Below are 56,704 nucleotides of genomic sequence, written 5' to 3'. Positions count from 1 at the left end.
GGAGTGCTCCCAGCTCTTGTCACGCCTTGAGTTCGTAGACGCGGCAGGAGACCTCGAGACCCGGGACGATGGTCTCGCGTTCGAGGGTCATGCCGAGTTTCTCCGCGACGCGGATCGAGGCGGTGTTGTCCACATGGATGCACGAGACCACGCGGTCGAGTCCGAGTTCGTCGAACGCGAACCCCACCACGGCCCGCGCCGCCTCAGGCGCGTAGCCGCGACCCCACCGGTCGCGCTTGATACGCCAGCCGACCTCGGTGGCCGGCAGGATCTCGGGCAGGAACGACGGGGTCGCCATGACACCGATGCCCACGAGCGTCCCGCTCTCGTTCTCGACGACGGCGAAGGTGCCCCAGCCGCGCTCGGCCCAGACCGCCTCCACCTTCTCCGCGATGGCCCTGGTCGCTTCCGTCGTCTTCGGCCGACCGTCTCCGATGTACCGCATGATCTCGGGATCGGCATTGATCGCGTCGAGCGTTTCGGCGTCTGCGGCGACGAGGGGGCGCAGCGTCAACCGCTCAGTGGTGAGTCTGACGCTCATCCTTTCAGAGCCTTCCTTGTTCGCGTTGTCACGCGCCAACGGTAAGCCCTTTCACTTCCGGCCGTCCGCGAACGGCAGTCGGTCGAGACGTCGCTCATGAACCGACCGGACCGTCTTCGCCGCCCGCGTTCGAGGAGTTCGAAGAAGGGAGGTCGATGACCGCTTTGCCCGCGACGCGGCGGTTCAGGAGCGCACGCGCGGCCTCCGTCGCCCGGTCCCACGGGCCGCGCCAGCCGATCTGCGGGTCGAGCTTCCCCGCTGCCAGCAGCGACACGAGGTGGTCGAGGTCGTCGCCGAGCGGGACGCTGATGTTGAAGTTCTCGATGCGTCCGCGTGCCGACCGCACCCGGGCGAGCTCGAAGTCGATCACCGTGGGTTCACGGGAGGCCTTTCCGATCGCCTGGACCACGCCGTCGTCCTCGAGCCTCAGGAACGCCTCGGCCAGTTGCGATCCTCCGACGTTGTCGAGAACGCCGTAGACCCTGTCGCGCAGCCGTTCGGGGCCGAGGACGATCTCGGCCGCGCCCGCTGCCGCCAGCCCCGCACCGCGTTCAGGACTGCCGACGGAAGCGATGACGTGCGCGCCTGCTCGGGCGGCCAGCTGCACGGCGAAGCGGCCGACGCCGCCGGACGCGCCGGTCACCAGGACCCGGCGGCCCCTGATGGGGCCGAGGCGGCGCACCGCCTGGAGGGCGGTGGTCCCGGCGACCGGTAGGGCGGCGGCCGCGCCGAGGTCGACGTGGTCGGGCACGACCGCGAGGTCGCCGACGTCGACGACGCGGCGCTCGGCCCATGCGCCGCTCCAGCCGAAGGTGGCGACCCGGGTGCCTTCGAGGGGGCCGGTGCCGTCCGCTGCGGCCCGGACCACGATGCCGGCGGCGTCCCATCCGCTCACGTGGTCGGGGCCGAGCCCCTCGGGGCGGTAGGCGAGTTCACCGAAGTTGAGGGCGACCGCCTGCACCTGCACCAGCGCTTGCGAGGGGCCGGGCTCGGGCTCGGGGACGTCGCCGATGGTCAGCTCGGGGTTGAAGATCAGTGCTTTCACGTCGGCAACTGTCGCCGCCCGCGCGCATGATTCGCCGACGGTCAGCGCACGGCCGCGCGCAGGCGCGCCTCGATCCGGTCGACGTCGCCGCGCTCCGCGGGCGGCAGAGGCGCGCCGAGCGACGCGCGCAACGCGGCGGCCTCGGACAGCAGCCGCTCGGCTTCGGCACCGTTCCCGTCGAGTGCGGCGGCACCGGCCAGCCCTTCCTCGGCCAGTGCGATCGCGCGCGGGTCGCCTAGCGCTTCAGCGGCGTCCAGCGCCTCACCGTGCCGGAGCCGGGCCTGACGGGCGTCGCCGCGCAGTTCGGCGACGAAGCCGAGTTCGCTGAGCGTCAAGGCGACTCCGTAGAAGGGCTTCCCGGACGCGGACCGCAGGCGCCGCCCCCAATCCAGTGATGCCTCCAGGAGCGACTCGGCGGTGTCGAGGGCGCCGCGGCGTCGAGCCGCGAGCGCGAGACCCATGCGGGCGAAGTCCTCTGCGAACGCGGCCCCGTGCTCAGCGGCCATCGCGCGTCCGCGTTCGTGGAGTCGTTCGGACTCCGCGAGGTCGCCGGTCAGCAGCGCGATCCGGCCGAGACCGGAGAGCCGGTACGAGGCTTCGATCCACATGCCGAGCGCTTCACATGAACGGAGTCCGTCGCGGTGCAACCGGGCGGCGTGCTCGTAGTCCCCGGTGATCTCGGCGTGGTAGGCGAGCATGTCGCCGGCTTGGAGCCGTCCCCACCGGTCGCCGAGGGCGGTGAAGCGGTGGAGGCTGCCGGTCGCGGCCCGTTCGGCCGTGGAGAGGTCCCCCTGGAAGATCGCCCGCTTGGCGCCGGAGGCCAGCACGGCCGCCTCGCCCCATGCGTCGTCGGTGGCGCGGCATTCGTCGAGGGCGCGGCCGAGCAGGGGCCCGGCGGCGTCGGGGTCGCCCAAATGCAGGTGGGCGGAGGCGAGGAACCAGTCGGCGCGCGGGCCGACCTGCGGGTCCGGCTTCGCGTCGCCGACGGGCGGCCGCGTGCCGGTCAGGAGGGCGAAAGCGTGCTCCCACGCGGCGGCCTCAGGGTCATGGCGGACGGCGGCGAGGTGCCGCAGCGCTTCGCCGTGCCTGCCCCGCAGGTACCAGTACCACGAGAGGCGCACGGTCAGGCCCGGGTCGGCGCGGTGTTCGGCGGCGGCGAGCAGGTTGCGCTCCTCCTGGTCGAGCCGGCGCAGCCAGTGCTCCTGCGCGGGGCCGCGGAGGTCGGCCTGCTCGACCAGGCGGGCGTAGTGGTCGTCGCGCCGGTCGAGTACCGCTGCGGCGTCGCCGGTTTCGGCGAGTCGTTCGCGACCGTAGGCGGCGATGGACTCGAGGAGGCGGTAGCGCATGGTCCCGTCCGGTCCGGGTTCGGCGACGGCCATGGAACGGGCCACGAGCTGCTCGACGAGGTCGGGGTCCGCGTCGGGGACGCCGGGCGCGGCGCCGCCGGGGTGGACGGCGAGGACGCTGAGGGTCCGGCGCTGGTCGTCGTCGAGCTGCTCCCAGCTCCAGTCGATGACGGCCCGGAGGGTCCGCTGCCGGTCGGGACGGCCGCGCGAGGCATTGGAGAGCAGGGAGAACCGGTCGTCGAGCCGTTCGGCGACGCCGCGGTACCCGAGGGCGCGGACGCGGGCGGCGGCCAGTTCGAGCGCGAGCGGCAGCCCGTCGAGGCGTTCGCAGGCGGCGCGTATCCACGGCGCGTCGGCGGGGCCCGGGGCGGTCTGCGCGCGCGACTCGTACAGCTCGGCTGCGGCGTCCGGCGAGAGCGGGCCGAGCGGCAGCAGCGTCTCACCCGGAACGGCGAGCGACTCTCGGCTGGTGACGATGACGCGGAGGTCCGGAACAGCGGTCAGCAGCCGATGCGTCAGCTCCGCGGCGGGCTCGACCAGGTGCTCGCAGTTGTCGAGGACCAGGAGCGCGTCCCGCCCGCGCAGGACTTCGGCGAGCCGTTCGGCCGGGTCGCGTCGCGGCATTGCCGCGGGCCGGTCGGCGGCGTCGTCGCGCAGGCCGAGTGCCGCAGCCACATGCTCGGCCACGCGGTCGGGGTCCGCGGTCCGCAGGTCGGCCAGTTCGACGAACCGCGCCCGGTCACCGGCGGCCGCCGCGGCGACGGCGACGGCGAGCCGGGTCTTGCCGGCCCCGCCGGGACCGGTGACCGTGAGCAGGCGGCCGGAGGCGAGCATCCTGCGGGCACGGTCCGTCTCGGCTTCGCGCCCGATGATTCCCGACAGCGGTGCGGGCAGGCTCGCGCCGAGCGCCGCGGGAGGCGAAGCGGCGCCCAGCGCAGGGTCCTGGTTGAGCATTGCCAGATGCAACGTGGTCAGGGCGGGGCTCGGGTCGACGCCGAGTTCGTCGGCGAGGGTGTTTCGCAACTGGTCGTACAGGGCCAAGGCTTCGCCTTGGCGGCCCGAGAGGTAGAGGGCCTTGAGATGGGCGGCGCGCAGCCGTTCGCGCATCGGATGGTCGGCGACGGCGGGGGCGAGCCCGTCTGCGAGCAGGGCGTGGTCACCGGTCGCCAGACGGGCCTCCGCCTGTTCTTCCAAGGCGGTCAGGCGCAGCTCTTCGAGGGCCGCGGCTTCGTGGCGGGCGAAGGGCTCGTCGCGGAACTCACCGTAGGCCGGGCCCCGCCACAGCGCCAGGGCGTCGGCCAGCAGCGAGGTCTTCGCGTACGGGTCCCCTGCGGCACGGGCTCGGGCGACCAGGGCGGTGAACCTGGCGGCATCGAGGTCCTCGGCCTTGAGCAGATACCCCGGCGCCCGGTAGACCACCAGGCCTCGTCCGCCCGCCTCGGCGCCGCCGAGCACGCGGCGCAGCTGCGAGACCTTGGTCTGCAGCGTGTTCGACGGATCGCCGGGGAGGGCGTCGCCCCACAGGTCGTCGATGAGGCGGTCCACCGAAACAACTCGGCCACTATGGATGATCAGGTCGGCGAGCAGCGCACGGACCTTGACCTCGGGGACGCGGACCTCACGCCCCTCGTCGGTCCAGGCCGCCAGGGGACCGAGCACTCCGAAACGCACGCGCCAACGGTACCGACAGCGAACCGTCAGCGGACCGTGCGCGCTCCCGGCCAGTGTCGGAACCGACAGCGAAACCGGGCCCGCACAGCCCGCGACCGAGAGGAATCCGATGACCGCCAACCGTGAGATCCACCTGGCCTCCCGCCCCGACGGCACACCCGTCCCCACCGACTTCGCGCTCGTCGAGCGCGAACTGCCGGAACCGGCCGAGGGCCAGATCCTGGTCCGCAACACCTGGATGTCGGTCGACCCGTACATGCGCGAACGCATGGACGAGGGCGACTCCTACCTGCCCGCCTTCGCGCTCGGCGCGGCCTTGGACGGCGCCGCCGTCGGCGAGGTGATCGCCTCCCGGGCCGAGACCGTGCCGGTCGGGACCTCCGTCGCGCACGTCTTGGGGTGGCGCGAGCACGCGGTGCTCGACGCGTCCGCGGCGACCGTGATCGATACCGAGCTGGCCCCGCCGGAGTACTACCTCGGAGCGCTCGGGACGACCGGGCTCACCGCCTACGCCGCGCTCACCGAGGTCGCTCCCGTCGAAGCGGGCGACGTCGTGTTCATCTCGGCCGCTGCGGGAGCGGTCGGCTCCGTAGCCGGACAGCTCGCCCGTCGACTGGGCGCCTCCAAGGTGATCGGCTCGGCCGGAGGGCCGGTCAAAACCGCCAAGCTGACCGACGACTTCGGCTTCGACGCGGCGATCGACTACCGCGCCGGCTCGCTCGCCCAGCAACTGGCGGCGGCCGCTCCCGACGGCGTGGACGTCTACGTGGACAACGTCGGCGGCGACCACCTGACCGCGGCGATCGACGCACTGCGCCCCGGCGGGCGGATCGCGATGGTGGGCGCGATCAGCGGCTACAACGCCACGGCGCCCGTGCCGGGGCCGGCCAACCTCTTCGCGCTCGCCGCGAAGGACGCCACCTTGCGGGGCATGCTGGTGTCCTCGTACTTCCACCTGTTCGGCGAATGGATCGGCAAGGCCGCGGCCATGCTCCATGAGGGCTCGCTGCACACCGAGCACACCGTGGCCGAGGGCCTGGAGCGCGCACCGGAGGCGTTCATCGGCATGATGCGGGGCACGAACATCGGCAAGATGCTGGTACGGCTCTGAGGCCTTCCGAACGGGGGAGTCGACGGTCGCACGGTAGGGGCGCCCCTAGCGGGCATGGACGCGCTCGCAGGAGGGTTTTCGCTGCGCCGCATCACCGAGGCCGACCGCCTCACGCCGGACGACCCGACCGAGGTCCGCTCCGTCTCCGCGCCCCCGCAGGCCTCTGCTACAGGTCCGAGATCCTCAGTGGCCTCGCACGACGCGGGGGCTGTCTGACCGGAGGCGACCCGCAACTCACCGCCCGCCCATCTGAGCGGATATCGGGATCTCCCAGTGCCTTCCACTGATCCAGAACTGAACGGTTCTGGCGGCGGACATGCCGGATGCGGCCGTCGCTCGCCGACGGCCGCACGGCGGGGGTGCGGCGGACGCAGACCGGTTCAGGTGAGAGCAGTGCGCTTGGGCCTGGGCATGAACGCGAGCGCGATGGCGAGTGCCGTGAGGCAGAAGCCGGCTGCCGCGAGGAAGGCGTCATGGCCGGCCTGCGCCTGGACGGCCAGAACGGCGGCGGCTCAGGACTCCTGCGTTTCGAGATCGGCGGCGGCGCGGACGACGGCGGCGGCGAAGCGGCCGCGTTCAGGGGCGTCGAAGGCGAACGCGGCGCGGCGGCGGGTGTAGCCGATCGCGATGCCGTGCAGCGGGTCGGCGATGCCGTCGGCGCCGGCCGATCCGGTGTGGCCGAATGAGCGGGCGCTGAGGAACGGATGGATCAGGCCTTTGGCCTCGAAGCCGAGGGCGAACGGAGCGCCGTCGCCGGTGACCAGGTTGGGACCGGTGGAGTGGACGGTGGCGAACTCGGCGAGCGTCCCGCTCTTCAGCAGCGGGCCGCGGTCGTCGACCTCCCCGATGGCGGCGGCGTAGAGCTTCGCGATGCCGCGGGCCGAGCCGACGGCCCCGGCTGAGGCCGGCCCCCTCTCGCGGACGATCCGGGCGTTCGGGAAGGTCATCACGGTCTGCGGGGTGAAGCCTCGTGCGCCGAGGTTGTAGCCGATGCCGGAAATGCCGTCGGCGTTCGGGGCGTAGGCGGCGAAGGCCGCCTCCTGTTCCGGTGCGGCGATCCACGGCAGGATCTCGCGGTAGCGATGGTCGAGCGGCTCGGGGAGCCCGAGGAACAGGTCGAGCCCGTACGGCTCGCGGATGCGCTCGGCGTAGAGCTCCTGGACGGTCTGGCCGGTGATCCGGCGGACCACTTCGTTCAGGAGCGCGCCGACCGTGAAGCCGGCGTAGCCGTGGGCGGCGCCCGGCCGCCACAGTGGAGCCTCGGCCGCGAGGCGGTCCGCGACGAGGCGCTCGTCGACCAGCTCTTCGACGGTGAAGCCGCCGGGGATGCCGATCACGCCGCTGCGGTGGGTCATGACGTCGCGGATGGTGATGCCGGCCTTGCGGGCCCGGCCGAATTCGGGCCAGATCTCGGCGACGGGTCGGTCGAGCTCGATCGCGTCGTCCTGGTGCAGCAGGGCCATGACCAGGCTGGTGGCGCCCTTGGTGACCGAATGGAGACCGGTCAGGGTGTCGGGGCCGATCTCCTCCCCGGCCCACAGGTCGACGACCAGGTGGCCGCGGTGGTAGACGGCGAGTTGCGAGCCGGTCTGGCCGCCGGTCTCTTCGACGAAGGCGGTGAACTCGTCGCGCACGGTCTCGAAGCCGGTCGCGACGGTTCCTTCGATGCGGGTGGTGTTCATGGGTTTCCTTTCAGGGTGCTTGCGGTGTGGCCGGGGGAGGGGCCCGCCGGGAGGGCGGGCCCCTGGGTGTCACCGGTCTAGGCGCGCCACTGCTGTTCCGGGGGCAGGCCCGGGGTCGGGAGGCCGATCAGGGCCAGGGGAACGAAGAAGCCGACTTGGCCGATGACGCCGGCGAGGGTCATCAGGGCCGCCTCGTCGTAATGCTTCGCGGCGTCGGCATACAGGGCGTCGGAGACGCGCCGGTCGGAGACGTCCGGCGCGTGGATGGCGTCGACGAGCGCGAGCGCCGCCTGCTCGGCCTCGGTGAGCTGCGGTGCGTTCTTCCAGTCCGCGACTGCGGCGATCCGCTCGTCGGTCTCCCCGGCGGCGCGAAGGAGGCCGGTGTGGAGCGTGATCAGGTAGTCGCTTTCGAAGAGCTGCCCGACGCGCAACTGCACCATCGAGACCGTCGGGCGCGGCAGCGATCCGTTCGCGGCGATCCCGCGCATCACCGCACCGGATTCGACGATCGCGGGGTTGAGGACTGCCGGGTTCGGAAAACGGGGAGTGGTGCTCATGGTGGTCCCTCTCTGAGCGGTTGTCGTCGTGATTCACCCGCATGACGGATCCGAAGGCGCGGACGTGACCGCCGAGATCGAAAGGTCGACGTGAGCCGCGCCATTCAGGAGGCGGACGGGGCTCCGTTCGCCGGGACCGGTCCCGACCCGTTCGTGGTGTGCTGGGCGCAGCCGCCGACCGAGGAGTGAGCCCCGTGCACCCCGAGATGGAGCCCCCGCCCTTCCCGTCACCGCATCTGCGGCGGCCCGTCTTCGGGAGGCCGGTCGACCCGGTCGCCGCCGTCGTCGGGAACGCCACCGCGTTCGGGCTCGGCTACGCGCTCATGCGCCGCCCGGGGCCGGCCGCCGCGGCGATCGCAGGAACGGTGTTCCTCCTGTTCCTGCTCGCCGGGGATCCGGGCGACATGGCGTTGCAGCTGCTGTTCGGGTCCTGGTGGCTCGCGATGTGCCTCCACGCCTGGCATCTCACGCGCGACACCGAGCCGGCACCGCTCCACGACGGCCGCGGGCGCGAGCGGGTACTCGCGATCGGCGCCGCCGGACTCATCGTGCTCGTCGTGGCGGGGCTGCGCTTCGACGCCCGGCACATGGTGGGCGACGCCGAGGCCGCCCATGCCGCAGGCGAGTGCGAGAGGGCCGTCGACACGCTGGACCAGCTCCACGCCGGCCACCGCGTCGCCCACGGCGACATGGTCCTCCGAGGGCAGGACCAGCTCAGGGCGTGCCGCCTCCTCAATGAGGCGCGAGCCGCGGGCGCGAGCGAGGGCGCCGCGCTCATGGCGACCTATATGGACGACCCGGCCGCGCGGTGGGACGGCGCCGGGCCCGAGCGCGCCGCGATGCTCTTCGACGCGGCCCTGGACGGCCGCGACCTGGATGCCACCCTGAAGCCGGGTTTCGAGCAGCTCATCGCCACCCTGGAGGCCGGCACCGGCAGCGAGTACGTCCGCGAAACGGTCGAGCGGCTCATGGCCGGACTCGCCGAGGACGCCTCGTGCGACGCCGTCGCCGTCGACGACTGGATCCGGGCCCAGTCGTGGGAGGCGCCCGCCCTCGCCGAGCCGATAGCGGCGGCCGCCGAAGCGGCGCCCCTGCGCCTCCTCGACTGCGCTCGCGACCGTGCCGCCGCAAGTGATCTCTCGGGAGCACAGGAGGCGTATCAGCGCTTCGTCGCCGAGTACCCCGACCACGCCGATGCCCAGGCGGCCGTCGACGAGCTCGACGCGGTCGACTCCCGAATCGAGTTCGAGCACGTCCAGCGGCTCCTCACCGCCGACGAGTACTGCCAGGACCCCGCGCCCTGGCGCGACGCCCCGGCGTACGAGGGCCCCAGCCCTCATCCGATGTGGATGATCGGCCTCAATCCCTCGGAATACGGATTCTCGGAGGACTGGATCGCCCAGACCGTCGAGGCGACCGAGATCGTGGTCTGCGTCGACGGCCCCAAGCAGGGCCGCTTCCTCGAATCCTGCTACTACGAGGGCAGTTTCAGCCCGTACATCAACGACGAGGTCAGCTTCTACGCGGCGCGCTTCGACGTCAAGGTCTTCGCGTTGCGGACCGGTGAGCAGGTCGACTCCTACACCGTGCAGTTCGACGGGAACCCCTGCCCCGAGGTCCTCGAGTACAGCTACTACTACACCGACCTGGGCCCGCCCAGCGAAGTCGAGGCCGAGGTCGGCGACGCGGACGTCCGCAGCGTCTTCGAACGCCTCCAGGACTGAGCCCGGGCAGGCGGCGACACCGGCGGCCGACCGTCGCAACTCGGGGCGAACTGCACCGCACCGTCTTTCACGAGCCGTTCAACGTCGGTGGGGGAGACGCGGTCGATCTGCCCGTACGGACCCGCGGCCGGGGCCGGGCCGACGACGTTGCCCGGCCGACCCCACGGCCCTTCAAGGCCTCGAGCTCGTCGGTCGCCTGACAGCCGGGGTTCCGCCGACTAGCGGTCGCCGACGCGGATCAGCCCGTCCAGACGTCGGACTGAACGCGGTCTCGTCGCGCGGACACTTCGGCGGCGGTGTCGACGAAGGCGCGCACCAGCGCATTGGACCTGTCGCGGTGCCACACCAGCGAGTAGCGCGAATCGGGCAGGCCCTTGATCGGCACGAAGGCGAGGTCGTCGCGTCGGTTCTGCTGGGCGAAGTTGCGGCAGAACACCATCACCCCGCGGTTCGTCGCGATCTGCGAGAGCGCCTCGTGCTGGGTGCGCGCCACCGGTCCGCGCGGGATGGGCCGGCCGCCCGGCGTCGCCACCGGCGACGAGCGCTCCCGCCACTCGCGCGGGGCCGGGTCGCCGATGTCGATCATGCGGCACTCCGCCAGCTCCTCGGCCGACACCTCGGAACGGGACGCGAAGGGGTGGGCCGAGGAGACGCCCAGCACCACCGGTACCGAGGCCAGCACCGGTCCGGTGGCCAGCTCCGGGTCGTTGAGGGGCAGGCAGGCGAAGGCCAGGTCGACCTCGCCGCGATGCAGCGGCCCGAACGGGTCGGAGAGCCGCAGCTCGTGCATCTCCAGCTCGCAGCCGGGATGGCGTCGCCCGAACAGGGGCACCGTCTCCAGCAGTCCGGCGTCGGCCGCGCCGACGAAACCGAGACGAAGCCGACCGTCCAGCCCCCGCGCTTTGGCGCGAGCGGACTCGAACGCGGCGGTCAGCTGCTCGTAGGCCGGACGTGACGCTGCCAGGAAGTACTCGCCCAGCTCGGTGAGGGCGACGCGGCGGCTGCTCCGTTCGAACAGCCGGCCGCCGATCCGGTCCTCCAACGTCCGCAGCAACTGGCTGACCCGGCCCTGCGAGAGGTACAGCCGCTCCGCCGTCCGCCCGAAATGGAGTTCCCGGCTGAGGGTGAGGAAGACCTCCATCTCATCGCGCTCGACCCCGCCCATCCCACCTCCAACGATTAGCCTCACTGATCCAACCATTGGCACTTCGCCGTTGTTCCCCGTCGCCGCAGCCGCGAGGCTTGCGCCATGACGACCGTTTCCCCGACCGCACCGCCCGAAACCCGCCGGCATCCCGTCCTAGGTTGGATCGCCGTGACCGCCGTGGCCTGCGGCACCTTCACCATCGTCACCACCGAGATGCTCCCGGTCGGGCTGCTGACGCTCATCGGGCCCGACATCGGCGTCTCGACCGGTGCCAGCGGACAGCTCATGACGACCGCATCGGCCGCCGCCGTGGTCTCGGCGCTGGCGATCATGATCGTGGCCGGGCGGTTGGACCGACGGCTGCTGCTGGTCGGCATGATGACGGTCCTGTTGGCCGCCAACGTAATGACGGCCCTGGTGGACTCCTACGCGCTGCTGCTGGCCGCCCGCGTCCTGGTCGGCCTGGCCATCGGCGGCTTCTGGGCCATCGGCGCCGGCCTGGCGGTCCGGCTGGTGCCCGAGCGGTCGGTGGCCCGCGCCAGCTCGGTCATCCTCAGCGGCATCTCGATCGCCTCGGTCGTGGGCGTGCCGGCCGGTACGCTCATCGGCGACCGAGCGGGATGGCGGTCCGCCTTCGGGGTCATGGCGGCGCTGTCGCTGCTCGTCCTCATCGCCCTGGCGGTCCTGCTGCCGAAGTTGCCTTCGTCATCGAGCCTGCGGCCCTCGGACCTGACCGGGCTGCTGCGGCGCGGGCCGGTACGGGCGGGTCTGCTCGGCCTGCTGCTCATCGTGATCGGGCACTTCGCCGCCTACACCTACGTCACGCCGGTGCTGCGCGAGTCCGCCGGCCTCGGCGGCGCGACCATCGCGGTGCTGCTCCTGGTCTACGGAGTGGCCGGCATCGCGGGCACCTTCATCGCCGGTGCGCTGGCGGGCGGGCGCCTGCGGGAGGTGGTGGTGGGAAGCGCCGTGCTCATCGCCGCAGCGACGGCCGCGGTACCGCTGGCGGCCCACGGGACCGCCGCGGCCGCACTGGTGCTGGTGGTCTGGGGCCTGGGCTACGGTGCCGTCCCTGTCGGCTTGCAGGTGTGGAACCTGCGTTCGGACCCCGAAGCGCCCGAGGGGATCTCGGCGCTGTTCGTGGCGTGCTTCCAGGTGGCGATCGGGACCGGCGCCGTCGTCGGCGGCCTTGCCGTGGACGGCATCGACATCACCGCTCCCATGTGGCTCGGGACGCTCGCAGCGGCGGCCACGGTGGCCCTGCTGCTGGCCACGGCCCGTCAGGTGACGGGACCCAAGTGAACCCAGCGTGGCGGTGCCGAACGTACGGACGCCGCCTCCCTTGACGCGTTTCGCCGCCGTGCCCGGAAGAATCCTTTCAAGATCTTCCGGGCACGGCGGCGAAACGCGGCTTCGCATCGAGCGCCGATCCGAACGCCCGCTCGCGGTCACGGTGACCGGCAGGCGCCGTGGTGGGCGGACCGCGTGGTATCCCGCGGCGGCCGGGCTCGTCGGTCGCCTGTCGCCGCCGGGCATGGATCGCGGCCCGCATTCCGCCTCTGGGGAATCGAGAAGGCGGGCCCGGACCGGCTACCGCGTCGAGGTGCGGCGGAGGGCCACGGTCGAGGCGACTGCCGCGACGGCCCAGACCAGCGGACCGGACCAGCCCCCGACAGGGTCGACGTGTCCGGGCAGCACCATCACGGCCACGAAGGCGGCGTCGATGAGGCCGAGAACGAGGAGGTTGAGCCAGTAGCCGAAGCGGTCGCCGACACGGTTGAGGCACCAGCCGACGGTGATGGCCTGCGCCCCGAACACGATGGCGCAGACGAAGAACATCAAGCTCTCGGCCTCCAGCTCACCGGCCGCGCCCTCGGCGATCTCGGGGACCGCCATGGCGACGCCCAGCCCGAGGTGCAGGAGCCCCCAGAGGATGTAGGCGGCGGCGCCGACGGCGGCCCAGCGGGAGCCTCGCCGGAGCGGGGCGACTTGCACAGTATGATTCACGATGTGAAAGATACACATCGTGTAGTACCGGCGGAGCCGACGCCCCCCGAGCCCTCGATCGACACCGCGCTCTCGGCCGTCCGCCTGCTCCATGCGGCGACGGAGGAGCTCTTCGACGCTGCGGCCGAGCGCTACGGCATCAACCGCAACGACCTGCGCTGCCTGGAGATCCTCGAGCGCGAAGGGCCGCTGCGGCCCGGTCGGCTCGCCCAGGCCAGCGGCCTGAGCCCGGCCGCCATCACCAAGGTGCTCGACCGGCTCGAACAGGCCGGCTACGTCACGCGCTCGGGGGAAGGAGGGGATCGAAGGACCCTGCAGGTGCGCACCTCCGACCGCCACGCCCGCATGCGCCGCGACACTTGGCGGCCGGTGGCCGATTTGGCCGCCGCAGCCTTGGCCGAACTGAGCGACCGGCAACTCGAGGACCTCATCGCCGTCCTCACCGACCTCGCCGAGGCCAATCGGCAGAGCGCCCGGCGGCTGAGGAGGCCGTGAGCGGACCTGTCGACGCGGGAGGCCGTTGCGGACATCATCGTTCCCCCGCACGGCTCCGGAACCGTCCCCGTGAGGAGGCCGTTTCCCTCCCCGTCTTCGCGACGGCGTCGCCGCCCGATGTCGGTTATCCGCTCCCCGAGACCCCGATGGGAAGTACTCGATGGGCCTCCGCCTTCGGTCCGACCGCCCCGCCATCGTCGCCGCCACCGACCCCCGGGTGACGGACCGGCCAGGTCGGCTTGGTTCCAGTAGTCGGGGCGGCGACCGCGGCCCGTCGAGCAGGATCGTCGCCGGCGCCCCGTCTCGACGGGGCCGCAGGAAGGCCCGGCCGGCGGTGGGTCGGTCGAGACATAGCAGATGCCGAAGGGCGCGACGCCGGGCCGATACACGACGATCCCGTCGTTGCGGGCAAGCGATGGTGGGGATCGGCCCCCGGTTCCGCTCCGTTCGGCGATCGGGTCACGCCGGCCGATCGGCGTAGACGAGGTCGACGAGTTGGTCTGCGGCCGCGGCGGTGTCGTAGTCGGGGTCGGCGAGCTGTTCGGAGACGATGGCGTCGATGGCTCCGCCGATGATGATCGCGAGCGTGCGTCGCTCCAGGTCGGTCTTCGTTTCGACGGCACGCGTCGCCGCGCCGAGGAGGTCGGCCAGGGGCCGCCACCGCTCGGCGGGGTCGTAGACGCCTTCGCCGTTGGTCATCGCCTCGGTGATCATGCGGGTGTGCCGGGGGTGCTCGCGGAGGTGGCCGATCATCGCCCGGATGTAGGCCGCCGGGGCCTGATCCGCATCGGCGGCCTCGATCGCGGCGACCACGTGCGCCACCAGCTGCGCGAGCACGTGTTCGTGCGCCGCGCGTACCAGGGCCGCTTTTGATTCGAAGTGGTAGAGGACCGCGGCCTTGGTGATGCCCGCGCGTTCGGCGATGCCCGCCAGCGAGGCGTCGGCGTATCCCCGGTCGGCGACCAGCTCGACGGTCACCTCGATGAGCTGGCTGCGGCGGGCGCGTTCGGTCAGGGTCAGCTCTCGGGCTTCCGAGGATTTCGAGGATTTCGAGGGTCGCGTTGCCATGACTCCGATTCTACCGTATGGTCGAATTACTTACCGATCGGTTAGGAGCCTCATGATGGAACACCATCGCCGCCTGAACCGCCGGCAGCGCTGGCTCGTCGTCCTCGCGGTGGTCGTGCTCGCCGCCGGGGCCGTGGCCTTCGCCATGCGAACGCCCTCTCCCGTAGGACATTGGACCAGCGCGGAGGGGCACGACGAGTTCCTCGACGCGTACACCGAGGCGTTCGGCGATCTTCCCCAGCCGGAGGAGACGCTCGACGTCCGCACCGACTTCGGCATCGTCCGCCTCTACCGGTTCGCCGGATCGGGGGACGCCGCGATACCGCTGGTACTGCTGCCGGGAAGGGCTTCGGCTTCACCGGTGTGGGCCGACAACCTGCCCTCTCTCCTCGAAGTGGGCGACGTCTACACCCTCGACCTGCTCGGCGAGCCGGGCATGAGCGTGCAGGAGCACCCGATCGAGGACGACGAGGACCAGGCGCTCTGGCTGCACCAGGCGCTCCAGGCCCTGCCCGAGGAACGCTTCCACCTCGTCGGCCTGTCCATCGGCGGGTGGACGGCCGCCAACCTGGCGGTCCGGCAGCCGGACCTCGTCGCGACCGTCACGCTCATCGACCCGGTCTTCGTCTTCGCGGACATGCCCTTGTGGACGATCATCCGCTCGATCCCCGCTTCGCTGCCGTGGCTGCCGAAGTCCTGGCGCGACGGCTTCAACTCCTGGACGGCCGGGGGCGCGCCGGTGGAGGACGTCCCGGTCGCTGACATGATCGAGGCCGGCATGCAGCACTACCAGCTTCGCCTGCCCCAACCCACCAGGATCGACGAGGAGCAGCTGGAAGCACTCGACATGCCCGTACTGGCGGTCATCGCCGGAGCGTCGGTCATGCACGACGCGGACGCCGCGGTCGCCACCGCCGAGCGCACGCTGCGGGAGGGCACGGTGCTGCTGTACGAGGGCGCGTCGCACGCGGTCAACGGCGAGCGCCCAGACGAGATCGCCGCCGACCTGGCGGCCTTCCTCGCCGAGCACCCTCAGTGACCTGCAAGGCCGTGTGACCGTACGGTCGTCCCCAAGACCCGGTCCACTCAGGGAAGCCATGAACGCCGGCGCCGCAGCACGCTCGGGCCGGGCGAACCGGGCGTGATCGACGCCGACCGGTTGGAAGGACTGCCAGGAGCCCCAGCGGATCGAGCAGGGCCGCAAGCGCGCGGATTCGCGCCGCTTGCGGCCCTGCTCGATCCGCTCCACTGCGGTCTCGCCGGGCCGCCGCCGATGCTCATCCAAGGGCCCGTCGGCGCCGAGGGACTCCCGGACGCGGAACGACTGACCCGGCCCCGCCCGACACCCTCACTGCGGTGCGCGGCCGGCCTATCAGGATCGGACACCGGTTGAATGGTCGGAGGCGATCGAGGTCACCGCCGGCCCCAGAGTGCGACCCGATTCGAGGAGGTCTGCCGACACCGGGCGTAGCAGCCGAGTCCCCGGCGCCTCCCAGCGTGGTCGTCGCAGTACTCGCAGGCGAAGGATCCCCACCGTCCTTCATTTGTGGGTATAAGGGCGGCTCGGCCTCATAACACCACGGAGCGGCGGCTTAGGGAGTGTCTGCGATCGAGTCCGGCGTCGTCGGCATTGGTGAGATCTCACCGGTTCGAGCATTGACCTGGACGAGCCGGGTCCCGGATGCGGTCGATGACGAGGTCGCCTCGGACAGCCCCGTGTAGGCCGATGATGCGGTGGGCGCGAGGGTGCTGGGCTCGGTCGGCGCGGGCTGTGCGCTTGCAGGGGAGGCGGTCATGACCAGCGCCCCCACTGCAAGGGCGGTGCCCGCGATGCGAAGAACGCTCAAGGAGGTGGGCCGAAGCGGCGATGTGGTGACTTTTGCCGGCATGTCTTGAGGTTAGTGACGTGTGCTCACAATGCGCTCTCTTCTGTCTCTCGCGCCCGGTGCGGCCGTGTACGTCGCGATGAAGCGGGTAGAGGGATCAACCTGAAGCGAGTTCCTCGGGGCTGATCGGCTCCACGGCCGGCACAGGCACGCCGCCCGGACGATGATCCAGAGTGCCAAGGTGCCGGCCAGCCGCCATAGGCCGGTCAGCGACACCGCTGCGACTCGGCTGAGGGACTCGGGCAGGGCGATGGGCCGCGGACGCTTCAGCGTCTTCGTGTCGCCGGACCGACCGCCTCGTGCGGTGGCATGCCCTCGGCGTGCCTGCACCCGCACGTGCAGGTCTGGTCTTCGACCGGCCCAGAAGAGTCGGGAACGCTCAGCGGCGGCGTGCATGCGGGCCGCTTGTCGTTCGCCTGCCATAGAATCCTCGTGACCGCCCGCCCCCTTCCGGAAGAACCAGAGACGCATCTCCATGGTTGACAAGATCGACTTCAAAGTGCTGGGGCCCTTGGAAGTCCATATCGGCGGCGAGCCCGGCCCACGGCTGTCGCCGATCCGTCGCCGACTGCTCGCGCTCCTCTTGGCCCGGGCGGGAACACCGGTCGGGGTCGACGCGTTGACCGCCTCGCTCTGGCCCGAAGCGCCGCCGCCCAGCGCGAACGCCACCCTCCAGGTCCACATTCACCGGATCCGGCGGGCGCTGGGCGACGCGGAGCGCATCGAGCGCGGGCCGGGCGGCTACAAGATCGCCGTCACCGCCGAGGAGCTCGACGTCCTGCGCTTCACCGAACTGTTCGAACGCTCCCGCGGAGAGCGGTCGAGGGGCGAACTGGAAGCGGCGATCGGTTCGCTGGAGCAGGGCCTGGAACTGTGGCGCGGCGAGCCGTACGCCGACATCGAACCGATGGGCCTGATCGCCGCCGAGGTGAACCGGTTGACCGAGCAGCGGCTGGTCGCCTGGCAGGCGCTCCACGAGATCGGCCTCGACCTCGGTCTGCACCACGGGTCCATCGCGCCGTTGCGCGAGCTGGCCCGCGCGCATCCCTACACCGAGCGGTTCAACGTCCTGCTCATGCTCGCGCTGTACCGGTCGGGCCGCCACGCCGAGGCGCTCGAGGTGTTCCGCGCCCACCGCGACCGGCTCGTTTCCGAGCTCGGCATAGAACCCGGCGAGCTGATGCAGCGCGTGCACCGAGCGGTGCTGCGCGCCGACGACCGACTCGCGGACGTCGCGACCTCCAGTCTGGAGGGCTCCTGGAGGCCGGTGCGGCGGAAGGCGGTCGGAGCGGCGCAGGCTCCGGTGCCGAGGGAGCTGCCCATCCCGCCCCACCGCTTCACCGGGAGGGACGACGAACTGCGATTCCTCCACGGGCTCGCCGGCTCGGACGACGTGGCCGAACCGGTGCCCATAGCGGTGGTCACCGGCATGGGAGGCATCGGGAAGACCGCTCTGGCCGTCCACTGGGCGCACCGCGTCACCGAGCGGTTCCCCGACGGCCAGCTGTTCATCGACCTTCGCGGGCACGGCGAGGGACCGGCACTGCGGCCGATCGAGGCGCTGACGGCACTGCTCGGCTCACTGGGCGTCCCGCCGGCGCACGTACCGCTCGACGCCGACCAGGCCGCGGCTCGGTTCCGCACCCAGATCGGCACCCGCCGCATGCTGATCGTGCTCGACAACGCCGCCTCCGCCGAGCAGGTGCGGCCGCTGCTGCCGGGCAGCGCGGGGTGCATGGTGCTGGTCACCAGCCGCCATCGCCTCGCCGACCTGATCGCCTGGCACGGCGGATCGCGGCTCACGCTCGATCCACTGTCCTCTGAGGATGCTCAGACACTGGTCACCGGGCTGCTCCGGCGGGGGTCCACCGACGCCGCCGAGGTCGCGAAGCTCGCCGAGCTTTGCGGGCGCCTGCCGCTGGCGCTGCGCATCGCGGCGGCCAACCTGGCGGAAGGGGCCCGGCCCGACGTCGCGGGTTACATCGCGAAGCTGTCCGAGGACGGCCTCCTGGCCTCGCTGCGCGTCGACGGCAGCCAGGACACGGCCATTCGGGCGGTGTTCGAGTCCTCCTACCGCGTCATGCCCGATGCGGCGCGTCGTCTCTTCCGCCTGCTCGGCCTGGCGCCGGGGCCCGACCTCTCGCTCGAAGCCGCCGCGAGCCTGGCGGCGACCTCCACTGAGGAGGTCAAGCCCCTCCTGGACCAGTTGGCCGCAGCGCACCTGCTCGACCACCACCGCCCGGGCCGGTACCGGCTGCACGACCTGCTGCGCCTCTACGCCCGCGAACGCGCCGAAGCCGAGGACGCCCCGCGGCTTCGCGCCGACGCCGTCGAGCGGCTGCTCGGCTGGTATGTCCGCGGAGCCGACGCCTGCCGGCAGCGGCTCTACCCGATACTGGTCGGCCTGCCCGCGCAAGCCGCGGAGGGCGAACGGTGGGAGCCGACCGCGGACGAGGCCGCTGCATGGCTGAACATCGAACTCGGCAACCTCTCCGCCGCCGTCCAGCATGCAGCCGAGCACGGTCCGCATCACGTTGCCTGGCGGCTCGCCGACGCGCTCCGGGGCTACATGTGGCTGTCCATGCACGGCGGCGAAAGCGTGCGCATCGGTCGGGCCGCGCTGGAGGCGGCGAAACGCGCGGACCACGCGCTCGGCCAGGCCGCCGCCGAGCTGGGCCTCGCCACCGCACTGACCCGAAGTAGCATGACGGCCGAAGCGATGGCGCACAGCGAACGGGCGTCGCGACTGGCCGCGGAGGCGGGTTGGACGACCGGCCAGGCCGCGGCCGAACACATTCTGGCGGTTGGGTGCTACCAGACTGGTCGACTCCGTGAAGGACTCGTCCACGGCACCGCGGCGTGGCGCAGCAACCGCAAGTCCCGCCAGGCCCGCAGCCAATCCGCGAATCTGATCACGCTCGGCAACCTCCACTGCTGCCTGGGCCGGCTCGACACCGCCGTCGAGCTCTGCCGGGAGCAGCTTCGGACTGCCGCCGAAGCCGAAGACGACACCTGCAAAGCAAGCGCGCTCATCGACCTCGCCGATGTCAACCACCTGCGGGGGCGACTCGACCTCGCCGACGAATACATGAAAGCGGCCTTCGAACTCGAAGCCAGCCGCGCCAACGTGGTCCAGTACTGCGATCTATTTCGTATAGCGGCAGGGATTCACCTTGCCGCGGGACGGCCCGATGAAGCGTTGGCGAACGCGCGGAAGGCCCTGGCCGATCTGCCGGAGTTCCCTTCCCCGCGGCTTGAGGCCAGCGTCGTCTGCACACTGGGCACGGTCCTCGACGCGCTCGGCGAGCACCGAGAGGCGATCGCGCGTTATGACCGCGCGCTCGAACTGACCGCCCAGGACTCCATGGATCACCGGCTCAAAGCCCAACTAGGGCATGCGAAGGCAATGTACCGCCTCGGGGAGGCCGATCAGGCCCGGAACGGCGCGGCGCGCACGCTCGTCGAGGCCCGCGCCTCGGAATTCCGGATCGTCGAGGGGCAGACGCGCAACCTGCTCGCCAAGATCGAACTCGGCGAGGGCCGGCCCGCCGCAGCGGCGGAGCACGCCGAGGAGGCGCTGCGAGTGAACCGGGAGACGGGGCACCGGCTCGGCGAGGCCGAGGCGCACCGCGTCACCGCCGAGATTCGCCGCGTGGAAGGCCGGCCGGAGGCCGCAGGCCGCCACCGGATGCGAGCGCGCGAGATCTACCGCGACACGGGCGCCGCGATCCCGGCCGACCTGTCCGACTGACGGCCTCGTGGCGAGCGCCTCGGCGAGGAGCCGCGGTGGCCGCTTCGAACTCCGGCCTCCGGTGGTCGGCGCGGTCGCTCCAGTGGCGGATCAGAGGAGGGCGACGGCCGCCGCCGACGTTCCGAGCGCGAGACACAGCGGCGAATAGCACCGCAAGTCGAGCCGGCGATAGGCCTCCGGGGCGTCGCCGCGTCGGAGGCCCGATTCGACCAGTCCCCAGGCGCCCCGGCCGAGGAGGACGGCGGCGACGCCCCATACTCCTGCGGTGACCAGGACCTCGGGCAGTGCTCCGCGAAGTACGCCGCCTTCGGCCGCCACCAGGTACGCGGCCGCGGCCAGCGCGACGGCCACCGCCAATGACGCGGGGACGAAGAACCCGAGCGGCAGTGAGCCGTCCGATCGGCCGACCACGTTGCGGGCCAGTGCTTCCCGAGTGGCGAGCGGCCAGGGGCTGAAGGCCCAGACCACGTGGAGCGCCCCGATGAGGGCGAGTGCGGCTCCGGTGACCGCGGCGATGATCTCCATGAGGAGCTCCCTTCTCCATACAGGGGTGTATGGATATCCATACGATACTGTATGGAAATGCCGCACGTGAAGGTCACCCGTGAGGACTGGCTCCGGGCCGCTCTGGACGCGCTCGCCGCCGACGGCGTCCGCGGTGTCGCCGTCGAGCCGATCGCCAAGCGGCTCGGTGTATCGCGCGGGAGCTTCTACTGGTACTTCAAGGACCGCGCAGCGCTCCTCTCGGGAGCCCTCGAGTTGTGGGAGCGGCAATTGACCGACCAGTTCATCGCCGACGTCGCCCCCATCGCCGACCCGCGCGAACGGCTGGAAGCGCTCGTCCGCAACGCCCTGACCCGGGAGCCGTTCGCCGGGCTGGAGCCGGCGATCGTCGCCCATGCCGACGACCCGATCGTCAAAGACGTCCTCGAGCGCGTCACCGAGCGGCGCATGGACTACCTGACCGACCTCTACACCGAGTGCGGCCTCCGGGAAGCGGACGCCCGCCGCCAGGCGGTGGTCGCTTACGCGGTCTACCTGGGCTGGAAAGAGCTGCGCCGCGCCGCGCCCGCCATCGCCCCCGAGACCGCGCCGAGCAGTGAAGGGGTCTCAGGCGCCGCCATCGGCCACCTCCTCGCCGTCCTGGCTCCGGCTCACGTCGACAACGGGAACACCGATCTCGCTCCTTAGCGCTGCGGCACGTGACGCACTCCGGGATCGGAACCGCTCACTTCGCCGCCGTCCCTCTACGATCCGGCCCGTGGCTCAGTCGGCCTTGGTGTAGTAGTCGCTGCTGTGGGTGGCGTCTTCGAGCGCGTAGGGGTAGAGCTCGATCTGCTCGTCCTCGGTGAAGAGCAGGCTGCCTCCCACGCCATTGCGGTCGGCGTCGATCTCGATGTATTCGCCCTCATCGGATTCCACGCAGTCAGGGCTGCGTCGCTCGTCTCCGTTCTCCAGCGTGATGTAGATGCTCTCGCAGAGCCGCCAGTGCCCGTCGAATTCGCCTTCCGGCACCTCCCATCCCAGGCGTGCGCTGAAGCTCGAGGGGACGGCCGTGAAGGTGCCGTCCTCGCGGAACTCGATCGTTTCTCCGTGTCCGTTCTCCCAGAGCCCGACCACCTCGTCATAGGGGACCGGGTCTGCGGGAGGGTCCTGGACGGGAGCGGCGAATCCGCAAGCGGCCGCAGCGAGGACGACGCCTGCGGTGAATGCGATCCGGGTCCGGGCCATTGGCCGAGAAGCGGAGCCCCGTGTACGGCGGAGGACGTTCCCGACCGTTTCAGGGCGGTGGGAGAGGGTTTCCATCGTGGCTCCATCCGAGCGGTCCTGCCGAACAGGTCGACCTTGGCGCACCTGCGCTTTCCGTGTGCAGCATACACCCATAGTTGAACCTGTTCAAAAATGTTTCCGGCCACATGTGATCCCTGACGATGCGGAAAGGTCCGCACTCGATCGCCGTAGACGCCGCCTCCGGTACACCGCCGGCAGCGGGACCCGGACAGCCGGATCATCGACCTCGGGTGCGACCTGCCGACCGAGCGGAAATCGTCGCCGGGACGGCGGTCGGGCTCAAACGCCGGCCTCGTCGACCGCTCGGGCCACCGTGCCCGCACCGTCCTCTTGGGCCAGGCGTCGGGCCAGCGCCGCCGACCGGCGGGCGAAGGCCGAGTCCCCGGTGGCGCGCCGCAGCGCGACCGCCAAACGCTCGGCGGTCAGATCGCGGTACGGCAGCGCCGCGGGGGCCGCGCCCATCCGGACCAGGTGGGCGGCCCACCACGGCTGGTCGGTGAAGACCGGCACCGGAACCGCCGGCACCCCGGCCCGCAGGCCCGCCGCCGTCGTTCCCGCGCCGGCATGATGCACCACTGCGGCCGTCTGCGGCATCAACCAGTGATGGGGAACCGACCCGACCGTGATGACGTCATCGCCGTCCGCGGTGAGGCCGGCCCAGCCGGACTGGACCACGCCGCGCAGGCCCGCCATGCGCAGCGCACGCTCGGTGAGACCCGCCAGCCGCTCCGGATCACCGGGCATCATGCTCCCGAACCCCACGAACACCGGCGGCGGACCGGACGAGAGGAAGTCGCGCAGGCGAGCAGGCGGCTCCCAGGCCGGGCACTCGTGCGGCCACCAGTAGCCGGCCACCTCGAGACCGGGACGCCAGTCCTTCGGCCGGGCCACCACCGAGGGACTGAAGCCGTGCCAGATCGGCCACTGCTCGCGTTCGCGCTCCAGGCGCATGCGCCTTCCGCCGAGTCCTGAGAGCCCCAGCTTTCGCCCGAGGTGCCGGTACACGCCAGCGGACAACACGTCGAGGCCGGCGTTGACGGCCATGCCGCGCCGGCGGTTGAAGCGGCTCGGCGCTCGCAACGCCATGAGACAGGGGGAGAACGCGGCTGTAGGCGCATCCGGCTGCAGGAACACTCCCATGCTCGCGACCCCGTGGTACCGGGCCACCACTCTGCCGACCGGCGCCGCGATCGAGGACAGCAGGATCAAGTCGGCCTTCGGGTCCGCCGCCGAAAGAATCTCGTCGGCCAGGGACACCGCCGCCTCCCGCATGGCACGGGCGAACCTGAGCAGCGCGCCGGGGGACCGGCCCTCGTCGCGGAGACGATTGTGGACGTCCATGAGCGCCTCGAACGGGTCCGCCGCCATCGAGCGCGTCCGGAGGCCGCAGCAGCCGGCCGATGCCGCGAACTTGGCGTGCACCACGAGCTCCACCTCGTGCCCCTCCGCCAGCAGCCGGTGGCCCAGACCGGTGTAGGGCGCCACGGACCCCGTCGTGCCCGCAGTGATGATCTGGATGCGCATGCTCCCCGTTCCTTTCCGCCGTCCCCTGTGAACAACGAGCGCGCCCGCGCCTCGATACGGCGCACTTCGCATGCGAACGCCCCACCGCCGCTCCAGCGGCGCAGGCGTCGCCGCCGTGACGACGTAGGACCCCGCGAACTCGACGACTCCCGCTTACGAGTCGACGGGGGAGCTCGACGGTTCCTCAGCGCCGCCGCTCCAGCGGTGCGCGTTCAGAGCCAGTCCTTGGCCTTGAACACGAAATAGAGGGTCACCGACACCATGCCCATCAGGACCAGCGCGAAGGGGTAGCCGAAGAGCCAGTGGAGTTCGGGCATGTGGTCGAAGTTCATGCCGTAGACGGTGCCGACGAGCGTGGGGGCGAAGAGGATCGCGGCCCAGGACGAGATCTTCTTGATCTCCTCGTTCTGCGCCAGGCTCGTCTCGGTCATGCGGCGCATCTCCTCGTTCTGCCGCTGCGCGACGACCGTGGCGTTGGCGCTGAACATGTTGTCGAGCAGTTCGCGGAAGGAGTCGATCCGCTCAGTCACCCGGACCGTGTGGTCCTCGACGTCACGGAGCAGGCGCTGCAACTCGATGTCCACTTGGTACTTGGTGAAGCCCGAGCGGAGCAGGTCGAAGACGTCGCCGAGCGGTTCGACCGCATGGCGGAACTCGATCACCTCGCGGCTGAGCTGGAAGATCCGGCGCGAGACCTCGGCGTCGCCGCTGAAGACCTGCGTCTCGATCTGGTCGATGTCGACCGCGACGCCGCGCAGGACCGGGGCGTAGCCGTCGACGATCTGGTCGAGGATCGCGTACAGGACCGCCTCCGGGCCGAGCCGCAGCAGCTCAGGGTGCTCTTCCATGCGGCTGCGCACCGCCCGCAGGTCGGGAGTCTCCGAATGACGGATGGAGACGACGAAGTCGGGGCCGATGAACAGGTGGAGCTCGCCGACCTCGACGACCTCCTCGGAGTCGACGTAGCGGGCCGGGTGGAGCACCACGAAGAGGGTGTCGCCGTAGCGTTCGAGCTTGGGGCGCTGGTGGGCGTGGAGGGCGTCCTCGACCGCCAGCGGGTGCAGCCCGAACGCCTCGGCGATCGCCTCGACGTCCTCGGGCTCGGGCCGGTAGAGCCCGATCCAGCCCAGTCCCTTGCGCTCGCGGATCAGCGCATAGGTCTGCTGCAGCGACTCGGGTTCGAGGCGCTCGCCGTCGCAGTACACGGCGTTGTCCACCACCGCGCGGCGCGGTTCGGAGCCGCGGATCGCGGCCTCCGGGCCGGGCTCGGGCTCTGCAGGCCGCGGTTCGCTCTGGTCGGTCCTGCCCCGGTGGCGGCTCCATGACGCGATACGGTCCTGCCAGCTCATGAATCGGTCCTTTCACTGCTCCAGAGAAGTGCCCTGCGATCACGCCCCACGCTAACCCAATCCGCGGACCGCCATCCCCGCCCGAGCATGTGACGCCCGACGGCGAAGGCGATCGGAACGAATCCGGGCGGGAGGCGCGAAGGCCGAGCGGAGGTCGATCCGTGAAGGCCCGTCCGTCGTGCGCCGCAAGCGGACCGCCTGCTCACCTGGCCGGCGCATCGGCGACGGGATCAGTGCATGCCGGTCTGTGTCAGGTGCATCTGGGCGTACCGGCCCGAGGCCGCCAGCAGCTCGTCGTGGCTGCCCTGTTCGAGGATCCGTCCCTTGTCGAGCACGACGATGCGGTCGGCCTGGCGGATGGTGGACAGCCGATGGGCGACCACCAGGGAGGTGCGGTCTCGCATGAGTCGGTTGAGCGCCTCTTTGACCAGCTCCTCGGCCGCCGGGTCGAGCGCTGAGGTCGCCTCGTCGAGCAGGAGGATGCGCGGGTCGCGGACGAGCGCCCGCGCGATCGCGAGCCGTTGGCGCTGCCCGCCCGACAAGCGCGCCCCGCGCTCGCCGACCACCGTGTCGAGGCCCTCGGGGAGCTCCTGCACGAACTGCCAGGCGTTGGCGTCGCGCAGTGCGAGGACGATCCGCTCCTCCTCGGCGTCCCGCATGCCGTAGGCCACGTTCTCCCGGACGGTGCCCTCGAACAGGACCGATTCCTGCGGCACCACGGAGATGAACCGGCGCGCCGTGCGCAGGTCGAGCCGCTGCATGTCGACGCCGTCGAGCAGGATGCGGCCCGAGGTGGGACGCACGAACCCCAGCACGAGGTTGAGCAGCGTCGATTTCCCCGACCCCGAGGGCCCGACGAACGCCACGGTCGTTCCCGGCTCGATCTCCAGCGACACCTCCCGCACCGCCTCGGTCTCGGTTTCCGGGTAGCGGTGCGAGACGTGCTCGAGGACGAGGCGGCCCGCCACCGCGTCCACCTGCTGCTTGCCCGCGTTCTGCTCGACGTCCGGCTCTTCCAGGACCTCCGCGATCGAGCGGACCGACTCCAGCCCGCGCGCCCCGACCGGGATCAGCATCATCAGCTGGGTGAGTCCTTGGGTCAGCAGCGCGAAGTAGGTCGACAGCAGCACCACTTCGCCGGCCGTGATCGGCAGCGTCCCGGTGAGCGCGAACGTCGCCGCGAGCACCAGGCAGCCCGCGCCGAGCAGCTGCATCGTGACCCACGAGATCGAGGCCACGTGGCCGTTGAGCATGTCCAGGTGCAGGCCCGCGTGCCGCACGTTCGCCGCGCTGCTGGCCACCCGCGACACCGCCGTCTGCTCCAGGCCGTGCGCCCGCGTGACCGGCATGAGCGAGGCCATTTCGCCGACCCTCGCCGCCAGCGCCTCCATCTCCCGCCGGAACTGCTCGTTGCGGGCGCGGGAGCGGCGGCGCAGGCCGGCGCGCAGCCCGATCGCGATCGGGACGGCGAGGGCGTACACGGGCAGGAACTGCGGCACGGTCATGGCGGTCATGGTGAGGGCGCCGATCAGCACCATGGTCGCCGACAGCAGCGGATGCGTGACCTGCTGGAGCATGAGCTCGACGTTCTCGACGTCCCGCACGAGCTTCGTCTGCACGATCGAGGCGCTCATCCGGGTGTGGTAGCCGATCGACAGGCTCTGCAGGCGGGCGGCGAGAGCGTTGCGGAGGTCGGCGCCGGTGTCGCGCACCACGGTCATGAAGTTGCGCGTGTAGACGATGTGGTTGGGATAGTTCTGCACCAGCAGCACCACCGCGACGGCGAACCACCCCAGGACCGCCGTCACCGAGCCGTCGGCGACGACCAGGTCGATGATCGCGGCGGTCACCACCGGCAGGAACCACAGGGGAACCTCTTTGAAGGTGAACGCGGTCACCGCCAGCAGCATGCGCCACGGCCGGCGCATGAGCAGACGGAACACCGAACGCGCCGCACGGGAACCGTCCAGCAGCGCCGACGGATCGGCAAGCGCTCTCATAGGCATTCGCCGATACTACGCCGCTACGGTGCGTCCAAGCCAGCGCCGAGGACCGTCGAGCGAACGCCGCAGTGTCCGCGCCGCCACCGCGGTGCGTCCGATCTCGGTTCGCGGACGGGCGAAGGCCCTCGGAGCGGTCGGGCCGCTGCCGATCACTCGCGATCGGCCGCAGAGCGGTCGCCTTGCGAGCGGACCGCAGGCCGCTGGAGACGCGCACTCACGCCCGGAGGGCGCGGCAACCGACCGAGCGGCCGCTTTCACCGCCGCCGTTCAGGAGACGCCTGCGGAAGCAGCGCTCTCGAGCAGCTTCCGGAGTTCGCTCGCCAGCGGCGACCCGCTGCGGTCGGCCAGGATCAGCGCCTCCTGCCAGTAGCGGCGGGCGCGGGCTCGGCGCTGCGAGGACCAGGCGGCCCGGCCCAACCCCGTGAGGGTGTGCGCCTCGCCGACGCGGTCACCGGTCTCTCGGTAGATCGGCAGGGCACGGGCGAACCCGTCCGCAGCGGACGCGAACGCGCCCCGGGCCAGGGCGGTCTCGGCGAGGCCGCGCAGGGCGTCGGCCTCCCCGGCGATGTCGCCGATGCGGCGGCAGCCGTCGAGCACGCGCCGGTAGCGCCGTTCGGAGCGGTCGAGGTCGCCGGCGCGCAGTGCCGCGCCGGCCAGGCCGCTCAGGGCATAAGCGGCGCCGCGGCGGTTGCCGATGCGCTCGCAGATGGCCATCGACCGGCGGTACCGCCGCTCCGCGGTGCCGAGATCGCCTTGCTCGGCGGCGACGTCGGCCAAGGCCCGAAGGCCGTACGCCTCGCCGATGTGGTTGCCGATCCGGTTGCATATCGAGGTGACCTCGGTGGCGTGGGCGGCGGCGGTGGCGTGATCGCCGACCGACAGCGCGATCTCCGCCAGGCCCCAGAGCACTTCCGCTTCGCCGACGGCGTTGCCGAGCCGGCGGTGGATCTCCAGCGCGGACCGATACCGCTCCAGTGCGAGCGGGTAGTCGTCGTTGGACGCGGTCTGGGCGAGGCCGCGCAGCGCGTCGGCCTCGCCGGCGGGGTCCCCGAGTCGTCGGCGCAGGTGCAGCACTTGGCCGAATCCCTCGGCGGCGGCTTGGAATTTGCCGGTCAATCGGTCGATCTCCGCGAGCCCTGCGCGCGCGTCCGCCTCCCAATCGAGTCGACCTGCACGGCGGGCGATTCGCAGCAGCTGCCGGTTGCAGATCCTGGCCTCGTCGTAGTGGCCCAGCAGTCGCAGTCCGCGGTTCAGCGGTGCCGCCAGGGCGGCGACGGCTTCGTCGTGGTCGGCGACGTGCAGGCAGGCGAGGAGCGTCGCGCGGTCGGCGCTCAGCCAGGCGGCGTCCGCGTCGCTGGAGGACTCCAGCCGACGCCGGTAATGCCGCAGCAGGTTCCCGACGGCGGCGTGCTGTCGACTGGCGGGGTCCTCGCGGTGCGCGAGTTCCGTGGCGAGGGCCCGCACGGAATCGTGGAACTCGTAGTGGCCCTCCCCGCGCCGCAGCAGCAGGTTCTCGTCGTAGAGCCGGGTCAGCTCCGCCTGCACGTCGGTCACCGGATCGGCGGCGAGCGCGGCCGCGTCGTCCGCGGCGAACCGGCGTCCCGGGTGGATCGCCAGGAGTCGGAAGAGGCGCTTCGCGGAGTCGGGAAGGCCGTCGTACGACAACGCGAGGACGGGCCCGCTGTGCTCATGCGGCGGAATCCGGCGGAGGCGTTCGACGTGGTCCCCGATGCTCCAGTCGGGCTTGCTCTCCAGTTGCCGCCCGACCGCCGTCAGCTCCAACGGCAGTCGTCGGCACAGTTCGACCAGGGCCATGGCGCCTTCCGACGCCGCGTCGAGGCGGCCCGTCGGATCTCGGCGCCGCAGGATTTCCAGGGCTTCGCGGGCGGAGAGGACATCGAGCGGCACGCGCGCGACCGCTTGCAGGCCGGTGAGCCTGCGGCGGCTCGTCACGAGCGCCACGCAGCCGGCCGCCCGCGGCAGCAGGGGCTCCAGTTGCGCCTCGTCGGCGGCGTTGTCCAGCACGATGAGCGCTCGGCGCGGCGCCAGTTCCCGGTGCAGGAGCGCCACTCGAGCCGCCGGACTCAAGGTGTCGATCCGACGGCCGGGGACGCCGAGGTGGCCGAGGAAGCCCCGGATCACGGCCTCGGCGGCGGCCGGCGGCTCCAGCGGGTCGTAGCCGCGCAGATCGGCGAAGAGGCGCGTGTCACCGACGAGCCCGGCGTCGATGAGATCGAGGGCGGCCCGATGGGCGAGTTCGGTCTTGCCGATCCCGGCCATGCCCTCGATGACGACCACGACCGCTCCGCCGTCGGGTCCGGCCGCCTCCGCGAGTGCGGCGATCCGGTCGCGTTCGATGCGGCGCCCGGTGAAGGCCGCGGTGGGAGCCGGAACCGCGGCGCGAGTGGCCACGATGAGCGAGCGGTTGGCGCGGTCGAGCACGCGATGGCAGGCCTGTTCGAGCGATCGGAGGCCCGCGGCGTCGAGGCCCAGGGCGCGGGCGATGTCGAGCACGGTGTCGGGGTTCATGCGGGCGCGGCCGTTCTGGAAGTGGCCGTGGACGGTCGCGAGTGACGGAGGCCCATCGGGAATGGACTGTGCTCGATGGAACTCGCGGATCTCCGCCTGGATGCGGCGGAACGGCATGTTCCCGGACGCCGACCGCAGGTGGCGCAGGAACGCGGCCAGTTCGTCGAGCGTCTGGACCGCTCGCGCATCCGTGTTCCGCTGTCCCACAGCGCCTCCCAGATACTTCGGCCGTTCGGCCGACGCACGGGTGGATGATAGCTCGCGACGCCGACACCGTCCGCTCTCCTCGCCGCCCCGGACGGTCGCCGGGCGCGCCGTTCGGTTTCGTTCGGGAACCACTTCGGACGTCCTCGTCTCAGCAGACTGAGATGACCAGGCGCGCGCAGGAACCCATGACGCCCCTGGGGAAAGGAAGTCAGATGAACAATCGCCTTCGAACCTCGCTTCTGCGGGCGCTCGTCGTGGCGGCCGCGGGCGCGATGACCTTCGTCCTGCTCGGCGCGTCCCCGGCGGCCGCGCACTACGTGTACGAAGAGGGACACGTCCACCGCACCGTCGAGCTCTGCGTCCATGAACGCTCCGAGATCTCGCACGGCGACGGCGGCGGGTACTCGCGTGTCGACGTCAGCTCGACGACCGTGCTGGCGCCCGGCGGCACCTTCCCGTGCGCCTACGCGTACGAACGACCCGTCAACTACATCGCCTCCCGGATCGAGGTGATGGCATGGAACGGCAGCGCCTGGTACCTGTGCGCCGAGACCTCCTGGGTCTACAACAGCCAATCGACGTGGCAGCTCATCATCGAGGCCAGGATGGCCGGACTGCCGTACTGCGGCACCGGCTGGTACGGCACGATGGGCCACGGCTACGTGTTGAGCAACAACACCTGGTACGGCGGTGCGCTGTGGTCGGGCTCGCACTGGCTGCCGGACTACTCCCTCAGCGCGATGGAGGCTCCCACCGAGGCCCCGGAGCCCGGTGACACGGTCGGCGTCCTCGACGCGTCCGGCGCCGAGGTGCTCGACGCCGACGGGAAGCCGGTGACCGTGGTCATCGGCGACCAGCCGAGTGCCGGCCCGGACGCCGGCGGCGATGCGGGAACGTCCGTGGTCGCCGAGGACGGCTCCGTGGTCACCGAAGTCCCGCTGCACCAGACCGCAGAGCTGGTGGGCAAGTAACACCTGGCAGTGCGGGGCCCGCCCGACGGCGGGCCCCGCACGCTCGCTTGCGCCGCCGATCCCTCATGTCGCAGGGGCGGTTACGGTCGTCGACATGACGACAGGGGAATCGCCCGTTTCCGTTGAAGACGAGGTCTGCTCCTTTGCGGCGGAACGCGACGCGGCATTGATCGCCAACGACGCCTCGCTGATCGCGAGCCACATGACCGACGACTGGGTCTATGTGGACGCGAACGGCTTCTCGTCGAAGGCCGACGTCATCGGCTGGATCGCCTCGGGCCGGCTGGCGCACCGCAGCATGAGGACCGTCGAGCGCGAGCGCGTGGCGCGCATCGGTGACACGGTCGTGATCACGGCCCGCATGGCGAGCTCGGGGGAGTGGGACGGCGTGCCGTACACGACCGACGAGTGGATCAGCGACGTCTACGTCCGCGTGGACGGGCGGTGGCGCGCGGCCTTCACCCAGAAGACCGACGTCGCTGCGAACCGGACCGATCCGGCCGACGCACAAAGCTCGTTGTAGGCGGGATCCGCGGAACGCCGGCGCGGCGAGCCGCCGCCGGGCACGGGTCGAGCTGCGAACAGCGTTATCGGTGCGTTCCCGGTCCTGTCCGCCGTTCCCTGCGTGGGCGTGGCGTTCGGAGCGCGCTTCCATCGACGTTGCACGGTTCCCGGTCGCGTCGTCGAGGTTCCAGCGGGGCCCGGGCGCCCGCTTCAGGCATGGCGTGCGACGAAGTCCTCGGTGAGCCGGATGAGACGCTCGCGCGCGGGCACGGTCTCGAAGCCGTGGCCGACGCCTTCGAAGACGTGGAGGTCGAGCCGTTCCCCATAGGCGCCCCGGTATCGGTCGAGGAGGTCGGGTCCGAGCACGAAGTCGTCGGAGCCGACGGCCAGGAGGACCGGTCCGGCGTATGCGGCGGCGTCGGCGAACGGGTCGATGTGCTCGGCGTCGTCGGTGAATCTCCGGTGGACGGGCAGGCCGCCGAAGTCGTCGTAGCCGTGCTCGGCGATCGCGTCCGCGCGTCGTCTCGCGGCCGCCTCGTCCATGGCGACGGCCGCCGCGGCCGGGGCCCACAGGGCGAGCGACCGGACCGGGCGTTCGGCGGCGGCCAGCGAGGCGGTCAGCCCGCCGAGGCTCATCCCGAGCAGCGAGATCCGCTCGCCGTCGACGGCGGGGTGGCCCCCGACGGCGTCGAGGATCGCCACGGCCTGCGACACCTGGTCGGAGACGGTGAGGTCGGCGAAGTCGCCGTCGGAGTCGCCGCAACCGGCGAAGTCGAAGCGGTAGGCGGCGACGCCGCGCTCGGCCAGGCGATCCGCCAGCCGGACGAACGTGTAGCCGAATTCGGCGCGGTTGCCGCCGAACCCGTGGCAGAGCACGAGCGCCGGCGCCGGCGATCCGGCCGGGGGAGGGAGGTGCAGCGCGCCGCGGATCGTGCGACCGCCGTGTCGGATGTCGAGGAGTTCCACAGCGCATGAACCTAACAGGGTCGGCGGCGTCGGATGACGGCAGTGGGCAGGCGTCTCGAGCGGATCCGCAGGGGGATTCGACATGGCCGCCCGCCCTCGGCCGGGAGAGCGCCTCCGCGAATCCGGGATGGGCGGCGTTGACCGTCCCGGGGCCTTGTTCGGCGTCGATCGTCGCCCACCGCCCGTGCTCGAACCTGAAGTGGTACTGGCCGAACGGTTCGGCGTCGACTTCGATGAGCGCGCCGAACTCGCTCGACTCCCCTGTGGCCCAGCGGTAGCCGCAGTCACGCCGGAGGGCGTTGCGGAATCCGAAGCCGTGTCGACGAGGCCGGTTCGGCCGCTGCTTCCACGCCGGACGCTTCGGGGGCTCGCATGAGCGCCGTCCGCTTCGAGAAGCCGGGTGTCGCCGCCGAGGAGGCGGGGAAGAGCGCGAAACCGGTGATCGCGAGAACCCGGGCCGGTACGGTTTGGTTTGCGGGGGCAGTCGGATTCGAGCTGAGGAGGGCGAACGATGATCATCAACGTGGACCGTTCGAGCGTCGCCATGGGCGACGACGTCTACCCGCACGCCAAGACGATCGACCTGCCGGAGTCCAGCACCATCGCCGAGGCCGTCGCCTCGCTGCGGCAGCGCCGATTCCTCCCGCACATCGCGGGCGGGCGCGCGACATGGGTCCTCGAAGTGAACGGCGCACCCGCGGCCGTGATCGCTCAGCAGTGGGCCGAGCCGAAGTTCGCGGTCGACCCGTTCGCTTCGCTCCGCTCGTTCGGGAACGAGGTCTCGCTCATGTTCCGGTACCGGGCGCAGATCGACCCCGACGACCTCTACGACACCCTCGCCGCTGAGTGAGGCCGGTCCTGCCGGCATACGGCGGCGCGGCTTCGTCCGAATCCGCTCGGTCGGCGGCCCGGCGCGCGAGTCATGTCCAGGCCGCGAAGCAGCCGTAGATCCGGCTTCGCCGTGCGCCCGGTCCGGGCGAGGTCGGCGGTCACCGCTCCGTCCGCCGTCGGGAACGGTTTCCGGCAGGCCGCCTAGAATCGGCGAATGATGACTTCGCGGGCGTTCCTCAAACGCCACATGGTGATCGGTGCGATGCTCGCGGTCGTGGCGGCGGCCGGCTGCGGCACGGCGGCGGAACCGAACGCCGACGCTTCGGCTTCGAACGCCGAGGATGCCGCTTCCCCCTCACCGACCTCCGACGCCGCTTCCACCGCGCTTCCCTCTCCCGCCTCCGGAACGTCGGAGGCATCGGACGCGGACGACGCCGACTACGAGTCCTGCGGCGACGGCGAATGCGAGGTGTCCTTCTCGGATTCGGTCGAGTTCCCCGTCGGCGGCCCCGATGGCGAGTGGACGGTGGAGGCCGTCGTCGAAGACGACGGTGTCAAGGTGAGCCTGACCGACCCGAACGGCATGGGAGGCGGCGGCGGTCTGCTGTACCAACCCGTCTGCACCTTGGAGATCCGCGCCGACGGCGGCGGGGGCCTCTCATGCGTCGACGCGGGGCAGGAGCCGCCGGAACCGGAGGCCGGGGGATTCGTGGTGCACCTGCTGGAACTGAGCGGGAACACGGCGCTCATCCAGGTGCACTTCGGCTGATTCCCTGAAGGCGGAAGGAGCCTCGTCCCAGGGACGCCGCAGTCACGGCGGGCGTCGGCCGCCGAGGCGCGCTTGCCCGGGATCGATTCGCAGTTCTCAGATGGCACGCAGAAAGGCCCCGCACCGCCGGTGCGGGGCCGCTCTGCTGTTGCGTCAGGCTGCGGTGCAGGTGATCTTCGGCGCGGCCGCCGGGCCGGAGGCCACGAAACCCCAGGCTTCGCGGGACTGGCCCGCGGCGATGGCGCCGTTCCAGCCCATGTCGGTGGCGGTGACGGCGGTGCCCGAGGCCGTGACTCGGGCGTTCCAGTGGCTCGTGAGGCTCTGGCCGCTCGGCCACGTCCATTGCACCGTCCAGCCGTTCACGGCGCCGCTGCCGGCGGTGATGCGGACGCTGCCCTGCCAACCGCTTCCCCATTCGCCGACCACGTCGACCTCGGCGGCGCACCCTTCACCGACCGGCGGATCGCCGGGGCCTCCCGAGCCGCCCGGTGTGGGGCGGGGGTTGATGGTCTGGGCGAACACCCGCTGGATCTGGGCGCGGTCGCGGTCGACGCTGGCGTCGTCGATCAGGTTCGAGGCGTACAGCGGCGCGGAGAGCTCGTCGAGCGCGGTCTGGGCGAATCCCGACCCGTACAGCTGGGCCTTGATCTGCGTGAAGGTCTGCTCGTAGAGGGCGCGGAACGCCGGTACGGCGAGGGCGCGTTCGACGCACGGGCAGCCCCAGGTGGTGCGCTGTGCGGCTTCGATGCCGTCCTGCACGGGGGTCGGCAGCGCTTCGGCGGCCGTGTCGAATCCCGCGACGGTGGGACGCGGCGGCGCCGGGAAGATGCCGTAGGAGAGGTTGTGGTCCCAGGCCACGATGGTCATCCGGCCGGTGCCGGGGGTGTAGCGGAAGTAGCCGTTCTGGCCGGGGCCGTCGATGTCGTCCCAGTTGAGGATGAGGTCCTGCACGGCGAGGTAGCGGGCGAATGCGGCGGTGTCGATGCGGTCGTCCAGCTGGGCGGCGAATTCGGCGTCGGTGGCGTTGTTCATCCAGTCGAGGAACTCGAACAGCGGCTGCCAGTTGTCCTCGTCGCCGCCGGCCGGCTCGAAGGCGCCGTCGTAGGCGTCGGGATCGTCGCCGCGGTAGGAGAAGTCCTCGTCCCATTGCTTCTTGTAGAGGGTGCCACCGTCTTTGGAGCCGTCGGCGGCCGGGAAGTTCTCGCGGTCGAAGGTCTTGTCGGGTTCCTGGACGACCAGGCGCAGGACCGGCGGTTCGCCGTTGACGCTGAAACCGGCCGGGGCGCTCTTGGAGGCGACGAGGCCGGCGGCCTCGAGCAGCCGCAGGGACAGCGCCTCGTTGAGGGAGGAGGCGGTCATGTTGGAGCGGATCGCGAAGCGCTTATAGCCGTCGAAGTCCTGCTCGACGTATTTGTCGAGCCGGATGAGCCAGGGCAGGGACGAGGGGGAGGAGTCGACGCCGATCCCCCACAGGCTCGACTTGCCCTTGAGCTTGATGCCCGAGTCGGGGAAGGTGCGGCCGTCGATGGTGACGTCGGCGCTGATCCACTGCTTCTCGCCGCTGTCGAGGAATTCCCGGACCATGGCGACGAATTCGCCCCGGTCGAGGGAGACCTCGATGTCGTGGACGGCGCCGGAGTCCCAGACCGGGCTGGTCTGGGCGGGTTGCGCTGCAGCGGGGTTTCCCGCGAGGCCGATCGCGAGCGTGAGGGTCGCTGCGATGACCGCGAGGGTCCGCGTGATTGGTCTCATGTGATGCCACCTCCATGGCCACGGAAGCGGGTTCCGTTCTGTTTGGATGCCGGGAACCGTAACAGCGTCGCCTATGGACAGTCTGTGAAAGCGTTCGCCGATTCATAGGCCGCTCATGGGAGATTCATAGGTTCGGGCTCTATAAAACGGTGTATGGATGCTTTCCGATGGACTGGACTGGTCGCGGACCTGGTGCTCGTGTGCGTGCTGGTGTTCGGGGTCTATTACCGCCGACACCGCAGGCGGCACATGGTGGTGCCCTACATGGGGCTCAACGTGGGCGTGTACGCGGTGGTGTCGGCGCTGCTGGGCACGGAGATCGGGATCGGGGTGGGGATCGGCCTGTTCGGGGTTCTGTCGATCATCCGGCTGCGCTCGGACGAGATCAGCCACGGCGACGTGTGCTACTACTTCTCGTCGCTGGCCATCGGTCTGGTGTGCGGGATCCCGCTCGATCCGGTGTGGACGGGGCCGGTGCTGGCGGCGCTGGTGGTGGTGGTGATGGCGGTGATCGATCAGCCGGTGTGGCATCAGCGGTACCGCCAGGAGCTGGTGGTGCTCGACCGGATCTACGATTCGCGCTCAGCGCTCGAGGCGCGTCTGGCCGAGTTGCTCGGGGCCGAGGAGGTGACGCGAGTGGAGACGACGGTGACGGACCTGGTGCGGGATTCGCAGACCGTGGAGGTGACGTATCGGGTCGCGGGGACGCGGGTCAAGTCCGAACGGCGTAGGCCGGTGTTGGCACGATGAGTCTGGGAGCGCTCCAAGTTTTCGGCGGCCTCACCCCCGTGGGCCTCGGCGAGCTGCTGGCGGTCGCCGAGCTCCAGACGCGCGTCGACCGCAAGTACCTGGTCTCCCAGGAGGAGCTGGCGGCGTTGGCGAAGGACATGGGCGGCGAGTTGGCGGTGCTCGAGATCCAAGGGGTGCGCCGCTTCGCCTACGAGTCGGTCTATTTCGACACTCCGGCCCTGTCCAGCTATCTCGGCACGGCGCGGTCGCGGCGCCGCCGGTTCAAGGTCCGCACCCGCACCTATCTGGATTCGGGCCAGTGCATGCTCGAGATCAAGACCCGTGCGGGCGTCGCCACGGTCAAGCAGCGGTTCGACTACGCCGCGGTCGACCGGCACCGGCTGACCGACGAGGGCCGCTGGCGGATCGAGGGCACGGTGCAGGTGCCGGAGGGCGCCGCCGCGCTCGAACCGGTGCTGGTGACGCGGTATCGGCGCGTGACGGCGCTGCACGTGCCCTCGGGCGCGCGGCTGACGTGCGACACCGAGCTGCGCTTCGAGGACTTCACCGGACGCGAGGGCGCGATCAGTCCGGAGCTGGCCGTGGTCGAGGTCAAGAGCGCGGGCCGGTCGGGGCCGGTGGACCGGCGGCTGTGGCGGGCGGGGTACCGGCCGTGCCCGATCAGCAAGTACGGCACCGGTATGGCGTTCCTGCGCCCCGAGCTGCCGGCGAACAAGTGGAACCGGACGCTGCGGCGCCACTTCGGGTGGCGCCCGGCCTCGCCGCCGGCCGCGGCTCAGCCCGGTCTGAGCATGTAGCCGACGCCGCGGACGGTGTGGATGATCGGGGCCGAGCGGTGGTCGAGCTTGCGGCGCAGGTAGGAGATGTACAGCTCGACGACGCTGTCGCGGCCGCGGTAGCCGTGGTCCCACACGTGGCGCAGGATCTGGGTCTTGCTCAGCACGCGACGCGGGTTGCACATGAGGTAGCGCAGGAGCCGGAACTCGGTGTCGGTCAGGTATACGGGCGTTCCGCCGCGGGTGACGTGGCGCGAGCCCTCGTCGAGTTCGAGGTCGCCGACCACCAGGGTCGGCGGCGGGGCCTCGGCGGCGGGGCTGCTGCGCCGCAGCATGCCTTTGAGGCGCAGCATCACTTCTTCGAGGTCGAAGGGCTTGGCGAGGTAGTCGTCGGCGCCGGCGGCGAGGCAGCCGATGCGGTACCGGGTGCCGCCCGCGCCGGCCAGGGCCATGACGGGCACGTCGGCGAACTCCGAGCGGATGCGTCCGAGCAGGGCCAGGCCGTCGACGTCGGGCATGGCCAGCTCGGTGACGACCACATGGGGTCGGAAGAGGCGGATGCGTTTGAGCGCGGTCTCGCCGTCGGTCGCGGGTATGGCCTCCCAGCCTTCGAGGCGGCAGGCGGTGTCGAGGATGCCCCGGACGCCGGGGTCCGGGTCGGCCGTGAGGATCCTAGTGAGGGTGGAGTCAGATCCGTCCAGCCTTGGTGTCTTAAGGGTGAACTCCACGTGAATATTCTAAACCCGGCATACAGGGTATATCTATATGCGTCGATGTTTTTCCGCTCGGCGCGATCCGCTGCGGACCGCCGTGGTCCATCCTTTGTCGCCGGTCCTCCGAATCCGCGAAACCCCGGCTCGGCGTGGCTTCCGGTCGAAGCGGATCGCGCGCCGATCGGCACGAGCGCCTGACCCCGGTCGGCGGCGTCGATTTCGCGAATCCCCTCCCGAATCGACCCGCCCGGGGCTACACAGAAGGCAGCGGACGGCGACCGCCGCCCGCGTCCGGTCGACCTGCGAGGCCGACCGGCAGGGAGAAAGGAGCCCGAGATGACCGACACTCCAAAGGCCGACACCGGAAAGGTCGCCTGGGCGACCGCAGGAGCGGTGTTCGCCGGCGGCATCATGCTCACCGTGGGGCTGTTCCAGCTCTTCGAAGGCATCGCCGCGATCGCCGAGGACGAGTTGTTCGTCTCCGGCGCCGACTACACCTTCGCCATCGACACCGCCGGATGGGGCTGGATCCACCTGATCCTCGGCGCGCTGGTGGCGCTCGTCGGCGTCTTCGTCCTCATGGGACGGAGCTGGGCGTTCGGCGCCGGTATCGGCCTGGCCATCGTCTCGGCGCTCAACCAGTTCTTCTTCCTGCCCTACTACCCGTGGTGGGCGCTGCTCATCATCGCGCTCGACGTCTTCGTCATCTGGTCGCTGGCCTGCGTGCTCGCGGAGGTCAACACCGTGGCCTGACCGGAGACGACGGGGGACCCGCGTGGCGCCGGGAGCCCGGAAGCAGGACTGCGCCAGCCGACGGCGCGAGCACCGCCAGCTCTTGACCGCGGCGACGAACGGCCCGCCGGATCGCGAGATCCGGCGGGCCGCCCGCCGTTCGAGCCCCGCAATGACGACCGGCCGCTGTCACCGCGTGCTGGGCGGGCCTGCTCCGCCTCGCCGGCCTGTCGCGCCCAAGCGCGGCTCGCGCGGCGTTCAGGACTCCGGTGTCAGCTTGACGCGGCGCAGGAGCTGGGCGTTGAGGGCGACGACGATGGTCGAGGCCGACATCAGCACCGCGCCGATCGCCGGGCTCAGCGTGAACCCGGCCCAGGCCAGCACGCCCGCCGCGAGCGGGATCGCGAGGATGTTGTACCCCGCGGCCCAGCCGAGGTTCTCGATCATCTTGCGGTAGCTCGCCTTCGAGAGCCGCCGCACCCCGCCGACGCCGCGCGGGTCCGAGGAGGCCAGGACCACCCCGGCCGACTCGATCGCCACATCGGTGCCCGCGCCGATCGCGATGCCGACATCGGCTCGCGCCAGGGCGGGCGCGTCGTTGACGCCGTCCCCGACCATGGCCACGCGCAGGCCCCGCCGCTGGAGCTCGGCGACGGCCTGGTCCTTGTCGGCGGGCAGCACTTCCGCGAAGACCTCGTCGCGTCCCTCGACGAAGCCGAGATCGGCGGCGACGGCCTCGGCGACGGCTCGCGCGTCACCGGTGATCATCGCGATCTTCGCGACCCCCAGGGCGCGCAGATCGGCGATCGCCCGCTTCGCCTCGGGCCGGACCTCGTCCTCCAGTGCGATGGCGCCCAGCACCGTCGCCTCGTCGCCGAGGGCGATGAGGTAGAGCACCGTGGCGCCGCGACCCGACCAGGCGCCGATCTCGTCCGACAGCTCGCCCGGCGCCTCGACGTCGAGTTCCCGCAGCAGCGCCGGTCCGCCCACCGCGTAACGGCGGCCGTCGACGGTGGCCTCGACGCCCTTGCCGGTTCGCGAGCGGAAGTCGGAGGCGCGTGCGCCCTCGCCGTGCGCGTGGCCGTGGTGGGCGACGATCGCGCGGGCCAGCGGGTGCTCGGAGTCGGATTCGACCGCCGCGGCCACGTGCAGCACCTCGTCGCCGTCCACCCCTTCGGTTCCGGCGATGCCGGCCACGGTGTGCTCGCCCTTGGTCAGCGTCCCGGTCTTGTCGAACAGGACGGCGTCCACGGTGCGCATCCGCTCGATGGCGAGCCGGTCCTTGATCAGGATGCCCGCCTTGGCCGACACCGCCGTGGTGATCGAGATGACCAGCGGGATCGCCAGGCCGAGCGCGTGCGGGCACGCGATGACCAGGACCGTCACGGTCCGGACCACGCCCGCGGTGACGTCGCCCAGGAGCGACCAGGCCGCGAACGTGATCGCGGCGGCCCCCATGGCGACGTAGAACAGCAGCGCCGCGAACCGGTCGGCCAGGACCTGGCCGCGCCCGCGGGACTCCTGCGCCTGTGCGACCAGGCGCTGGATGCCCGCCAGGGCGGTGTCGTCGCCGACGGCGTCGATGCGCACCCGGATCGCCGAGTCCGTGGCGACCGTCCCCGCCACGACCCGCTCGCCCGCGCCCTTCGGCACCGGCCGGGACTCACCGGTGATCATGGACTCGTCCATCTCGGCCTCGCCTTCGGTGATCTCGCCGTCGGCGGGGACGCGGGAACCGGAGCGGACGAGCACCACGTCGCCGACCGCGAGGTCGCTCGCGCGGACGGTCTCGGTCGAGCCGTCGCCGGTGACGCGCTCGGCCTCGTCCGGCAGCAGCGCCGCGAGGGCGGCGAGCGCGCCCTGCGCCTGTCCGATGGCCTTCATCTCCTGCCAGTGGCCGAGCAGCATGATGGACACCAGTGCGCCCAGCTCCCACCAGAACTCGAGGTCGAACAGGCCGAAACTGGTGGCGAGGGAAGCGATGTAGGCGACGGTGACGGCGGTGGCGATCAGGAGCATCATGCCCGGGGCCTTGTCGCGGACCTCGCGGACGCCGCCCACGAGGAACGGCCAACCGCCGTAGAGGAACACCGCCGTGCCCAGTACGGGGCCGACGAGGCCCGTCCCGGGGAAGTCCAGTGTGTACCCGAACGAGTCCATGATCATGTGGCTGGTGACGATCAGCGGGATCGTCAGGATCAGGCTCAGCCAGAACTTGCGGCGGAACATCTCCGGGTCGTGGCCGGCGTGCTTGTCGTGTCCGCCGTGCCCGCCGTGCCCGGCGTGCGGATCGGCAGTGCCTCGACCGCTGTGGTGGTGGTGCGCCTGCGGCGCTTCGGCGGTCGCGCTCGGGCCGTCATGCGGGCCGTGTCCGGCATGTGCCGCGTGCTCACTGCGGGCCGCGCGCTCACCGGGAGCGGCATGGCCGCCGCCATGGGCGTCACCGTGCCCGTGCTCATGGTGGTGCTCGTGGTGCCTCGCGTCGTCGCCGTGGGCGTGATGGCTGCTCACCGGAGGCTCCTTCCGTGTCGTTGTTCGTCGCTTCGAAACATATACCCCAGGGGGGTATTTGGCAAGTAGTCGCAACGCCGTCCCTGCGGGAGGTATTCCCCTGCGGAGGCGGATTTTCGGGGGGCCTGCTGCCGCGGCTCTTGGACGCCGGGTACCGGGGTCGCGTGCTCACCAGGCGGCCGGAACGGGCGCGGGACTTCGTGGCGTCCGATGCCGTCGAGGTGGTGCGGGGCGATGCCGTCCGACGCGGCGCGCGATCCCGCTCACCGCCTCGGTCCGCGCCCCGTCCAGGCGGCCTCTGCGACCTCGCGGTCCAGCGCCGGCGTCAGTCTCCCAGGCTCCACAGGTGCACGGTGCCATCCGCGGAGCCGGTGATCGCGATCGTCTGCTCGCCGGTCTGGGCGACGCCGACGGCGGAGGCGGACACCTGAGTCCACCCGGCGTCGGGCAGGAGGCCGTTCCCGGTGGAGAATTCCCGTGCTTCCGCGCCTGCTCGACCGCCCGCCATGAGCAGAGCGAGCCGGCCCTCGGACTCGACTGCCTGCACGAGGAATGGATCTTCCATGTCCGGCAACGGGATCGTCTCCGCCGACGGCTGCTCGCGCGCCGCCAGGTTCCACAGGTGCAGCTGCTCGCCGTCGTACAGCAGGCCGTACGGGACGCCGTCGTCGTAGACCACCCGGAGCCCGTCGACCTCGGCGCCGTCCGCCCAACCGCTGCCCTCAGGGCCGGGCTCCTCGGGGCCGAAGGGATCCCCGAGGCGGTCGCCCGTGGTGGGGTCGTAGAGGCGCAGGGTGCCGTCGGAATCCGCGGCCACGACGGCCGCCGCGTCCTCCAGCTGCAGCACCTGGGCGTGGTCGAAGCCCAGGTCGGGATCGCCCTCGTAGTTGACCAGGCTCAAGGGAACCTGATCGTGGAGGTCGTAGAGGGCCAGACCGGTGTGGCTGGCGGCCGCCAGCACGGGAGTGCCGTGGTGTTCGAGGAGACCGAGACTCAGGATGGACTCCTCGATGCCTTCACCCGCCCTCACGAGCTCGGGAGCGAAATCCGTCGGCAGCCACACGTGCACGCCCCCGGCCTCATCGACGGCGGCGATGCGGGTCGAGCCGTCGGGGAACGCGAGCGGCTCCATCATGACGATCGGGACGTCGAAGTCGGCTTCGCCGAGCGGCTTCCCGGCCAGGTCCCACTGCTTGACCTTGCCGTCCTCAGATCCCGACGTGAACAGGACGACCCTGCCGTCCGCTTCGATGCTCGCGACGGCGGCGACCGGGCCCTCATGCGCCGCAAGGGGTTCGCCCAGCGGTTCCCCCGCCGGCGGACCCGCGGCGGCACCTGCCGATTCGCTGCCGGCCCCATCGCCGTCCCCGGGACCGGCAACCGCGTCGGCGCCCGTCCCGGCGCCGGCCTCCCCCTCGTCGCCGTCGGGCTCGAAGACGAAAACCAGCGTGGCCGCGATCAGGACGCCGGCGAGGATTCCGGCAAGGGCCAGCTTCCTGGCGTGCCGCTGCCTGTGCTTCCGGCTCGGTCCGGTCGCTTCGGCGTCGCCGAATCGCGGCGGGCCCGACGGCACCGACGCCGGCGGCGTCGTCTCCGAAGGCGCGGAGCGGTCCGCCCACGGCGGCGTGGCGAGCGGGGACGGGACGGGGAACGACGTATTCGCCGGCTCGGCGCACAGCACGCTGCCCTCGGCGACGACGGCCTCCGGCTGTTCCATCACCGTCGGCGCGATTCCCAACTCGCGGTGGAGCATCGTGGCCACCAGCGGCATCCGGCTCGCGCCGCCGACGAGGAAGACCCCGGCGCTCTGCGCGACGTCGATCCCCGCGGCACGGACGACCGCCTGCGTCACACGGATCGTCTGCTCCAGGTGCGGGGCCGCGATCCGCTCCAGCTCGGCCCTGGTCAGATGCGCGTCGACGTCCAGGAGCGGAATCGTGAAGTCCGCCTGCTGATGCCGCGAGAGCCGTTCCTTGGCGGCGCGGATCTCGTCCAGGAATGCGCGGCGGCCTCGTCGGTCCTGCGCGGTGACCGGATCGGCGAGGCGCCCCCAGTTCGCATGTGCCCCATAGGTCTCGGCGAGGTGGCTGAAAACGGCGGCGTCGATGTCCAGCCCGCCGAGGTCGGCCCGGCCCTCCAGTGCCGCGGTCGCGAAGCCGTGCGCGGTGCGGCGCACGACGCTGGCGTCGAACGTGCCCGCGCCGAGGTCGTAGACCACGATGGACGACCCGATCGCGATGTGGTGCTCGAGCACCTCGGCGAAGTAGGTCGCGGCGGCCACCGGTTCGGGCACGAGGCGGACCCGCCCGAGTCCGCCCGCGGTCGCCGCGTCCTCGATGACCTGACGCCTGCTCGGACCCCATGCCGCCGGCACGGTGACCGTCACCTGCCGGGGCTCGCCGACGACCCGTCGGCATTCGTCGGCCACGGCGCGCAGCACCGCCCCGACCACGTCGGCGATCCGGAATTCCTGAGCGCCCAAGAGCACCGAGGAGCGGTCGATGTGCCGTTTCGGGTTCGGTTCGAACCGCTCGGGGAACCGGCGTCCGGCGTGAACGGCGTCGCGGCCGACCACGAGACCGCCCGCGCCGTCCGCGCACACCGCCGAGGGCAGCAGCGGCGAACCGCCCACCAGCAGCGGCCGGACGCTCCCGTCGGGACGGCCGACCACGGCGACGGTGTTGGAGGTGCCGAAATCGATGCCGAGCGAGGTCCCGTGGGGCAGGGAGCGGATCATCGGGCGATCGTATCGGACCGCCGAGGAGGCGGGAGCTGACTGGGAACGGCCTCCAGCGCCTCGTCACTCGGCATCCTGCACCTGTCGAGCATGGCGTGGCGGGCCCTCCTGGACCTGGCGGCACGGCCGCACCGCGGTCGGCGTCCGACCATCCCGGACGCGCCCCCCTGCCCGGCGGCCGCCCGCTGCGGGCGTTGCCGGCCGCTGCGACGGCCGGCAACGCCTTCGGGTCAGGCGGTGCGGGTGATCCGGGTGAGCGCGCGGAGTACCTCAGAGGCGGCCACCGGGTCGATGTCCGTCGGGTGGTCCCGGCGCTCGCCGAGCGCGGCGTAGTCCGCGGTGGCGGACAGGTACGCGCCGCGGACGGTCTGGTCGGGCTGCGACGTGTCGATGTGGCCGAGGTAGCCGTCGATGCCGGGGTCGAGCGCGACCACGACGAACCCGCCGCCGGGAAGTGCATAGTGGAGGCCCGGTGAGACCCAGAGGCCGTCGGAGGGACCGCGCCGCCAACCCGATCGGATCAGGCCGAGGAGCGGTCCGACCTGGATCGTCGCGCCTTCGAAACGGGCGAGCCGGCCCGTCTCCAGATCCTGGTCGGTGAAGGCCAGGATCGGACGCGAGAGCTGCGCGAAGGGCTGGAGGATCGCGTAGTCGGCGAAGATCCCGGCCCACGCGGCGAGCCGATCGCCCAGGGCGACCGGGTGCGCCAGGCGGATCAGCGCGTCGTCGGGCAGGTCGCACGCGTCGTCCTCGACGTCGGCGACGGTCCGGTCCTCGGCCAGGCGGAACCCGAACGGCTCCCCGCCCGACTCGGCCGACCACACGAGCCGGCGGGCCAGGTGCCACATCAGCGGATGGTCGGCGAAGAACTCCTTGAACTCCGGCACCGTCCAGGCGCGGCCCTCGACCATGGCGCGTTCGAGCCGCCGCACCTGTTCCTTCGCGACCTTGCGAAGCTCCCGCTTCAGCTCCATGAACCGGTCGTAGGCCTCCTCGGCGGTCTCGGCGTCGTCCTGTGCGCTCGGCTTGGGCAGGCGCTTGAGCGGCTCGCCGTCCGCGTCGGTCACGAACGGCTGCAGCTGCTCGTCGAAGCCGACCTTGAACCGCCGGGGACCGTAGTCGAGGACGAGGCTGGCCTCGCGGTCGAGCCCGAAGTCGGGCACGAGCCGGTCGGCGAGCTGCTCGGTGGTGAGGCCGAGCCGGTCGGCGACCGTCTCGATCTGCCGGCCGGCCTCCTCTTGGAGCGGCCTGAACCGGACCTTCCGGGCGATCTGATGGAGGGCGCGCAGGGAGGTCTCGGAACCGATCGCGCCCAGGACCTGCAGTCCCGTGACGGCCCGCTTGTGCTGGCCCTCACCGGGCCATCGGCTGGTCAGCGCGGCGAGCTCGCGGACGGTGCCGTCGTCGGCGAAGCGCGTGAGCTGCGTGAGCGCCCAACCGTCCTTGGACGGCGCGCCGACGGCGGTCCACAATGCGAACAGCGCCCAGGAGAACCGCGTGAGCGAGGCCGGGTCGCAGGTCTCGATGACGACTTCGACGCCCGCGTACGGGAGTTCGGGGCTGTCGAGGGCGAGCACGGTGAGCAGATGCCCCACCGACTCGAGCGGCAGCGCCGACTGCCGTCCCTTGAGGAGCACCTGCGGCAGCATGGCGGGGTTCGCCCAGGCCGGCGGTTTGGGGATCCTGGCGCCGGGCGGATCGAGCGGGTCCGTGGCGATGAGCGCGTCGATCGCCGCAGCGGCGGCCTCGCCGTACTCCTTCGCGGCGGCCGTTACCGTCTCGGCGCCGTGGACGGCGCTCAGGTGCCGCAGCGCGGCGTTCGCGGCGCGGCGCGCGCCGCCGTCGCCGCCGAGCGCCTCGGGGATGAGCAGGTGCGCCGCCGCGTCGGCGTGCCGGTCGAACCAGCGCATCGCCACGGGGGCCAGGGACTTGGACCGCGCGAGCCAGTCGGCGGCGATGCGGGCGGTCGCGGGGTTCTGGATCGGGATGAGCACTTCGGCGAGTGCGGTGCGGCCCTTGAGGTGGGGGAGGACCCGGTCGGCGACCCGCGCCCCGAACCTGCCGAGGAGGCGCATGAGGTGCGCGCCGCTGGGGTGCCGCGCGGTGCCCCGCCACCGTTCGAGCACCGGCTCGGCGTCCTCGACGGGAGCCCAGGAGAGGAAGTCGATCAGGTGGTCGTAATCGGGGTGCTCCTCGATGTACGAGAGGAAGTGGTCCACGCCCCCGGCGTCGTACTTCCGGTAGGGGTCGTCGTCGCGGAGGGTGGCCCAGCGCCGCGTCTCGTCGGCGTCGGCCCAGACCACGCGCGTCTCGAACGGGCGCGCGAGGCCCTCGATCACGACCGCCTTGCGCCGCTTGGTCTTCCATGGCGGTGCGACCAGCAGCGGCGGCAGCGCGTCGGCGGGGGCGTCGGGCACGGTGTCGGGGGCGTCGATGAGCGTGGCGACGGCCCGGCGCACCGGCTCGTCGGTGTCGTCCAAGGCGGCGGCCAGCGCGGGGGAGGACTTGACGAGACCGGCGAGCCGCGTCCGCGCGTCGGGTTCGGCGCCGGCGGCGCGAGCGGCGATGACGCGAAGCGTGCGCTGCGGGAACCGCTCGGCGACCTCCGTCATCACGGTGAGGGTTCCGGGCCGTTCCAACCGGTCGACCAGGTATCCGGTGGCGTCGTCCGAAGGCAGCAGGCCGATCGCGGTCATGATGGCGGATCGGGCGGGCTTGGACAGCAGTGAGAAGCGCTGGTCCAGGACTCGGGTCAGGAGCGGCAGCGCGACGGTTCCCGCTCCCGCGATCAGCGGGGCGAGGGAGCGCGCGTCGGCATGTTGGTGATCGAGGCCGCGGTCGAGGAGGTCCAGGTGCTGCGGGTCGCCCGCGAAGGACCACCGCATCCAGTCGTCGCAGCGGTAGGAGTCGAGGTGTCCGACGCCCGACATGAACGCCTCCCGAACCCAGTCGGCCTCGGTGGGGAGGAGGATTGCCGCGCCGATGCGCCGGTCCTTGTCGGTACGGTGGGCGTCGACGGCCGCGACGACCTCGCGGTACGCCGGCTCGGGGACCGACGCCAGGAGCGAGCGGATGCGGTGGGCCGCCGGCTGGGCCTGCCGCCAACTCTCGGGCTGAGACCGATAGTCGCAGGGGTACAGGATGGCTTCGGTGATGGAGCGTTCGCCCTCGGCGTCCGACCGGTTGTGGATCGTCGCCGATTCGACGAGGGCCACGGCGGCGAAGGCGAGTCCGTGGTCGGTGATCCAGGCGTCGAGGTGCCGCAGCCGGGCCGCGGGGGGCACGGTCTGTCGGCCGGTGCTGTCCAGTAGGTGCATCAGCGCGGCCGCCCCGCTCGGGTTCGGCCGGCCCTGGAGGTGGTCGGTCACCGCGGGGGCGAAATTCGCGTTCCGCCGTTTGCCGATCCCCTCGTCGATCAGTGTCCGCTGCTCGGTGATCCGCTCGGCCAGCGCCTCGGAGGAGCCGGGGTCCACTTTGGTGTCGAGGTCGACGTCGGCGAGGTCGCGCCCGCGCCGGGGCAGCACGTGCCGCCGCCATTTCTCGGGAAGTCGGAGCCGGTCTTCGGGGTGGGTCTCGGACTGCGTCATGTTGCGCAGCATAGAGAGCACGTCTGACAAGCGGTCGTTCGGAGCGAGCGGTGCCGCCGCTGCGGGAGCGGCGACGCCCATGCGGCGTCGACATGGACCTCGTCGCCGAGGAGCGGGAACAGGGAGGCGGGGACGCCGTCCGCGCCGCAGCCGATCGCTGAGCGGCCCGCGGCCTCGGGGCGGTTCGGGCAGCGCCGCTCGAAGTTTCCAGACCCTTCCCGTCGACTGATAATTTCTGAAAGTTCCGGGATTCCAGCTTCATTACCGGCGAGCGATGGTGGTGGATTTCGAAGAATTTCGCCCTTGTGGGCCCCTCAGCTGTGTCTATGTACGTTCGATTCGAGCCAAAGGAAGGAGAAAGTTCCGAAAGTTTTCCGGAAGTCATTGACAGTGCGATCAGCCGGGTTCACGATAGCCACATCGATTTATATCGATGTCTATCGATCCGGCGCGTTTGAGCGGGCCGGTCACCACCCTTCCCTTCCAAGGAGGACGGATGTCCCAGGACAACGCATCCCCCGGCCCGGTCAGTCGCCGGAGCCTGCTGCTCGGCGGCGGCGCCGCCCTGGTGTTCGGCGGCGCGGGCCTGCTGGCGCCCGGAACGGCCAACGCCCAACAGGTCGTCAACACCAATCAGGAGGGCACCCACAACGGTTACTACTACTCCTTCTGGACCGACACCCAGGGCCGCGCCTCGATGACCCTCGGCTCGGGCGGGAACTACAGCAGCTCCTGGTCGAACGTCAACAACTGGGTCGGCGGCAAGGGCTGGGCGAACGGCGGACGCCGCGCCGTCCAGTACTCCGGCAGCTTCAACTCCCCGGGCAACGGCTACCTCTGCCTGTACGGCTGGACCGCGAACCCGCTCGTGGAGTACTACATCGTCGAGAACTACGGCAGCTACCGGCCCGGCGGGAACGACCTCAGGGGCACGGTCACCGACGACGGCGGCACGTACAACATCTACAAGACCACCCGCGTCAACCAGCCGTCCGTGGAGGGCACCAGGACGTTCGACCAGTACTGGAGCGTCCGCCAGTCCAAGCGCACCGGCGGCACGATCAACACCGGCACCCACTTCGACGCGTGGAGCCGCGCGGGTCTGCCCCTCGGCGCGTTCAACTACTACATGGTCCTGGCGACCGAGGGCTACCAGTCCAGCGGCAGTTCCAACATCAACGTCGGCAGCACCGGCGGCGGCGGTGGCGGTGGCGGCGGCGCCTGCACGGCCGCCCTGTCGGCCGGGCAGCGGTGGGGCGACCGCTACAACCTCAACGTGGCCGTGTCGGGCTCGAGCGACTGGAGGACGACGCTGAACATCCCGTCGCCGGCCAAGGTCATCGCCACCTGGAACTGCAACGCGTCCTATCCGACCGCGCAGCAGCTCGTGGCGACGCCGAACGGCAACGGCAACAACTTCGGCCTCACCATCCAGGCCAACGGCAACTGGAACTGGCCGACGGTCTCCTGCGGTTAGAACGGGTCCGGAACACCCTGGAGAACGGCGCGGCGGCATCTTGCCGCCGCGCCGCTTCCGTGTGCGCGAGCGGCCCGTTCGGCTTCGAGGGATTCGTCGCGCTCGCGGCGGTCGCCACCCGGGCTCCGCTCGTCTCCCGTTCGTCGACCGCTCCCCGACCGGTCGCATATTAATTGATGCTCATCGATTTTATGAGCGGTCGACCCCCTTGTCCTCCAAGGATTCGGCCCGGATAATTGCATTCGTTCCTGTTCGTTCACGGGACATCGATCCACCGTCGTCCCCTCATGGCGACAAGGGCCCTCACCCCTGGGAGTTCGTCGACGCCGACTGATGCGCCGTACCCCCGAGCCGCCGCCGACCCTCTCCGCCGGCGCCTTCGGGCGACATCCCAAGGAGGCCGATCATGCGAAGCCGCATGAGGACGCTCATCGCCAGCCTGTCCGCATTCACCGTCGCCCTCGGCGCCGCCGCCGTGGTGCTCAGCGTCGCCGCGTCGCCGGCGCAGGCGCAGGCCTGCAACGGCTACGTCGCGCTGACCTTCGACGACGGGCCCAACCCGAGCAGCACCGACAGCCTGCTCAACGCGCTCGCCTCGAACGGCCTGCGCGCCACCATGTTCAACACCGGGCAGAACGCCGCCGCCAACCCCGGCCTGGTCCGCGCCCAGGTCAACGCCGGCATGTGGGTGGGCAACCACTCCTACACGCACCCGCACATGACCCAGCTGAGCCAGTCCCAGATGGCCTCGGAGATCTCGCGCACCCAGCAGGCGATCCAGTCGGCGGGCGGCGGCACGCCCGTCCTCTTCCGGCCGCCCTACGGCGAGACCAACGCGACGCTCAAGTCCGTCGAAGCCCAGTACGGGCTGACCGAAGTCCTGTGGTCGGTCGACTCCCGGGACTGGAACGGCGCGACCACCGCCCAGATCGTGCAGGCCGCCCGCGGCCTGCAGAACGGCGGGGTCATGCTCATGCACGACTCCTACCGGAGCACGATCAACGCGATCCCGCAGATCGCCGCCGACCTGCGCTCGCGCGGCCTGTGCGCGGGCATGATCTCCCCGAGCACCGGCCGGGCCGTCGCCCCCGACGGCTCCGGCGGCGGTGGCGGCACGGAGACCGACCTGCTGCGCAGCACCTCGGCCGGCAAGTGCATCGACGTACCCGGCGGCAGCACCGCCGCCGGCGTGAAGGTCCAGCTCTACAGCTGCTACGAAGGCGCGAACCAGCAGTTCACGTACACCGCCGCGCAGGAGCTGCGGATCCTCGGCCGGTGCCTCGAAGCGCCCTCGGGGGGCAACGGCACGCAGGTGCAGATCAACGCCTGCAGCAACACCGCGGGGCAGCGGTGGACCTTCGGCTCCGACGGGACGATCCGCAGCGTCGGGTATGGGAACGCGTGCCTGGACGTCTACAGCTCGTCCAACGGCGCCCCCGTGCAGCTCTACGGCTGCTGGGGCGGCGACAACCAGCGGTGGACCCGCGTCTGAGCGATCGGCTCCGGCCGGCCCGACGGGCCGGCCGGGCCTCAGCGGCGCGGCGGGGCCGTCGACTCGCGGACCACCAGGTCCGTCGCCAGCTGCACGTGGTGCGAATCGGGCTCCCGGCCGTCGGCGAGTTCGAGGAGGGTTCGCGCGGCGACGCGGCCCATTCGCCGCAGGGGCTGGCGGACCGTGGTCAGCGGCGGTTCGGTCCACGCCGCGTTGTAGGTGTCGTCGAAGCCGACCAGGCTCAGGTCTTCGGGAACGCGCAGGCCGCGCGAGCGCGCCTCCCGCATGACGCCGATCGCCATCGTGTCGTTGGCCGCGAAGATCGCCGTCGGCGGGTCGGCGAGGTCGAGCAGCGCCGCGGCCGCCCGGCCGCCGGACTCGGCGTCGAAGCGTCCGGCCGCGGTGAGCTCCCGGTCGGGATGCAGGCCCGCGGTCTCCAGCGCCTCCCGGTAGCCGTGCAGGCGCTCGCGGCCGAACACGGAGCCGGCCGGCCCGCCGATGAAGCCGATCCGGCGGTGCCCGAGGTCGATGAGGTGCCGCGTGGCCTGGACGCCGCCGGCCCAGTTGGTGGCGCCGACGCTGGTGACGCGGTCGTCGAGGGGGTTGACCGGGTCGATGACGACCAGGCTCAGGCCGAGGTGCTCGCAGGCCTCGATCTCCTCGCCGGTCAACTCGGAGGTGACGACGATGAGCCCGAGGTGGCCCCTGGCGGCGATCTCCTTGATGCGGTCGACGCCGAGCGAACGCGCGGACGCGGGGTGCTCGGCGCCGAGCGCACCGGTGACCACGTCGACGCCCTGGGCGGCGGCTCCCGCGATGACGCCGTCGAGGACGTACAGCGCGTACATGTCGAGGATGTTGTCGAACACGACCTGGATCGCCCCGGCGGCCCGCGGCTCTCGGGGGCCGGTGCTCGGCATGTAGCCGAGTTCGTCGATCACCTGCCGGACTTGGCGTCTGGTCTCCTCGGAGACGCCGGGCCGTCCGTTGAGCACTTTGGACGCGGTGGCCTTGGAGACGCCGGCCCGTTCGGCGACGGCCGCGAGGGTCGCGCGCCGGCGGGCGCCACGGGCCGTCGCCGGCACCCCGTCTTTACTGTCGGTCATGTGACCAGTTTACGAAACTGATTCGACGGAGGTCACCGTACTGTCGGTGTTCTCTCAGCTTCCGGCCCCAGTCTTTACATTTCTGTAACTTGACGCACGCTCGGGTGGAGCGTACTTTGGAAACGCAGAGAAACTGAATAGAAACAGTTTCGTTGATTCCGTCCGGTCCCTCGACCGGACATCAGAAAGGATCCCAGCAATGAAGCTTGGAACAAGCCGCCGTTCGCTCCTCGCCCTCGGTGCCGCCGCCCCCGTCGTGGCCACCCTGGGTGCGTGCGGCAACCGGCCCGGGTCCTCCTCCGCCGACGGCGCCACCGCGTGGGGCCTCACGGGCGGCGCCGAAGAAGCCATGCGCGCCTCCTTCGAGGACTGGAACGAAGCGCATCCCGATGATCAGATCACCGCGGAGTACTTCGCCAACGACGCCTACAAGGAGAAGATCCGCACCGCGATCGGCTCCGGCAACGCCCCGACCCTCGTCTTCGGCTGGGCCGGCGCCACCCTGGCCGACTACGTCGCCAACGACCAGGTCATCGACCTCACCGAGCCCACCAGCGCCCTCACCGACCGGGTCCTGCCCTCGGTGGTCCAGGTCGGCATGATCGACGGCAGCGTCTACGCCGTCCCGAACAACCAGTCGCAGCCGGTCGTCATGTACCACAACAACGAGGTCCTGGAGGCCGCCGGGACCGGCGTCCCCGAGACGTGGAGCGACCTGCTCGCCGCCGTCGAGGCCCTCAAGGCCCATGACGTCGTCCCGATCGCGCTGGCCGGCCAGAGCGTGTGGCCCGAGCTCATGTGGATCTCCTACCTGGCCGACCGCGTCGGCGGCGAGGCCGCGTTCCAGCGCGTCCTCGACGGCGAGGCCGGCGCCTGGTCGCACCCGGACATGCTCCGCGCGGCCCAGATGATCACCGAACTGGTCGACGCCGGCGCCTTCGGCGACGGCTTCGCGTCCGTCGTCGCCGACGCGGGCGCCGACCACGCCCTGGTCTCCACCGGCAAGGCCGGGATGATCCTCCAGGGCAGCTGGATCTACCCCGAGTTCCTCACCAACGCGCCCGACCTCGTCGCGAGCGGCGGCCTGATCTTCTCGACCTTCCCGATCGTCGAGGGCGGCGCCGGCGACCCGAGCAACATCGTCGGCAACCCGGCGAACTACTGGTCCGTCGCCTCCAGCGCCCCGGAGGACGCCCAGCAGACCGCCACCGACTACCTGTCGGAGGCCGTGTACAACGACGAGCACATCGACGCCCTGCTCGCCATCGGGGCCGTGCCGCCCGTCGTCGGGCTCGAAGACCGCATCGCCGAGGAAGAGAACAACGAGTTCCTCGAATTCACCTACGCGATGGTCCGCGACGCCGCCCACTTCGAACTGTCATGGGACCAGGCCCTTCCCGCCGACCAGGCCCAGGAGCTGCTGAACAACCTCAGCCGCCTCTTCCTCGGCGACATCACCGCCGAGCAGTTCGCCGAGGCGATGGACGCCACGCTGTGAGCTTCAGTGCCACCGCGACCCGCCCGAGCGCGCGCCGCCGACGCGGTGCGCGCCCGGGCGGGCCCTCACGATGGATGGCCGCGCCCGCGCTGATCCTGTTCGGGGTCTTCGCGATCGTGCCGCTGTTCGGCGTCGCCGCCCTGTCCTTCGTCCACTGGGACGGGCTCGGCGCGATCACCTGGGCCGGTTTCGACAACTGGACGGCCGCAGCCAACGACCCGGTCTCCCGGGGCGCCCTGTGGCTCACCGTCAAGCTCACCGTCCTGTGCGTCCTGTTCCAGGCGCCGGTGAGCCTCCTGCTCGGCGTGTTCCTCGCCGGACGGCAGCGCTACCGGTCCCTGCTCGCCACGCTGTTCTTCCTGCCGCTGCTGTTCAGCTCCGCGGCCGTGGCGATCACCTTCACCGCCCTGCTCGACCCCAACTTCGGCGCCGGCTCGGCCCTGGACATCGCCGTGCTGTCGCAGAACTGGCTCGGCGACCCGCAGTTGGCGCTGTACGTGGTCGTGTTCGTGATCGGGTGGTGCTTCATCCCCTTCCACACGCTCATCTACCAGGCCGGCACCCGCCAGATCCCCAAGGAGCTGTACGAGGCCGCGCGCATGGACGGCGCCGGAGCGGTCCAGCAGTTCTTCCTGATCACACTGCCGATGCTCAAGTACACGATCGTCACCTCCACCACGCTGATGACCGTCGGATCGCTGACCTATTTCGACCTGATCTTCGTGCTCACCGGCGGCGGGCCGGGCAACGCCACCCGAGTGCTGCCCCTGGACATGTACCTCACCGGGTTCCGCTCCTACGACATGGGCCAGGCCAGCGTGCTCGCGCTCGTCCTGGTCGCCGTGGGCCTGGCGGTCTCCCTGGGCCTCAACCGGATCACCGGCGCCAGCCGCATGGACTCCCGATCGGAGGGCTCGTGATGACCAAGCAGCGCAACGAACAACGCCCCAACGTCCTGGGCGCGGCCTTCGCCTGGCTGTGGCTGGCCGTCATCATCCTCCCGATCTACTACATCTTCATCACCAGCCTGCGCCCGCGCGAGGACTACTACGCCGAGAACCCGCTGGCCTGGCCCGCGAACCCCTCGCTCACGGCCTACCAGCGGGTGCTGGAGAACGACTTCGTGCTGTTCTTCTTCAACAGCGTCGTCGTCACCACCGCCTCCGTGGCGGTCACGCTCGTCGTCTCGATCATGGCCGCCTACGTCGTCGTCCGCAGCCGCGACGGCTTCGGCCGCAACCTGTTCCGCGTCGCCCTGCTGGGGATCGCGATCCCGATCCAGGCCGCGATCATCCCCGTCTACTACCTGATCGTGCAGCTGGGGCTCTACGACACGCTCGCCGCGCTCATCCTGCCCTCGATCGCGTTCTCGATCCCGCTGACGCTGCTGATCCTGACCAACTTCCTGCGGGAGATCCCCGAGTCGCTGTTCGAGTCGATGCGGATGGACGGCGCCACCGAGTGGCGGATCCTGCTGCGCCTGGTGGTCCCGCTCGCCCGACCCGCCCTCGCCACCGTGGGCGTGTACCAGGCGCTGCAGGTCTGGAACGGCTTCCTGTTCCCCCTCGTGCTCACCCAGAGCGCCTCCACCCGCGTCATCCCCCTGTCGCTGTGGAGCTTCCAAGGCCAGTTCGGCGTCGACGTCCCCGCGGTCCTCGCCGCGGTGGTGCTGTCGGTCCTGCCGATGCTCGCCGCCTACATCCTGGCCCGCCGCCAACTCGTGTCCGGCCTCACCGCCGGATTCGGGAAGTAACGAAAGAGAGCTATCAATGGTCGACACCTGGCGCGATCCCGCGGCCCCCGTCGAGGCCCGGGTCGAGGCTTTGCTGGCCGAGATGACCGTGGAGGAGAAACTGGCCCAGCTCGGCAGCTTCTGGCCGCCGAGAAGCATCGTGGGCGACGACGGCGAAGTCGCGCCCATGGAGGACGCCATGAACGGCGGCCCCAAGACCCTGGAGGACGCGTCGCTCCACGGCCTCGGCCACCTCACCCGAGCCTTCGGCACCGAGCCCGTCGCCCCCGCCGAGGGGGCCGCCGCGCTCGAGCGGATGCAGCGCGGCATCGTCGAGCGCTCCCGCCTCGGCGTCCCCGCGATCGCCCACGAGGAATGCCTCACCGGGTTCACCACCCTGGGAGCCACCGTGTACCCCACCTCCCTCGCATGGGCCGCGACCTTCGCACCCGACCTCATCGAACGCATGGCCCGCCACATCGGCGCCGACATGCGAGCCGTCGGCGTCCACCAAGGACTCTCACCGGTCCTGGACGTCGTCCGCGACTACCGCTGGGGCCGCGTCGAGGAGACCATGGGCGAAGACCCCTACCTCGTCGGCACCATCGGCAGCGCCTACGTGCGCGGCCTCGAATCGGCCGGGATCATCGCCACCCTCAAACACTTCGCCGGCTACTCCGCCTCCCGCGGCGCCCGCAACCACGCCCCCGTCCCCATGGGCCCCAGAGAGCTCGCCGACGTCATCCTCCCCCCGTTCGAAATGGCCGTCCGCCTCGGCGGCGCCCGCTCGGTCATGAACTCCTACTCCGACGTGGACGGCCTCCCCGCCGCCGCCAACCGCGAACTGCTCACCGGGATCCTCCGCGAGCAGTGGGGCTTCACCGGCACCGTCGTCTCCGACTACTGGGCCATCGCCTTCCTCGACATGATGCACCGCGTGAGCGCCGACCGCGCCGACTCCGGCGCGCAGGCGCTCACCGCCGGCATCGACGTCGAACTGCCGGGCACCGACGCCTACGCCCTCCTCGCCGACAAGATCGCCTCCGGCGCGCTCGACGAGTCGACCGTGGACACCGCGGTGCGGCGGGTGCTCCGGCAGAAGGCCGAACTCGGCCTCCTGGACGCCGATCCCGCCCTCGCCGCCCCCGACCCGGACGTCGACCTCGACAGCCCCGCCAACCGCGCCCTCGCCCGCGAGATCGCCGCGAAGTCAGTGGTGCTGCTCGACAACGACGGGACCCTCCCCCTCGGCGCACCCGCCTCGATCGCGCTGATCGGCCCCACCGCCGACGACTCCCGCACTCTCCTCGGCTGCTACTCCTTCCCCAACCACGTGCTCTCCCGGTACGAGGACCGCGGCACCGGCGTCGCGATCCCCTCGCTCCTCGACGCCCTCCGCGCCGAGCTGCCGGACGCCTCCGTCGCCTACGAGCGGGGCGTCCCGATCCGGGAGGCCGACCGCAGCGGCATCGCCGCGGCCGTCGACGCCGCGACCGCCGCCGACGTCTGCGTGCTCGCCGTCGGCGACCTGGCCAGCCTCTTCGGGCGCGGCACCTCCGGCGAAGGCTGCGACGCCGCCGACCTGACCCTTCCGGGCGTCCAGGCCGAACTCGTCGAGGCCGTCCTCGCCACCGGCACCCCGGTGGTCCTCGTCGTGGTCTCCGGCCGCCCGTACGCCTTGGGCTCCTTCGCTCACCGCTGCGCCGCCGTCGTCCAGGCGTTCCTCCCCGGCGAGGAAGGCGGCGACGCGGTCGCCGGCGTCCTCTCGGGCCGGATCAACCCGAGCGGCCACCTGCCGGTCGGGATCCCCTACCAGGCGGGCGGCCAGCCCGGCACCTACCTCGCTCCGCCGCTCGGCCAGTACAGCGAGGGCGTGTCCAACATCGACCCGACGCCGCTGTACGCGTTCGGCCACGGCCGCTCCTACACCGAGTTCGCCTACAGCGACCTGGAACTGAGCACCGACCGGATCGGGACCGACGGCGAGCTCGACATCGCCGTCACCGTCGCCAACACCGGCGACCGGCCCGGCGAGGACGTCGTCCAGCTCTACCTGACCGACGAGGTCGCCCAGGTGACCCGGCCCGTGCGCGAACTCGCCGGCTACGCCCGCATCGCCCTGCAAGCGGGCGAGTCCACGCGTGTGACGTTCCGCCTCCACGCCGACCGGACCTCGTTCACCGGCCGCGACGGCGTCCGCGTCGTCGAACCCGGCGACTTCACCGTCGCCGTCGGCCACTCCAGCGCCGATCTGCCCCTCACGGGGCGATTCCGCATCGAGGGCGCGCTCCGCGCCGTCGAGGGCGTCCGCGTCATGACCACCGGCGTCCAGACCACCGGAAACTGAAACCACAGAGGAGACAACG

The 56,704-nt window shown here is 71.3% G+C and carries 41 protein-coding genes; 20 read left to right on the top strand and 21 right to left on the bottom strand.

Annotation, left to right across the window (positions count from 1 at the left end; translation table 11 throughout):
- Window positions 1-19: 19 nt before the first annotated feature.
- The 3 genes from K3N28_RS22990 to K3N28_RS22980 all read right to left on the bottom strand — a co-directional run bounded on the left by K3N28_RS22990 (window position 20) and on the right by K3N28_RS22980 (window position 4,603).
- Entirely contained in the window at window positions 20-541 is a 522-nt protein-coding gene (locus tag K3N28_RS22990) for a GNAT family N-acetyltransferase (protein WP_228095211.1), read from the bottom strand.
- Window positions 542-635: 94 nt separating this feature from the next.
- The gene (locus tag K3N28_RS22985) at window positions 636-1,586 is read right to left on the bottom strand and encodes a zinc-binding dehydrogenase (protein ID WP_228095209.1); all 951 of its coding nucleotides are present in this window, start codon (window positions 1,584-1,586) and stop codon (window positions 636-638) included.
- Window positions 1,587-1,627: 41 nt separating this feature from the next.
- A complete protein-coding gene (locus K3N28_RS22980) occupies window positions 1,628-4,603 on the bottom strand; it encodes a BTAD domain-containing putative transcriptional regulator (RefSeq protein WP_228095207.1) in 2,976 nt (991 codons plus the stop codon).
- A 109-nt stretch (window positions 4,604-4,712) separates the two neighbouring features.
- On the opposite strand from K3N28_RS22980, the gene K3N28_RS22975 reads away from it, so the two are divergent.
- A complete protein-coding gene (locus K3N28_RS22975; protein ID WP_228095204.1) occupies window positions 4,713-5,714 on the top strand; it encodes an NADP-dependent oxidoreductase in 1,002 nt (333 codons plus the stop codon).
- Window positions 5,715-6,226: 512 nt separating this feature from the next.
- On the opposite strand, the gene K3N28_RS22970 is transcribed toward K3N28_RS22975, so the two are convergent.
- A complete protein-coding gene (locus K3N28_RS22970) occupies window positions 6,227-7,396 on the bottom strand; it encodes a serine hydrolase domain-containing protein (RefSeq protein ID WP_228095202.1) in 1,170 nt (389 codons plus the stop codon).
- Between the two features lie 77 nt (window positions 7,397-7,473).
- Window positions 7,474-7,953: a carboxymuconolactone decarboxylase family protein gene (locus K3N28_RS22965; protein WP_228095201.1), complete on the bottom strand. Its 480-nt coding sequence runs from the start codon at window positions 7,951-7,953 to the stop codon at window positions 7,474-7,476.
- A 194-nt stretch (window positions 7,954-8,147) separates the two neighbouring features.
- Here K3N28_RS22965 and K3N28_RS22960 point away from each other — a divergent pair, with 194 nt between their 5' ends.
- Window positions 8,148-9,677: a hypothetical protein gene (locus tag K3N28_RS22960; protein ID WP_228095200.1), complete on the top strand. Its 1,530-nt coding sequence runs from the start codon at window positions 8,148-8,150 to the stop codon at window positions 9,675-9,677.
- Between the two features lie 238 nt (window positions 9,678-9,915).
- On the opposite strand, the gene K3N28_RS22955 is transcribed toward K3N28_RS22960, so the two are convergent.
- Window positions 9,916-10,842: a LysR family transcriptional regulator gene (locus K3N28_RS22955; protein WP_228095199.1), complete on the bottom strand. Its 927-nt coding sequence runs from the start codon at window positions 10,840-10,842 to the stop codon at window positions 9,916-9,918.
- A gap of 84 nt (window positions 10,843-10,926) precedes the next feature.
- On the opposite strand from K3N28_RS22955, the gene K3N28_RS22950 reads away from it, so the two are divergent.
- Window positions 10,927-12,126 carry an MFS transporter gene (locus K3N28_RS22950; protein ID WP_228095198.1) on the top strand — a complete coding sequence of 400 codons (1,200 nt, stop codon included), beginning with the start codon at window positions 10,927-10,929 and terminating at the stop codon, window positions 12,124-12,126.
- 288 nt (window positions 12,127-12,414) lie between these two features.
- On the opposite strand, the gene K3N28_RS22945 is transcribed toward K3N28_RS22950, so the two are convergent.
- Entirely contained in the window at window positions 12,415-12,831 is a 417-nt protein-coding gene (locus tag K3N28_RS22945; RefSeq protein WP_228095193.1) for a hypothetical protein, read from the bottom strand.
- 3 nt (window positions 12,832-12,834) lie between these two features.
- Between K3N28_RS22945 and K3N28_RS22940 the strand changes: the two genes are divergently transcribed.
- Window positions 12,835-13,326 (top strand): MarR family winged helix-turn-helix transcriptional regulator, encoded by a 492-nt coding sequence (locus K3N28_RS22940; protein WP_228095188.1) that lies wholly within the window; start codon window positions 12,835-12,837, stop codon window positions 13,324-13,326.
- 459 nt (window positions 13,327-13,785) lie between these two features.
- Here the strand turns inward: K3N28_RS22940 and K3N28_RS22935 are convergent, their stop codons facing one another.
- Window positions 13,786-14,394, bottom strand: a complete 609-nt coding sequence (locus K3N28_RS22935) for a TetR/AcrR family transcriptional regulator (protein WP_228095184.1) — start codon at window positions 14,392-14,394, stop codon at window positions 13,786-13,788.
- A gap of 52 nt (window positions 14,395-14,446) precedes the next feature.
- Here K3N28_RS22935 and K3N28_RS22930 point away from each other — a divergent pair, with 52 nt between their 5' ends.
- A complete protein-coding gene (locus tag K3N28_RS22930; RefSeq protein WP_228095182.1) occupies window positions 14,447-15,433 on the top strand; it encodes an alpha/beta fold hydrolase in 987 nt (328 codons plus the stop codon).
- Between the two features lie 1,322 nt (window positions 15,434-16,755).
- Complete coding sequence (locus K3N28_RS22925) at window positions 16,756-20,031, top strand: BTAD domain-containing putative transcriptional regulator (protein ID WP_228095180.1); 3,276 nt, start codon at window positions 16,756-16,758, stop codon at window positions 20,029-20,031.
- A 90-nt stretch (window positions 20,032-20,121) separates the two neighbouring features.
- Here the strand turns inward: K3N28_RS22925 and K3N28_RS22920 are convergent, their stop codons facing one another.
- Complete coding sequence (locus K3N28_RS22920) at window positions 20,122-20,556, bottom strand: DUF3995 domain-containing protein (protein ID WP_228095178.1); 435 nt, start codon at window positions 20,554-20,556, stop codon at window positions 20,122-20,124.
- Between the two features lie 57 nt (window positions 20,557-20,613).
- On the opposite strand from K3N28_RS22920, the gene K3N28_RS22915 reads away from it, so the two are divergent.
- A complete protein-coding gene (locus tag K3N28_RS22915; RefSeq protein WP_228095177.1) occupies window positions 20,614-21,222 on the top strand; it encodes a TetR/AcrR family transcriptional regulator in 609 nt (202 codons plus the stop codon).
- Between the two features lie 75 nt (window positions 21,223-21,297).
- Here the strand turns inward: K3N28_RS22915 and K3N28_RS22910 are convergent, their stop codons facing one another.
- The 5 genes from K3N28_RS22910 to K3N28_RS22890 all read right to left on the bottom strand — a co-directional run bounded on the left by K3N28_RS22910 (window position 21,298) and on the right by K3N28_RS22890 (window position 29,434).
- Complete coding sequence (locus K3N28_RS22910) at window positions 21,298-21,762, bottom strand: hypothetical protein (protein ID WP_228095176.1); 465 nt, start codon at window positions 21,760-21,762, stop codon at window positions 21,298-21,300.
- 339 nt (window positions 21,763-22,101) lie between these two features.
- On the bottom strand, window positions 22,102-23,346 hold the full coding sequence (locus K3N28_RS22905; RefSeq protein ID WP_228095174.1) for a glycosyltransferase: 1,245 nt from the start codon (window positions 23,344-23,346) through the stop codon (window positions 22,102-22,104).
- 212 nt (window positions 23,347-23,558) lie between these two features.
- Entirely contained in the window at window positions 23,559-24,695 is a 1,137-nt protein-coding gene (gene corA, locus K3N28_RS22900; RefSeq protein WP_228095172.1) for a magnesium/cobalt transporter CorA, read from the bottom strand.
- A 230-nt stretch (window positions 24,696-24,925) separates the two neighbouring features.
- Window positions 24,926-26,701, bottom strand: a complete 1,776-nt coding sequence (locus K3N28_RS22895) for an ABC transporter ATP-binding protein (protein ID WP_228095169.1) — start codon at window positions 26,699-26,701, stop codon at window positions 24,926-24,928.
- A 264-nt stretch (window positions 26,702-26,965) separates the two neighbouring features.
- On the bottom strand, window positions 26,966-29,434 hold the full coding sequence (locus tag K3N28_RS22890; RefSeq protein WP_228095167.1) for a tetratricopeptide repeat protein: 2,469 nt from the start codon (window positions 29,432-29,434) through the stop codon (window positions 26,966-26,968).
- Window positions 29,435-29,646: 212 nt separating this feature from the next.
- Here K3N28_RS22890 and K3N28_RS22885 point away from each other — a divergent pair, with 212 nt between their 5' ends.
- Complete coding sequence (locus K3N28_RS22885) at window positions 29,647-30,405, top strand: hypothetical protein (RefSeq protein WP_228095166.1); 759 nt, start codon at window positions 29,647-29,649, stop codon at window positions 30,403-30,405.
- 94 nt (window positions 30,406-30,499) lie between these two features.
- Window positions 30,500-30,928, top strand: coding sequence for a nuclear transport factor 2 family protein (locus K3N28_RS22880; RefSeq protein WP_228095164.1), 429 nt, complete (start codon window positions 30,500-30,502; stop codon window positions 30,926-30,928).
- 191 nt (window positions 30,929-31,119) lie between these two features.
- Here the strand turns inward: K3N28_RS22880 and K3N28_RS22875 are convergent, their stop codons facing one another.
- Entirely contained in the window at window positions 31,120-31,875 is a 756-nt protein-coding gene (locus K3N28_RS22875) for a S9 family peptidase (protein ID WP_228095163.1), read from the bottom strand.
- Between the two features lie 511 nt (window positions 31,876-32,386).
- On the opposite strand from K3N28_RS22875, the gene K3N28_RS22870 reads away from it, so the two are divergent.
- Both K3N28_RS22870 and K3N28_RS22865 read left to right on the top strand, forming a co-directional pair.
- Window positions 32,387-32,725: a hypothetical protein gene (locus K3N28_RS22870; RefSeq protein ID WP_228095162.1), complete on the top strand. Its 339-nt coding sequence runs from the start codon at window positions 32,387-32,389 to the stop codon at window positions 32,723-32,725.
- A gap of 195 nt (window positions 32,726-32,920) precedes the next feature.
- Window positions 32,921-33,475: a hypothetical protein gene (locus K3N28_RS22865; RefSeq protein ID WP_228095161.1), complete on the top strand. Its 555-nt coding sequence runs from the start codon at window positions 32,921-32,923 to the stop codon at window positions 33,473-33,475.
- A gap of 153 nt (window positions 33,476-33,628) precedes the next feature.
- Here K3N28_RS22865 and K3N28_RS22860 read toward each other — a convergent pair whose 3' ends face one another.
- Window positions 33,629-35,227: a CotH kinase family protein gene (locus K3N28_RS22860; RefSeq protein ID WP_228095160.1), complete on the bottom strand. Its 1,599-nt coding sequence runs from the start codon at window positions 35,225-35,227 to the stop codon at window positions 33,629-33,631.
- Between the two features lie 153 nt (window positions 35,228-35,380).
- Here K3N28_RS22860 and K3N28_RS22855 point away from each other — a divergent pair, with 153 nt between their 5' ends.
- On the top strand, window positions 35,381-35,977 hold the full coding sequence (locus tag K3N28_RS22855) for a DUF4956 domain-containing protein (protein ID WP_228095159.1): 597 nt from the start codon (window positions 35,381-35,383) through the stop codon (window positions 35,975-35,977).
- Complete coding sequence (locus tag K3N28_RS22850) at window positions 35,974-36,774, top strand: polyphosphate polymerase domain-containing protein (protein WP_228095157.1); 801 nt, start codon at window positions 35,974-35,976, stop codon at window positions 36,772-36,774. The genes K3N28_RS22855 and K3N28_RS22850 overlap by 4 nt, the downstream gene beginning before the upstream one ends.
- On the opposite strand, the gene K3N28_RS22845 is transcribed toward K3N28_RS22850, so the two are convergent.
- Entirely contained in the window at window positions 36,753-37,481 is a 729-nt protein-coding gene (locus K3N28_RS22845; protein ID WP_228095155.1) for a response regulator transcription factor, read from the bottom strand. The two genes, K3N28_RS22850 and K3N28_RS22845, sit on opposite strands and share 22 nt — an antisense overlap.
- Window positions 37,482-37,802: 321 nt before the next feature.
- Between K3N28_RS22845 and K3N28_RS22840 the strand changes: the two genes are divergently transcribed.
- Window positions 37,803-38,219: a hypothetical protein gene (locus tag K3N28_RS22840; protein ID WP_228095154.1), complete on the top strand. Its 417-nt coding sequence runs from the start codon at window positions 37,803-37,805 to the stop codon at window positions 38,217-38,219.
- 237 nt (window positions 38,220-38,456) lie between these two features.
- Here K3N28_RS22840 and K3N28_RS22835 read toward each other — a convergent pair whose 3' ends face one another.
- From K3N28_RS22835 to K3N28_RS22825, 3 genes are all read right to left on the bottom strand, one after another.
- Window positions 38,457-40,709 (bottom strand): heavy metal translocating P-type ATPase, encoded by a 2,253-nt coding sequence (locus K3N28_RS22835; RefSeq protein ID WP_228095153.1) that lies wholly within the window; start codon window positions 40,707-40,709, stop codon window positions 38,457-38,459.
- Window positions 40,710-41,034: 325 nt separating this feature from the next.
- The gene (locus tag K3N28_RS23400) at window positions 41,035-43,446 is read right to left on the bottom strand and encodes an Hsp70 family protein (protein ID WP_304608755.1); all 2,412 of its coding nucleotides are present in this window, start codon (window positions 43,444-43,446) and stop codon (window positions 41,035-41,037) included.
- 230 nt (window positions 43,447-43,676) lie between these two features.
- Complete coding sequence (locus K3N28_RS22825) at window positions 43,677-47,033, bottom strand: DUF4132 domain-containing protein (RefSeq protein WP_228095152.1); 3,357 nt, start codon at window positions 47,031-47,033, stop codon at window positions 43,677-43,679.
- A 496-nt stretch (window positions 47,034-47,529) separates the two neighbouring features.
- Here K3N28_RS22825 and K3N28_RS22820 point away from each other — a divergent pair, with 496 nt between their 5' ends.
- Window positions 47,530-48,510 carry a glycoside hydrolase family 11 protein gene (locus tag K3N28_RS22820; RefSeq protein WP_228095151.1) on the top strand — a complete coding sequence of 327 codons (981 nt, stop codon included), beginning with the start codon at window positions 47,530-47,532 and terminating at the stop codon, window positions 48,508-48,510.
- A 406-nt stretch (window positions 48,511-48,916) separates the two neighbouring features.
- The gene (locus K3N28_RS22815; RefSeq protein ID WP_228095150.1) at window positions 48,917-50,002 is read left to right on the top strand and encodes a polysaccharide deacetylase family protein; all 1,086 of its coding nucleotides are present in this window, start codon (window positions 48,917-48,919) and stop codon (window positions 50,000-50,002) included.
- A gap of 38 nt (window positions 50,003-50,040) precedes the next feature.
- Here the strand turns inward: K3N28_RS22815 and K3N28_RS22810 are convergent, their stop codons facing one another.
- Window positions 50,041-51,108 carry a LacI family DNA-binding transcriptional regulator gene (locus K3N28_RS22810; RefSeq protein WP_228095149.1) on the bottom strand — a complete coding sequence of 356 codons (1,068 nt, stop codon included), beginning with the start codon at window positions 51,106-51,108 and terminating at the stop codon, window positions 50,041-50,043.
- A 199-nt stretch (window positions 51,109-51,307) separates the two neighbouring features.
- On the opposite strand from K3N28_RS22810, the gene K3N28_RS22805 reads away from it, so the two are divergent.
- The 4 genes from K3N28_RS22805 (at window position 51,308) to K3N28_RS22790 (ending at window position 56,685) form a co-directional block, all read left to right on the top strand.
- Window positions 51,308-52,606, top strand: a complete 1,299-nt coding sequence (locus K3N28_RS22805; RefSeq protein WP_228095148.1) for an ABC transporter substrate-binding protein — start codon at window positions 51,308-51,310, stop codon at window positions 52,604-52,606.
- A gap of 74 nt (window positions 52,607-52,680) precedes the next feature.
- On the top strand, window positions 52,681-53,526 hold the full coding sequence (locus tag K3N28_RS22800) for a carbohydrate ABC transporter permease (protein WP_374209867.1): 846 nt from the start codon (window positions 52,681-52,683) through the stop codon (window positions 53,524-53,526).
- Window positions 53,526-54,359 (top strand): carbohydrate ABC transporter permease, encoded by an 834-nt coding sequence (locus tag K3N28_RS22795; RefSeq protein ID WP_228095146.1) that lies wholly within the window; start codon window positions 53,526-53,528, stop codon window positions 54,357-54,359. Before K3N28_RS22800 ends, K3N28_RS22795 begins: the two co-directional genes overlap by 1 nt.
- 16 nt (window positions 54,360-54,375) lie before the next feature.
- A complete protein-coding gene (locus K3N28_RS22790; protein ID WP_228095145.1) occupies window positions 54,376-56,685 on the top strand; it encodes a glycoside hydrolase family 3 N-terminal domain-containing protein in 2,310 nt (769 codons plus the stop codon).
- Window positions 56,686-56,704: the final 19 nt, after the last annotated feature.

This window comes from Glycomyces sp. TRM65418, from assembly GCF_019710475.1.
GTDB lineage: Bacteria > Actinomycetota > Actinomycetes > Mycobacteriales > Micromonosporaceae > Glycomyces.
This window is presented reverse-complemented; position numbering and strand designations above follow the sequence as displayed.

Coding starts and splice junctions, on each gene's coding strand:
- K3N28_RS22990 (WP_228095211.1), bottom strand. CDS start 541: ATGAGCGTCAGACTCACCACTGAGCGGTTGACGCTGCGCCCCCTCGTC.
- K3N28_RS22975 (WP_228095204.1), top strand. CDS start 4,713: ATGACCGCCAACCGTGAGATCCACCTGGCCTCCCGCCCCGACGGCACA.
- K3N28_RS22970 (WP_228095202.1), bottom strand. CDS start 7,396: ATGAACACCACCCGCATCGAAGGAACCGTCGCGACCGGCTTCGAGACC.
- K3N28_RS22965 (WP_228095201.1), bottom strand. CDS start 7,953: ATGAGCACCACTCCCCGTTTTCCGAACCCGGCAGTCCTCAACCCCGCG.
- K3N28_RS22955 (WP_228095199.1), bottom strand. CDS start 10,842: ATGGGCGGGGTCGAGCGCGATGAGATGGAGGTCTTCCTCACCCTCAGC.
- K3N28_RS22950 (WP_228095198.1), top strand. CDS start 10,927: ATGACGACCGTTTCCCCGACCGCACCGCCCGAAACCCGCCGGCATCCC.
- K3N28_RS22935 (WP_228095184.1), bottom strand. CDS start 14,394: ATGGCAACGCGACCCTCGAAATCCTCGAAATCCTCGGAAGCCCGAGAG.
- K3N28_RS22930 (WP_228095182.1), top strand. CDS start 14,447: ATGATGGAACACCATCGCCGCCTGAACCGCCGGCAGCGCTGGCTCGTC.
- K3N28_RS22925 (WP_228095180.1), top strand. CDS start 16,756: ATGGTTGACAAGATCGACTTCAAAGTGCTGGGGCCCTTGGAAGTCCAT.
- K3N28_RS22920 (WP_228095178.1), bottom strand. CDS start 20,556: ATGGAGATCATCGCCGCGGTCACCGGAGCCGCACTCGCCCTCATCGGG.
- K3N28_RS22915 (WP_228095177.1), top strand. CDS start 20,614: ATGCCGCACGTGAAGGTCACCCGTGAGGACTGGCTCCGGGCCGCTCTG.
- K3N28_RS22910 (WP_228095176.1), bottom strand. CDS start 21,762: ATGGCCCGGACCCGGATCGCATTCACCGCAGGCGTCGTCCTCGCTGCG.
- K3N28_RS22905 (WP_228095174.1), bottom strand. CDS start 23,346: ATGCGCATCCAGATCATCACTGCGGGCACGACGGGGTCCGTGGCGCCC.
- corA (WP_228095172.1), bottom strand. CDS start 24,695: ATGAGCTGGCAGGACCGTATCGCGTCATGGAGCCGCCACCGGGGCAGG.
- K3N28_RS22895 (WP_228095169.1), bottom strand. CDS start 26,701: ATGCCTATGAGAGCGCTTGCCGATCCGTCGGCGCTGCTGGACGGTTCC.
- K3N28_RS22885 (WP_228095166.1), top strand. CDS start 29,647: ATGAACAATCGCCTTCGAACCTCGCTTCTGCGGGCGCTCGTCGTGGCG.
- K3N28_RS22880 (WP_228095164.1), top strand. CDS start 30,500: ATGACGACAGGGGAATCGCCCGTTTCCGTTGAAGACGAGGTCTGCTCC.
- K3N28_RS22870 (WP_228095162.1), top strand. CDS start 32,387: ATGATCATCAACGTGGACCGTTCGAGCGTCGCCATGGGCGACGACGTC.
- K3N28_RS22865 (WP_228095161.1), top strand. CDS start 32,921: ATGATGACTTCGCGGGCGTTCCTCAAACGCCACATGGTGATCGGTGCG.
- K3N28_RS22860 (WP_228095160.1), bottom strand. CDS start 35,227: ATGAGACCAATCACGCGGACCCTCGCGGTCATCGCAGCGACCCTCACG.
- K3N28_RS22855 (WP_228095159.1), top strand. CDS start 35,381: ATGGATGCTTTCCGATGGACTGGACTGGTCGCGGACCTGGTGCTCGTG.
- K3N28_RS22850 (WP_228095157.1), top strand. CDS start 35,974: ATGAGTCTGGGAGCGCTCCAAGTTTTCGGCGGCCTCACCCCCGTGGGC.
- K3N28_RS22840 (WP_228095154.1), top strand. CDS start 37,803: ATGACCGACACTCCAAAGGCCGACACCGGAAAGGTCGCCTGGGCGACC.
- K3N28_RS23400 (WP_304608755.1), bottom strand. CDS start 43,446: ATGATCCGCTCCCTGCCCCACGGGACCTCGCTCGGCATCGATTTCGGC.
- K3N28_RS22825 (WP_228095152.1), bottom strand. CDS start 47,033: ATGACGCAGTCCGAGACCCACCCCGAAGACCGGCTCCGACTTCCCGAG.
- K3N28_RS22820 (WP_228095151.1), top strand. CDS start 47,530: ATGTCCCAGGACAACGCATCCCCCGGCCCGGTCAGTCGCCGGAGCCTG.
- K3N28_RS22815 (WP_228095150.1), top strand. CDS start 48,917: ATGCGAAGCCGCATGAGGACGCTCATCGCCAGCCTGTCCGCATTCACC.
- K3N28_RS22810 (WP_228095149.1), bottom strand. CDS start 51,108: ATGACCGACAGTAAAGACGGGGTGCCGGCGACGGCCCGTGGCGCCCGC.
- K3N28_RS22805 (WP_228095148.1), top strand. CDS start 51,308: ATGAAGCTTGGAACAAGCCGCCGTTCGCTCCTCGCCCTCGGTGCCGCC.
- K3N28_RS22800 (WP_374209867.1), top strand. CDS start 52,681: ATGGCCGCGCCCGCGCTGATCCTGTTCGGGGTCTTCGCGATCGTGCCG.
- K3N28_RS22795 (WP_228095146.1), top strand. CDS start 53,526: ATGACCAAGCAGCGCAACGAACAACGCCCCAACGTCCTGGGCGCGGCC.
- K3N28_RS22790 (WP_228095145.1), top strand. CDS start 54,376: ATGGTCGACACCTGGCGCGATCCCGCGGCCCCCGTCGAGGCCCGGGTC.